Consider the following 57671-nt stretch of genomic DNA (forward strand, 5'->3'; position numbering starts at 1 on the left):
GCTCGCATCTTTGCGGTTATACAAAGACAAACACCTTATGTGGATACATTAAGGTTCGTAGCTTAAATTTTAACAAATTTTTTTTGGTCGAATCATAGAATACGCGGGCTATATGCAAGCTCTATTATAATGCTAGAAGATTGACTTATCGATATAATCAAGCTCTTAAATGTGATTCAACATTTTAAACCCGGGTAATCACATAACCACGTCTTGTTTTTCGGTAATGGTTACCATTCCAAAAATAATAACGTTTTCCTTTTACGGTTACAATTTTGTAATGTCTAGGCGGTGTTTTTACAACGGTTACTGAAGCGGGTCTAGTTACCACTCTAGTGGCGCAAGACGATAGACTCATCATACAAATCGCAGAAAATAAAATAACAAAGGTTCTCATAGCATTAAGATTTTGGATTCTTTAATGTTAATAAGACTTTGGTGGAATAAAAAGGTTTAATTTAGGTATGCCAACCTTAACTTACTTCAGGTTCTATAATATGAATGATACTGCAACTAGTTAAGCATGACAAAAAACTAATCAAATAAGGCCTTAAGCTCTGTAGCGGCGCTAGGTTTTATTTTCCCAGCAAGCAGTAAACTTAGTTGTTTGCGTCGTAATGCGGCATCAAATCGTTCTTTTTCAAGCTCAGTTTCTGGTATTACTTCAGGCACCGCAACAGGACGTCCCGTTTCATCCACTGCAACAAAAGTGTAAATGGCTTCATTAGCTTTTGTTCTGGCTCCAGACTCTCTATCTTCCATCCAAACATCAATATAAATTTCCATGGATGTTTTAAAAGCACGAGACAGTTTGGCTTCAACAGTAACTACACTGCCTAAAGGCACTGCCCTATTAAAAGCCACATGATTAACAGAAGCAGTAACCACAATACGCCTACTATGACGTCTTGCAGCAATACTTGCGGCACGATCCATTCGCGCTAAAAGTTCACCACCAAATAAGTTGTTTAAAGGATTGGTTTCACTTGGTAAAACCATATCGGTCATTGTAGTTTTTGATTGTTCTGGAGTCTTTGCTTGCATCTTCATTTTTTGATGTTGCAAAGTTACATATTAAAGCAATAGCGAAAGTTGTAATTTTCTGTTAAACTAGTCCAATTTTTGCACTAGTAACCACGCATCCTTATTATGCGTTTTTTTAATGTCTCTAAGCGCTTTTAAAGCATCAAGCCTACCTTCATAACTGGCATAAACCACTTGGTGCAGACCATAACGGTTAGCACCAATTTTTCTGGCACTAAAGCCTTCAGCTTTTAACTGGGCCACTTTTTTATCGCAGTTGTCTTCAATTCTAAAAGCCCCAGCAACTATATGGTAATTTCCAGTCTGTTTGGTAACATTTAGGGTAATTGCAGGTAGCGGATTTAAACTAAACGTCGCTTTTTGAATGGTACTATCCAGTTTCTGTTTCGCTTGTGCTTCAGCTAACATATTGTGTTCCTCAATCTGGCCTACATAATATTTTGATGCCATTACACCGCCTAATGTTAACGCTATAAGGGCTACTGCAGCATATTTTAAATAACCTCTATTTTTGCGCTTTTCTGGAGTAATTACAATAGGTGCGGCTTCTTCAATTGCAGTGGCTGTTTCTTTATAAACTTCACGAGTAATTGCATTGGACTCAAACTGAGATAAACCAAAAGCATCCGTAAGATAATTTAAGTTATACGAAGGTTCAAACACTATTTTTCCTTCAGTATTAAAAATTATTTCGCCTATGTTATTAAACGTGATAGTTTCGCCTTGTGTTAAGTAAGACTTTAGGGTTTTTACACGTTTTTTAATTTTTTTTACCGCAACTTCAAAAGGTATTTTTTCAACATCCGAAATATAGCGCGCCAATAATCCATCGTTATTTTGAATTTGCTCATTAAAAGCAATTACTTTTCTGGGAGGATAAAATGAATTGGCTTCTTCATTTACGGTAGCTGATTGACGCTCTGTTAAAAATGCACCAAAGTCCGGTACAATCACACATTCGTATCTATATAATAAATCGCTAATAAAGGTTTCGAGTTGCATAAGGCAAATTTAAAAAATTATGGTTTTTATGAAATTTTTGGCTTAACTATTTATTAACAATACAAAATTGTGTTTCTTGCACTTGTAATTTATTTGTTATAAATGACTGAAAACGATTTGCTCTATACCCTTTCATTGCAACATGTACCTAATGTTGGCGATATTACAGCTAAACGATTGATTGCATATTGTGGTTCTGCTGAAGCTGTTTTAAAAGAAAAGAAAGCGCGCCTATTAAAAATTGATGGTATAGGAGAACAGGTGTTGCGAGGGTTGTTTGATGCTAGTCATCTATCTGCTGCAGAAGAGGAAATAGATTTTATAAATGATAACGGGATAAAAGTATCTTACTTTGAAGGTATCGATTACCCCGAACGTTTAAAACACTGTATCGATGGACCTATTTTGTTATTCCAAACAGGAAACATTAATCTAAATCAAAGGCATATTATCAGTATTGTTGGTACTCGAAAAATTACAGTAAATGGTATAGCGTTTTGCGAAAAGCTAATGGAGGCTCTTGTACCATATAATCCAATAATTGTATCAGGATTTGCCTATGGTACTGATATTACGGCGCATAAATTGGCCATAAAACATAATTTGCAAACCATTGGATGTTTAGCGCATGGACTTAACCAAATTTACCCTAAGGTTCATAAAAAATATATGGTTGATATGGAGAAAAATGGAGGGTTTTTCTCTGATTTCTGGAGTACATCAGAATTTGATAGAAAGAATTTTTTAAAGCGAAACCGTATTATTGCCGGTGTTAGTGAAGCTACTATTGTAGTGGAATCTGCAGAAAGAGGAGGAAGTTTGGTCACCGCTGATATTGCCCATTCCTACAACCGTGATGTTTTTGCGGTGCCAGGACGTACTACTGATCAGTTTAGTATTGGTTGCAACAATCTCATTAAATACCAAAAGGCCCATATGATGACGACGCCTTTGGATGTACCCTATATTTTGGGTTGGGAACTAGAGCATACTGAAAAACCTACAGTTCAAAAGCAATTATTTGTAGAGCTTGACGATACCGAAAAGTTGATTTATAACTATCTAAAAGAAAACGAAAAAGCAGAATTGGACATGATTGCTTTAGGATGCCATTTGCCAATTTTTAAAGCAGCAAGTATTCTTTTAAACATGGAATTAAAAGGCGTTGTAAGGCCTTTACCAGGGAAGTTGTTTGAGGTGATTTAATAACCAACCTTCTCACGAACCCTCTCTAAAACAGCATCAGCTACTTTTTTAGCTTTTTCGGCACCAACAGCTAAGGCTTTATCAATCTCATCAAGGTTATTCATATAGTAATTATAACGTTCACGAGGTTCAGCAAATTTATCAACGATTAACTCGTATAAAGCTTGTTTTGCATGTCCATAACCATAACCTCCTTTTTCGTAATTAGCTTTCATTTCAGCAATTTGGTCTTCATTAGCCAATAAACTGTATAAGGCAAAACAGTTACAAGTTTTCCAATCTTTGGGATCTTCTAGTGGCGTGCTATCTGTCTTGATAGACATAATTTGCTTGCGTAGTTTTTTATCTGCTAGAAAAATATTGATGATATTATTTCTACTCTTACTCATTTTTTCACCATCGGTACCAGGAATGAGTTTAGTGTCTTCTTGTATCTTGCCTTCTGGTAATACAAACGTTTCTCCTACTTGTGCATGAAAACGAGAAGCTACATCACGCGTCATTTCAATATGTTGTAGTTGGTCTTTGCCAACAGGGATAATATTAGAATCATATAACAAAATATCAGCAGCCATTAGCATCGGATATGTAAATAAACCAGAATTTACATCTTCTAGTCTATCAGCTTTATCTTTGAAACTATGGGCAAGCGTTAACCGTTGGTATGGAAAAAAGCAACTTAAATACCAAGACAATTCTGTAACTTGAGGGATATCACTCTGTCTATAAAACACGGTTTTTTCAATATCTAATCCAAAAGCCAACCATGTAGCAGCGGTAGAATAAGTGTTTTCTCTTAAAACTGCGGCATCTTTAATTTGTGTAAGGGTGTGCAAATTTGCAATAAATAAAAAAGAATCGTTTTTAGGGTCTTCAGCCATTTTAATGGCGGGCATAATTGCGCCTAAAATGTTTCCTAAATGTGGTGTTCCTGTACTCTGGATGCCTGTAAGTATGCGTGCCATAGATTTTTGATAATGCGCAAATTTACTGATAAGTTATGCAATAAAAAAAGTGGCTTATGCCACTTTTAAGAAATATATGAATGGCTGGCTATTTTTTAAATAATCCTGCAACAAATAAAATTACCGAAGCACCAATCGCTCCTGTTAAAATATCTCCTATTATACCATCTAATAGGGAGATGCCTAATGTTGCAAATAACCAATTACCTACGATACCACCAATAATACCTAGCACTATGTTTAGCAATAACCCAAAGCCACCGCCTTTCATTAATTTACCGGCTAACCAACCAGCAATAGCACCAATTAGTAAAGAATAAAGCAATCCCATGATTAATAGTTTTAAAAGTTAATATGTTTAAAGATAATTAAATTATAATAGTATTTTTGATTGGTATGAAGGTTTTAAAATATCTTTTTTGGATTGTATACCGCATTTGGTTTTACATTTTAGTAGCATTGCCTATTTTGGTATTATTTCCTATTCTTCTTATTTCTATTTCTAAGGAATCATGGTATCCTTTCTTTTTTAAACTGGCACGAGGTTGGGCGAAATTCATCTTGATTGGTATGGGATTTCGCTACAGTATTGAACGCGAACAAGTGCCAGAAAAAGGCAAAAGCTACATGTTTATTGCCAACCATACCTCTATGGCCGACATCATGTTGATGCTGGTTGCTGTTAAAAACCCTTTTGTATTTGTTGGTAAAAAAGAATTGGCAAAAATCCCGCTTTTTGGTTTTTTCTATAAACGCACCTGTATTTTGGTAGATAGAAGTTCGGCAAAAAGTAGGCAAGCGGTATTTTTAAGAGCACAGCGACGTTTAAAACAAGGACTGAGTATTTGTATATTTCCTGAAGGAGGTGTGCCAGAAGAGCATATTATTTTAGATGAATTTAAAGATGGCGCATTTCGGTTGGCCATAAACCATCAAATACCGATAGTGCCACTTACCTTTGCGGATAACAAGAAACGTTTTTCTTATACGTTTTTTAGTGGAGGCCCGGGAAGAATGAGAGCTAAAATCCATAAGTTTATTCCAACAGAAGGGTTAGCTATCGACGATACTAGAAATTTAAACGAATCTTCAAGGACTATAATTTTAAGTCAACTACAACACTACAGTAAATAAAAAACCGCTCTTGGGGAAAGAGCGGTTTTTTCAAGACATCAACTTTCGAGCTTAAGGAAAGCTGACATCAATCTAACCAAAAACCTAAAATTTAATTCCGAATCCGGTGTAAACCCCAATAAAGAAGGGTTGAAAATCACCAGATGTATTTCTAAACGTATTAATTTGATATTTGAACATCGGTTCTAAATTCAAATTTATTTTTTCTGATACTTTATAATTTAAGCCCAAACCAAAGTTGGCACTATAACTAGTATTATTAATATTATCACTACCCTCAACAGAAGTGCGTTGTCCTTCAACCATAGAAAATGCTTCATAATTATTTAAGAATAACGAACTAAATCCACCAATAACATTAACACCAAAACGTTTTTTAGATAGCGCATATTGTAATTCTAATGGCACTTCAATAAAACCAAACGATTGATTTATACTGGTATTAGTAGTTTCAAAGTCTGCTATACTACTCGATTTAAATGTTGTAGCACTCATTATTACAACGTCATCACCAACGTTTAAAGTAGATGCATCTGCAACATTCTCGGTAACATTGCTACTTAGCGTGTTTAGTGTTCTGGCACTAACGCTAGCATTAATAGTGTTAAAGGCAACAACATCGTTGGTGTTATAACCTAAATTAACGCGGTTAACACCAGAGCGAACGGTTAGCCTATCGTTAATTGCGTAACTTGCATTAATACCAAAACTCATATTAACTTCTCCGCTTTTGGAGTTATTGGCAAATTGCTCTCCCATCGAGGAACCTTTTCCCAAACTACTAAAGTATACTGGAGCTGCATTTGGGGCAATACTCCATTTATTTACCGCTGCAACTTTTGTCTTTTCTTCTTCAAGAAGCGATTTGTTTTTGTTTATAGCATCTTCAATAGACTCTTTTTCTTCCTTGGCATCATTCTTAACAACTTGCGTCGCATTAGTTTTTTCATTTAATTCAGTTGTTTTCTCTTTTGAATTAAGGTTATCTAATGCAATTGTTGTTTGATTTTGAGTAGAGGTTGGGTTTTCACTTATAATCTGAGATTTAAGCTTGCCTGATGCGTTCTTCTTTGTTAAATTTTCTTCTTTAGAATTGGTATTCGCAACTTCATTTTTAGGGATATGATCTTTGTAAGTGATAATTGCTGGGTTGTTATCTTTTGAAGATTTTTCTAAAGTACGCTCAACCGCTTTTTTGGTTGTCTTAATAGTTGCTACCGATGATGATTGCTTATTAGGAATGATATTCTTTTGGGTTTCTTCTACGCGATTATCCTTAGCCTTAGGTTGCATATTATTTTCTTGCGAATTTCTTTCAGTTTCAGAAGCCTCAACATCAGTGTTATCTATCGCAACAGCACTATTTTTATCTTCAACATTTGTATTGTCATTATTTTGAAGATTGTCGTTAATGTTATTTTCAGTGTCTGTTTTTTCAGTATCCACAATTTGCGGGGTTATATCTTGAGTAGATTCGTCACTAAAAAATGATTTACCAATAGTGAACATCAACAATAAAAGTGCGGCAACACCAGCATAACGCCACCATATAGGTATCACTCTACGTTTCTTCTTATTGTTAAGTTTCGATTCTATTTTATCCCAAACAGCATCATCAGGTTGTACTTCAAAATCTTTGAAGCGTTCCTGAAATAATCTATCTATATGTTTTTTATCTCCCATTATAAGGATTGTAGGTTTTGCTTTTCGTTATGTTCTTCTATAGTTTGCTTCAAAATTTGTCTTGCTCTGGCTAAGTTAGATTTTGAAGTGCCTACAGTAATTTTTAGCATTTCTGCTATATCTTTATGCGAATACCCGTCAAGGGCATATAGGTTAAACACCAATCTGTACCTATCGGGTAATTCTTGTATGATTTGTAGAAGATAATCAACAGAAACTTCATCCTCGTCTACTTCAACTTCTACATCCTCTATTATATTTTCATTTATTATGTCAAAAACTTTTTCGTTTCGGTAGCGTTGTAATACAGTATTTACTGTAACTCGCCTTAACCAGCCTTCAAAAGAGCCTTTGTGCTTATACTGTTCAATTTTACTAAAAATGGTTAAAAACGCATCTTGTAAATTATCTTCTGCCTCAACGTAATTGCGCGAATACTTTAAGCATGTAGAAAATAACTTGCCCGAAAAGAGCTTATATAATTCTCCTTGTGCTTTGGTATCATTGTTTTTACATTTTTCTATGAGTTGGTTTAAACTCAAATGACACAGAAATTAGTTTACACTTCGTTTAGTTTGTTACTGGTACTTCAATCTCTAAAAATATATCCTCATCATTATCATCTTTACCCTGCCAAAATTTAAAAACATAGGAACCATTGCTTGTTACCTGAAAATTAAAGGTAGCGGTAAGCATACTGTCGGTTAAATCTTCACAATTGTTTTCCTCAAACACAGTATTTATTACAGCAACTGTTCTTTCGTTATTTTCCTTTAAATAGTAAAAATCCCTAAATATATGGCAACTGGTCGGTCTTTCATAAGTTACCGTAATTGGGTAAACTTCTCCAATGGTAAATTCGTCTGGGATATCAACACTTTCTATAGGAAGTATTTCGAAACTAAAATCAGGTGCATCATCAACACTACATGAAAACAAAGCGGCTACAAGAAAGCTTAAAATTAAAAACTTTTTCATCTGCTAATCATTTATTTACTAATTGTCAGATGTGATTTGTCTTAGTAAATCAAGACAAATTTTCATAACAATTTCAATTTGGGTTTAACTAATCTTTATTCTAAGATGCAAAATGCATTAAAAGGTTGCGTATAAAAGTAAAAAATCCCGCGTTAACGGGATTTTTTAAAATTAATAAAGACGTTATTCGCCTTTTATGACTTCTTTAATCTTCTCTTCCAGTTCTTCAAATAGTTCTGGATTGTCTTTAATTATAGCTTTTACAGCATCTCTACCTTGGCCTAACTTAGTATCGCTATAACTAAACCAAGAACCACTTTTCTTAATAATATCGTGCTCTACGGCAACATCCAGTATTTCTCCAACTTTAGATACGCCTTCGCCATACATAATGTCAAATTCGCACATTCTAAATGGTGGCGCTACTTTGTTTTTTACAACTTTTACCCTGGTTTTATTTCCTAAAACCTCGCCATTACTGTTTTTAATTTGTGTTGACCTGCGAATGTCTATTCTAACAGATGCATAAAATTTTAGCGCGTTACCACCAGTAGTTGTTTCAGGATTACCAAACATTACGCCTATTTTTTCGCGTAACTGGTTGATGAAAATAACAGTACAATTTGTCTTGCTAATGGAGGCGGTTAGCTTTCTTAAAGCTTGAGACATTAAACGTGCATGCAAGCCCATTTTAGAGTCGCCCATTTCACCTTCAATTTCGCTTTTAGGCGTTAATGCTGCAACGGAATCTACCACAACGATATCAATGGCACCAGAGCGAATTAAATTATCGGCAATTTCTAAAGCTTGTTCACCATTATCAGGTTGGGAAATGATAAGGTTATCGATATCGACCCCTAATTTTTCGGCATAAAACCTATCAAAAGCATGTTCTGCATCAATAAAGGCCGCAATACCACCTGCTTTTTGCGCTTCGGCAATAGCGTGTAGGGTTAAGGTGGTTTTACCTGATGATTCTGGTCCGTAAATTTCAATAACACGTCCGCGAGGATAACCGCCAACGCCCAATGCAATGTCCAATCCTAGTGACCCTGATGGAATGGCGTCCACATCTACCACAGCGGCATCGCTCATTTTCATTACGGTGCCTTTACCGTAAGCTTTATCTAGTTTATCTAACGTTAATTTTAGCGCTTTTAATTTTGCTTCTTTTTCGTTGCTCATTATATCTTTTTCTGTAAAATTATTCATGCTAAAATACTATAAGTTTCTAGATGTTACAATAATAGTTTTCAACATAAATAAGAGAAATTTGATAGTTGTTTTTATGCTGAAAAAAATTTTTTTCTGATGTAGACGCAACCTTTTAGTTTTTTCTGCATCTATTTAACAAAGTGGGTAAAATTTTGCTGTGAAAAGGAAAGAATTTTGATTAAAACCCCATTTACATAAAGGCATTTGGCGTTTCAATTGTTGTATATCAGATTATAGAAAATTGTTAAGCCCGTTGCAGTGAGCTCTTGTTAAATTTATTTGTGAAAAAGAAAAATTTTAATGACGAGTTACTCAAAAAAAGCACTTCGTTCCTAATAGAAGTGCTTTTTTTATGAGTAAAACCCAAAATACTAAAGTTTGAAAAACGCATAGTATTTTATGGTTGAACTCATCCCGACAGAGGCGGGATGCGTTTACTTTTCCAAATAGTTTAGTGGCATAGATTTTTAAATGACCTTGGCGGATAAGTTGCGCTAGGGATAGAGGCATTTGTTGAAGCTCCCCGACGCAGGAGGGAGCGACTGCCGAAAGCCCGACCCGACCGAAGGAGGGTAGCGCCCAAATTATACTATTGAAATTAGCATACTTACCAATAAATTGTACTTTTGTGCTTTAAAATATTTCTTAACCTTAAAAAATTAGTATAGCATGCAACTGTACAATACATTAAGCGCGAAAGAAAGAGCAGAATTAATCGAAAAGGCTGGCAAGGATCGATTAACACTTTCTTTTTACAAATATGCCAAAATTGAGAATCCTCAAGAATTTAGAGATCAGCTTTTTATAGTTTGGAATTCCCTTGATGTTTTGGGTAGAATTTACGTAGCTACGGAAGGCATTAATGGACAATTATCGCTTCCTGCTGATCGATTTCAAGAATTTAAGGATCATTTAGATACTATTGATTTTTTAAAAGGTATCCGTTTGAATATTGCTGTAGAGCAGGACAATATGTCTTTTTTAAAATTGAAGGTGAAGGTGCGCCATAAAATTGTGGCGGATGGTTTAAACGACGATACGTTTGATGTGACAAACAAAGGTGTTCATGTTGGTGCAGATGAGTTTAATGCACTTATTGAAGACGAAAATACGGTTTTGGTGGATATGCGAAACCATTACGAGAGCGAGATTGGGCATTTTAAGAATGCGGTAACGCCAGATGTGGATACTTTTAGGGAATCTTTGGATATTATTGAGGACGATTTAAAAGCACATAAGGAAGATAAAAACTTGGTAATGTACTGTACTGGTGGTATCCGTTGTGAAAAAGCGAGTGCTTACTTTAAACATAAGGGATTTAAAAATGTGTATCAGTTGGAAGGCGGTATTATTGAATACACCCGACAGGTGAACGAGAAAAATCTTGAGAATAAATTTATTGGTAAAAATTTTGTGTTTGATGAGCGTAGAGCTGAAAAAATAAGTGAAGATGTAATAGCACAATGCCACCAATGTGGTGAGCCTTTTGATGTGCATACCAATTGCGCTAATGATGCTTGCCATTTATTATTTATTCAATGTGATGCTTGTAAGGAGGAGATGGATAATTGTTGCTCTGCAGCGTGCAAAGAGATACATGCTTTACCTTATGAGGAGCAAAAAGCACTGCGTAAAGGCCAAGGGAATAGCAACGATATTTTTAAAAAAGGGCGCGCAGACCATTTGCCATATAAGAAGGATTTGAGGAATATTTTTGAAACATTGAAACACGACAAGCCTAAAGCATAGGAAACATTGTTATTACTTTTAATAGGATTATAGCGTTCAAAATTGGCTCCGTCTTAATATAATTTTGGTAAATGAGTGCTAGAGATTGTTAATCCTCTTTTTTAAGTACCGATATAATCATATATTTACATCTTAAAGCACTTTTCTGTGTTTTAATGGAAATCAGGTATGAATCTCCATTCGTAATAATTTAATTATTAACGAATTCAATATATAAAATATGGCTTGCGCAAGTTGCTCAACTAAAGACGGCTCTCCAAAGGGCTGCAAAAATAATGGTACTTGTGGAACAGACAGTTGTAATAAACTAACCGTTTTTGATTGGTTAGCAAACATGTCTCTTCCAAATGGTGAAAAACCTTTTGATTGGGTTGAGGTTCGTTACAAAAACGGCAGAAAGCACTACTATAAAAACACCGAAAATTTAACCTTAAGTATTGGCGATATTGTAGCTACTCAGGCTCAGGCAGGTCATGATATTGGTATGGTAACACTCACTGGAGAATTGGTTCGTGTACAAATGAAGCGCAAAAATATTTCTCCTGAAGGCGAGGATATTTTAAAAATCTATAGAAAAGCTTCCCAAAAGGATATTGATATTTGGCAAAAGTCTCGCGACAGGGAAGAGGCTATGAAAGTAAAGGCGCGCCAATTTGCAATTGACTTAAGGTTGCAAATGAAGATTTCTGATATTGAGTTTCAAGGCGATGGCAGTAAGGCCACATTTTATTACACCGCAGAAGAGCGTGTAGATTTTAGAGAACTTATAAAAGTTTTTGCTAGAGAATTTAGAACACGTATTGAGATGCGACAAGTAGGCTTTCGTCAAGAAGCCTCAAGACTTGGAGGTATTGGCTCTTGTGGACGTGAGTTGTGTTGCTCTACATGGTTAACTGATTTTCGCTCAGTAAGTACCTCGGCGGCACGTTACCAGCAATTATCTTTAAATCCGCAAAAACTCGCAGGACAATGTGGAAAGCTCAAATGTTGTTTAAATTATGAGTTGGATACCTATTTAGATGCGTTAAAGGAATTCCCAAAAACAGATATAAAACTTCAAACTGAAAAAGGAACTGCAGTTTGCCAAAAAACAGATATTTTTAAAGGGCATATGTGGTATGCCTATGAAGGTGAATGGATGAATTGGCATAAAATTACGGTGCAACAGGCCAATGAAATCATTGAAATAAACAAGCAAAATAAAAAAGTAGTTAGCCTTGAAGAATACGCCTTAGATCTTGCTGAAGATACTAAAGCAGCCTTTGAAAACGTTGTGGGACAAGATAGTTTAACCCGTTTTGATAGTCCAAAACGCAATAAAAAACGTAGAAATAATAGAAGAAGAGGAAATCAAGGCAATAAAAAACAGGCGTCTAACAACAATAATTCAAATAAAAATAAAAGGAGACGAAACAATAAAAGACAACCTCAAAATGCTAAGAACAATCAAAAATAGTGTCTTAGCACTACTATTGTTTTTTTGTATCATGTCTTGTGATAAAAACCGAGTTTTTGATGCCTATAAGGCCCTACCTGACACATGGCACAAAGACACTATAGTCAATTTTAAAATTAACCCACCAGATACTATTAACCCATATAATTTATTTGTAAACCTTAGAAACACTAACGCCTATAAATACAACAATTTATTTTTAATCGTTGAGATGACTTTTCCTCATGGAAAAACCATTAAAGACACGTTAGAATATCGTATGGCAGAACCCTCAGGAAAGTTGTTGGGTACTGGTACAACCGATATAAAAGAAAATAAATTATGGTATAAGGAAAACGTTGTTTTTACTGAACCTGGCGAATATGAAGTACGTATTCAACACGCTATGAGAGAGAGCGGCAAAGTAAGTGGCGTGATTGATTTAGAAGGTATTACAGATGTAGGTTTTCGGGTTGAAAAACCAAATAATAATTAAACAGTAACATCGCATAAATTTTGCCCAAGGCGAAATAGTATCATGATGTATTAAAATTTATAGTAGATGGCAAAAGCAAAAAAAGAAACGGCACCAGTTGAAGGTTTTTCAAAATATATCAGATGGTTTTGGATGGCGTTTTTAGGTGGAATTCTTGCGGTAATCCTAGTGTTTTTACTGGCATCTTGGGGCGTTTTTGGTGAAATGCCAGACCACACTGTGCTAGAAAACCCAAAAACGAATTTAGCAACTGAAATCATATCGTCGGACGGACAAACCTTAGGGAAGTTCTATTTTAATGACAATAGAACACCTGTGGGTTATGATGAATTATCTAATCATTTAGTAGATGCATTGATTGCTACAGAAGATGCAAGATTTCATGACCATGCAGGTATAGATGCAAGAGGAACGTTGAGAGCAGCTTTTTTCTTAGGAAGTAAAGGCGGTGCTAGTACTATTTCGCAACAATTAGCCAAATTACTTTTTCATAGAAGAGAAAAAGCCAATTTAATTGAGAAATTATCTCAGAAAGTTAGAGAATGGATTATAGCTACACGTTTAGAGAGACAATATACGAAGGAAGAAATCATATCGCAATACTTTAATATTTATGATTTTGGGAATAATGCGGATGGTATCAGAAGTGCTGCAAGTATTTATTTTGATAAAGAGCCAAATGAATTGAGTTTAAAAGAGTCTGCAATGCTAGTTGGTATGTTTAAAAACTCGTCGCTATACAACCCCAGAAGAAATCCTGTTGGTGTAAAAAATAGACGAAATGTGGTGTTAGCGCAAATGCAGAAGTATGGCTACATCAATGAAGCACTAAAAGATTCTCTACAAGCAACAGAGCTCGATTTAAAATACACACCACAATCCCACCGAGATGGAATCGCTACCTATTTTAGAGGTTATTTAGCAACGTTTATGAAGGATTGGATTAAAAAGAACCCAAAGCCAGATGGTACAAAATGGAGTTTATACAATGATGGGCTAACGATTTATACAACAATAGATTCGCGCATGCAAAAGTATGCCGAAGATGCAGTACAACAGCACATGCCAAGGTTGCAAGCAGAATTTTTTGTACAGAATACTCCTAAGCGGAATCCAACAGCACCATTTTTAGAGTTAGAAAAAGAAGAGATTGAAGATTTAATGAAACGCTCTATGCGTCGCTCAGAACGCTGGAGACACATGAAATACGATTTAAAAAAGCAGGATAAAGAGATTATTGAATCTTTCCAAAAGCCTGTTGCAATGTCGGTTTTTACATGGAAAGATGGTAAACCCTCTGAAATTGATACCATTATGAAGCCAATGGATTCTATGCGGTACTATAAATCGTTTTTAAGAACTGGTATGATGTCGATGGATCCACGTACCGGTCATGTAAAAGCTTGGGTTGGTGGTATGGACTACAAGCATTTTCAATATGATATGGTGAAACAAGGGAAGCGTCAAATAGGATCTACCTTTAAACCACTGGTATATACGGCGGCGATTGACCAATTGCATTTTTCTCCATGTGATGAGTTTCCTGATACACCTTTTTGTATAGAAGCCAACAAATATGGCAACCCTGAAGAGTGGTGTCCTAAAAACTCTAATAACGATTATGGTGGAAATAGAAGTTTAAAGAATGCATTAGCTAATTCTGTTAACACAATAACCGCACGATTGATTGATAAAGTTGGCCCTCAAACTGTAGCAGATTTAGGAAAGAAATTGGGTATAGAATCTGAGATTCCACCAGTACCGTCTATCGCTCTTGGTGTTCCAGAAATTAGCGTTTATGAGATGGTTGGAGCTTACTCTGCATTTGCTAATAAAGGTGTATACACCAAACCTGTAATGGTTACAAGTATTGAAGATAAAAATGGCACTATTTTATATCAGTTTAAACCAGAAACGCGGGACGTATTGAGTGAAGAAACAGCCTATGTAGCCACGAAACTTATGGAGGGTGTTACACAATCTGGTTCAGGAGCAAGATTAAGAACTAAAGGAGCAGATTCTTATAGAGCTGATTACAGAGAGATTGTAACGGGTTATCCTTACGAATTCACAAACCCAATTGCTGGAAAAACAGGGACTACACAAAACCAAAGTGATGGTTGGTTTATGGGGATGGTGCCCAATTTAGTAACTGGTGTTTGGGTAGGAGGGGAAGATAGAGCTGTACATTTTAGAACCATTACCTACGGCCAAGGTGCAGCAATGGCACTGCCAATATGGGGTTTGTATATGAAAAGCTGTTATGCTGATGAAGAATTAAATATTTCTAAGGAAGAATTTGAAGAGCCTAAAAATCTTTCCATTACTGTGGATTGCTCTAAGACAACCGGGAAAACTGTAATAGATGCTGATGATTTAGATGATGATGAACTTCCTGAGGATTTAGAATTTTAAATCTGTTTTGCAAACTCGATAAAGAAATCAACAGACTCTGGATTGCGCATAGCGTCTAAATTAATAGAGGTTTCAATTGGCATTTTCAGCAAAATCTTTTTGATGGGAGCTTCCATTTTTTTACCGCTAATGGTATATGGAATATCTGCCACTTCAATAATGTCGTCTGGAACGTGTCTTGGAGAATAATCGATTTTTAACTGTTGATTGATATCAGATTTTAATGCTTCAGACAACTCAAAATTCGGTTTAAGTTTTACAAACAAGGGCATGTAATGCTTGCCTTCTTCTAATTCAAGATTTATGATTAAGGCGTCTTCAATAGCAGAAATTTTATTTACGGCACTATATATTTCGCTTGTGCCAATTCTAATACCATGTCGGTTAAGGGTAGCATCAGAGCGTCCATAAATTACCAAGCCTCCCGTTTTAGAATTTATTTTGATAAAATCCCCATGTCGCCATTTTCCAGGATAGTCTTCAAAATAAGACGCTTTGTATCTGGAATTATCTTTATCATTCCAAAAATAAATGGGCATTGAGGGCATGGGCTTATCAATAACCATCTCTCCCAATTCATCTTTCACTGGTATTCCTTTATAGTCTAACGCATGTAGTGAAACGCCCAAAGCTCTACATTGAATTTCTCCAGAGTAAACGCCACTGAAAGGTGTTCCTCCAACAAAAGCGGTACATACATCTGTCCCTCCAGCCATAGAACATAGCCATACATTTGTTTTTATATTTTCATACACGTAATCAAAAGCTTCAGCAGGTAACGGCGCTCCTGTAGAACTGATAGAACGGATTGAAGACAAATTATGCTCTTTTTTTAGATCGAGTTTCTTTTTCATATTAGCCACCAAAAAAGGTGCACTAGTACCAAAATGATTGATTTGAAGTTTATCTGAAAAGCTCCAAAGCGCGTCAAATTTAGGATATGTTGGAGAACCGTCATACAATACAATTGAAGCTCCCATAAGTAGTGCAGATTGTAAAAAATTCCACATCATCCAACCTGTTGTAGTGAACCAAAAGTAGCGTTCACCAGGTTTTGTGTCGTTATGAAATGCCATGTATTTATAATGCTCTAATAAAATACCGCCATGAGAATGTACAATAGCCTTAGGTAACCCAGTTGTGCCAGAAGAATACAACACCCAAATTGGATGATTGAAATCTACTGGTTGGAATTCAAGATGACCACCTTCCATTTCAAAAATGGAATTAATATCTATATAATAGTCTTCAGAAAAATTATTAAGCGCATCTGTACTTAAATAAGGTAATACTACTACTTTTTTTAAGGAAGGAAGTTGAGCAACTATCTCCTTTACTGTTGCTGTTTTATCATATGGTTTTCCATTATACTTATAACCGTCAACAGCGATTAGCACTTTAGGTTCTATTTGAGCAAAACGATTCACAACGCTTTCGGTCCCAAAATCTGGAGAGGTGCTGGACCAAACCGCACCCAAAGCATTTGCAGCAAGAAAGGCTATGGTAGCTTCTGGCACATTCGGTAAAAAGGCCACTATACGATCACCTTTAGTAACACTTAATGATTTAAAATATGCCACCATTGAAGACACTTTCTTTTCAAGTTCTCCCCAAGAGATTTCTAGATGTACACCGCTCTCATTACTAAAATGAATAGCGGTTTGCTTTGATTTTGCAACTCTGAAAATATGTTCAGCATAATTTAAAGTTGAGCCTTCAAACCAGTTACAGTTAGGCATATTATATGATGATAAAACTTTAGTATACGGTGAATGCGATTTTATTTTGAAATAGTGCCAAATGCTTTCCCAGAAATCTTCAATATGATCTGTAGACCATTTCCATAACTCGTGATAGTTTTCAAATTTTAAGTTATGATTTTCATCAAGCCAATTGCAATAATCCTGTAACTTACTTTCCTCCTTAAACTGATGTGTACCTTCCCAAAGCTTTTTCATAAAACCTTAATAAATTTCTTTATCAAAGATAAAGTTTATATAAATCATAAATGATTAAAAAATATATGTCTAAGAATAGTGATATAATATTTATCGATGAAATGTTAAAATAAATTACACTTCATCGATTTTATATGTTTTTTATCGTTGTTTTTGAAAAAAAAGTAGATATTAGCTGTCCCAAATCAACCAATTTAAAAATAGATTTTTCCCCAAATCTGTCATAAACTTAAAAACTTATAGATATGGCCCCAAATCTACCTGAACAACCTACAAAAAAAGAGAGTAAATTCAAGGAAACATTAAATGATCAAATAAGATTTGTTAAAGGTTTTCTTTATCTCACTAAAAAAATATTCATGCTATAAGGGACATTAAGTCTTGCATGTTTTTTTTAAAACTTGTTTAAAAATTTTGATGATTTTTCGTCTGGTTTTTAAGCAAGTTTGTTTTTAAATACCTTTTGGAATCGCGTCAATTAATTTCTGTGTGTATACTTTTTGGGGATTTGCATAAATAGCATCGGCATCCCCTAACTCTTCTATTTTACCTTCATTCATAACAAGTAATTGGTCTGCCATGTATTTCACCACAGCCAAATCATGAGATATAAAAATATAGGTGAAGCCAAAATCAGTTTTAAGCTCATTAAGTAAATTTAAAACCTGTGCTTGTACTGAAATATCCAAAGCTGATACGGATTCATCACAAATAATAAGTTTTGGCTGTAGTGCGATAGTTCTGGCAATACCGATACGTTGCCTTTGTCCTCCAGAAAATTCATGAGGATAGCGGTTAAAGACATCTTCTGATAAACCAACTCTATCTAGAATTTCTAGTACTCGTGTTTTTCGCTGCTCGTCAGAATCATAAAGTTGATGCACTTTCATAGGTTCCATAATGGCTTTACCAACAGGAATTCTTGGGTTTAATGATGCAAACGGATCTTGAAAGATAATCTGAATGTCTTTCCTTAAGGCTCTAGTCTCAGAAGTTGAAAGCTTTGTAATATCAATACCTTTATAAATAATAGCTCCTGAGGTAGCTTTGTCTAACTGTAAAATGGCATTTCCTAAAGTAGATTTCCCACAACCAGATTCTCCTACCAAACCTAAGGTTTCGCCTTCATATAATTGAAAAGTTACACCATCTACCGCTTTAAACGAAGCTGGTTTAGAAAACCAACCTGATTTTGAGACATATTCCTTTTCTACATCAACAATTTCAAGCAATGGTGGCTGCCCATATAATTTTTTATGCTTTTTTTTACGTTCTGTTGAAGTTATAATTTCAGACTTTGAAGTATTGTTTAAAAAATCTTCAATGGTTGGCAATAATTTTAACCGTTCATCCAACGAAGGACGCGAGTTTATCAAAGCTTTGGTATAATTGTTTTGAGGATTCTTAAAAATGGTTTTAATGTCACCTTGTTCTACGATTTCACCTTTATACATTACCAAGGCCCTATTGGCAATTTCAGAAATCAGAGCTAAGTCGTGCGTAATGAAGATGATACTCATTTGGGTTTCAGTCTGAAGCTCTTTCAACAGATTGATAATCTCTTTTTGAACTGTAACATCCAGAGCCGTAGTGGGTTCATCTGCAATTAAAATATCGGGTTTACAGGCAATGGCCATGGCAATCATAACGCGTTGTTTTTGCCCACCTGAAATTTCATGAGGATACGCTTTATAAACGCGTTCGATATTTGGAAGCTTTACCTTTTCAAATAAGGAAAGTGTTTCACCTTTAGCCTCATTTTTTTTAAGACTAGTATGTTGCAACAATATTTCCTGAACCTGTTTGCCACAGGTCATGGATGGATTTAAAGAACTCATCGGTTCTTGAAAAATCATTGCGATTTTACAACCTCTTATATCTTGAAATGCCTTATTGGAAAGTTGTGTTAAGTCTACTTCATTATAAAGAATTTGTCCACTAGAAATTTTTGAAATACGCTTGGGAAGTAATCCGAGAATTGCTAGTGAGGAAACAGATTTTCCCGACCCAGATTCGCCTACAATACCTAGAATTTCATTTTTATTAAGGTGATATGAAATATTATGAATGACTTCATTTTCATTAAATGCAATAGAAAGATTTTTGATAGATAAAATAGGAGCCATTTAAATATTAAAAAAGAAACTATCAAATATACTAAAATAGAATTTCTATGTTTTATTCATAGAAGCAAACACACGTGTAAGTTTTTTCTTTGTAGCAAATATGGGTTTCCCATAAAATTGATAAATAGCTCAAAATCAGCTAAAAAAGTGAGGGTTTTCTGAGAATAAAATACTATTTTCATCGGGTATATTAATCTTTTTAACCAACCAACCCTCATGAAAAAGTTTACTTTATGTCTCGTTGCGCTATTCAACGTACTCTTCATTTTTTCGCAGCAAAATGATGCTCCAAAAAGAATTTCGATTGCTAACCCTTCTCAATTTACTATTCAAAAAATTCAGAAAGCGGGTATAGATTTAAGTTGTGGCCCAAGGTTTATAAACAATAACTTGGAGCTGGAATTAAGTTATGCCGAAATACAAGAACTACAGAAAAGCGGTGTTAATTATCAGGTTTTAATTGATGATTTAACAACCTATTACAGCAATAGAAATGCTTTTGACCTTCCAATTGCTAAAAACCAGCTAAGAAGCTTAAAGAAAAAACCAAAAAAACAGGCCAGTGGGTCTCTAACTCAAAAAAGTTTGAGTTTACAGAATATTCTAGTCGGCAATCCAACTCAGCATGATGAATGTGAAGAAATTAATTGGCCCGTACCTACAAATTTTCAACTAGGTAGTATGGGTGGTTGCTTAACTGTAGATGAAACTTTAGCACAATTAGATTTAATGCGCAGTTTGTACCCAAACCTCATTTCCGTTAAAACGGATGCTTCACCTACTGGACAAACTACTCATGGTAATTCCACAGGAGGAACTACATGGTTAGGGCAAACAGTATATTACGTAAGAATTTCTGATAATCCAGATATTGATGAAGCCGCAGAACCTGAAACGTTGATTACTGGGATGATTCATGCTAGAGAGGTTAATAGCCTTATGAATATTATGTACTTCATGTGGTATATTCTAGAAAACTATGATAGCGACCCTTTTATTAAGAATATAGTTGATAATCAAGAATTATATTTTGTGCCAATAATTAATCCTGATGGATTACGTTGGAATGAAGTTATTGCACCAAACGGTGGTGGCTTACAAAGAAAAAATTTAAGACCCGGAGTTGCAGATAATGGCAGTACAAGTACATCAAATAATGTAAGAGGAATAGATTTAAATAGAAACTTTAATTATTACTGGGGTTTTGATAATTCTGGTTCTTCACCTACACAAAGTAGTAATACATACAGAGGTGCATCTGCTGGATCAGAACCTGAAACCCAGATAATTCAAGATTTCGTAGCTCAACATGATTTCAAAGTTGGAGTAAATCATCATTCGGGGTTAAATTCTATTGTAACTTCCTCATACAATGGCAGTCTTTCGGCAGCAGATTCAGGTCGTGAAGATGAATACGCGAAGATATGTCATGACTTAACACATTACAACCGTTATATTTATGGTTCAGCGCCTAACACGTTAACAGCAGCTAATGGTGATGCGAACGATTGGATGTTAGGAGGTCCCGCGGTTACATCTGGAGGACAAACCAGTTCTGGTTCAGGAAAAGACATCTTAGCTTTTGCTCCTGAAAATGGAGACGATTTTTGGCCTTTACCTTCACAAATAACCCCTATTGCTCAAAGTGCTGTACGAACGAATTTCCTTTCAGTATTGTATTCGGGGAAATTTGCAAAACTACACGACCTAAATTTTAGCGCCATTTCTTCTACATCAGGAAATTTAACTTTTGGTGTTGAATATTTAGGAAAAACATATGATGACATTACACTAACGGTTACTCCAGTTTCTTCCAACATTACTTCAATGACATCACCGTCTACTCAAACTGGTTGGACTAAACTGGAACAAAGAAATTTAACAGTATCTTATACTTTAGCCGCAGGAATTCAACCAAATGATGAAATTGAATTTCAAGTAACTTTAAGTAACAATGATTTTGTGCTTTATCAAGCGAACTATGTTAAATATTATCAATCTAACGTATTGTTTGCTGATAATCCTGATGCCACTGGAACATCTAATTGGTCTACATCAGGAGGTAGTTGGGGAACAACTTCTGACGCTTATTCAGGTTCGGCTGCAATAACAGACTCACCTTCTGGTTCCTACTCTAATAACGAAAACAAAACAATTACCTTAAACTCCTCTATCGACTTATCGGGAACCTCGCAGGCGTTAGTTCAATACTACGCTAAATGGGATTTAGAGCGTAATTATGATTTGGTACAAATTGAAGCAAGCACGAATGGAGGTGGTAGTTGGACTGCCCTTTGTGGAAATTATAATAAACCAGCTGCCGGATTTGATACCAATTTTCACTTAAATAAAAACACTTCAACTTTTAGAAACCACCAATCTACCAATGGAGATATTGTGTACGATGGAGATACCATGGATAAATGGGTGATGGAGGAAATTTATATTAATGCCACGGAAAATACATTTTTGTTAGGGCAAAGTAATGTGCAAATCCGTTTCAGATTAAAAAGTGATAGCGTTAATAGAGAAGATGATTTAACCACTACTTTTGATGGGTTTACTTTTGATGATTTTAGAGTAATTAGTATTGAGACACCATGCGTATTGTCAATTCCTACAGCTGTTGCGACAAATAATGTTACAGAAACAGGAGCTTCCATTACATGGGATAATATTCCATCCTCAATTTATGATTTAAGGTATCGTGAAGTTGGTACTCAAAACTGGAATGATGTTAATGGATTATCTACTCCAAATTACGACATCACAGGTTTGGCAAATTTAACGGACTATGAAGTACAAGTTCGTGCAAACTGTGGGGCAAATAGTTCGGCATACTCCAGTTCAATTACATTTACAACTTTAGATGTACAGTTAAATTATTGTGCTTCAGCAAGTACTAATGTAAATGATGAATATATAAGTAGAGTACAATTGAATACTATTGATAATGCTTCTGGACCTTTGTTTTATTCAGATTTCACTAATATTTCTACACCGTTAGAAAAGGGTTCTCAGTATACTATTACTATTACACCAACTTGGACTGGACAAGTATATGCTGAAGCATACTCAGTTTGGATAGATTACAACAGGGATGGAGACTTTGAAGATGCCGGAGAACAAGTGTTCACACAAAACCCAACTAATGCAACTAGTGTTAGCGGCAGTTTTACAGTGCCCTCAAGTGCAGTAGAAAATTCAACGAGAATGCGTGTTTCTATGCAATATAACCAAATCCCTGCATCATGTCAAACCTTTCAATATGGTGAAGTTGAAGATTATACTATTGTAATTGAAGGTGCTGGTCCAGATGTTACACCTCCATTTATAACATTGAACGGCACAACTCCAGTAAACGTTACGCTTGGTAGTGCTTATACTGAAGAAGGTGCAACAGCAACCGATAACCTTGATGGTGATATTTCAGCAAATATTGTTGTGGGTGGAGATACAGTAAACACTAATACTTTAGGAATTTATGTGGTAACTTACGATGTAAGTGATGCTGCAGGAAATGCTGCTGCACAGGTAACGAGAACTGTAAATGTAGTTGATGCAATTCCTGGATGTTCAGGTGGAATTACAGCCTACCCTTACTCAGAAGGGTTTGAAGTTTCCATAGGAGCTTGGACACAAGCTTCTGGAGATGATTTAGATTGGTTGGTAATTTCTAATAATACACCTTCTAATAATACGGGGCCATCTGGTGCTGTAGAAGGCAGCAGTTATATTTATGTTGAAGCATCAGGCAACGGAACAGGATATCCAAATAAGAGAGCTATTATTAATTCGCCATGTTTTGATCTATCGGCTGCTAGTGCTGCGGATTTTAGTTTTCAATACCATATGTTTGGAGCTGCTGATATGGGTACTATTGATTTAGAAGTTAGTAATGATGATGGAGCAACTTGGTCGAGTATTTGGAGTCAGTCTGGAAATCAAGGTAATTCTTGGTTAACGGTTAATATTGATTTAGACACTTATGCTGGAGGAAGTATCCAGTTACGTTTTAACAGATTTGTAGGCAGCACGTGGCAAGCAGATATTGCTTTAGACGATATTAACTTAACCACGGTTGAACAAGACACCACCGCTCCAGTGATTACCTTGGTGGGCACATCGCCAATAGATTTGAATGTTGGAGACACTTACACAGAACAAGGTGCCACGGCTACGGATAACATAGATGGTGACATTACAGCCAATATTGTAATAGGAGGTGATATTGTAGACACCAATACGGCTGGTACTTATGTGGTAACCTATAATGTAAGTGACAATGCAGGTAATACGGCGACACAAGTAACGAGAACGGTAAATGTTATTCCTGACACCACCGCACCAGTGATTACCTTAGTAGGCGCATCGACAATAGATTTAGATGTAGGCGGTACATATACAGAACAGGGAGCTACGGCTACGGACAATATTGATGGAGATATTTCAGCCAATATTGTAATAGGAGGTGATGTGGTGGACACCAACATAGGAGGCACTTATGTTGTAACCTACGATGCAAGTGATGCATCAGGCAACCCAGCAACACAGGTTACCAGAACGGTGAATGTTATTCCTGACACCACCGCCCCAGCGATTACTCTAGTAGGCGCATCGACAATAGATTTAGATGTAGGCGGTACATACACAGAACAGGGTGCCACGGCAACAGATAATATTGATGGTAATATTACAGCCAACATTGTAATAGGCGGCGATACCGTAGACACCAATACGGCTGGTACTTATGTAGTAACCTATAATGTAAGTGACAATGCAGGAAATCCAGCGACACAGGTTACTAGAACCGTAAATGTCATTCCAGACACCACCGCCCCAGTGATTACCTTGGTAGGCGCATCGACAATAGATATAAATGTTGGCGGTACATATACAGAACAGGGTGCAACAGCAACGGATAATATTGATGGTGATATTTCAGCAAATATTGTTATTGGAGGTGATCTGGTGGACACCAACATAGGAGGCACTTACGTGGTAACCTACGATGTAAGTGATGCAGCAGGCAACCCAGCAACACAGGTTACGAGAACGGTAAATATTATTCCTGATACAACAGCCCCAGTGATTACCTTGGTGGGAGCATCGCCAATAGATTTAAATGTTGGAGACACTTATACAGAAGAAGGCGCAACAGCAACAGATAATATCGATGGTGATATTTCAGCAAATATTGTAATAGGAGGTGATACGGTGGACACCAACACAGGAGGCACTTATGTTGTGACCTACGATGTAAGTGATGCAGCAGGCAACCCAGCAACACAGGTTACGAGAACGGTAAATATTATTCCTGATACAACAGCCCCAGTGATTACCTTGGTGGGAGCATCGCCAATAGATTTAAATGTTGGAGACACTTATACAGAAGAAGGCGCAACAGCAACAGATAATATCGATGGTGATATTTCAGCAAATATTGTAATAGGAGGTGATACGGTGGACACCAACACAGGAGGCACTTATGTTGTGACCTATGATGTAAGCGACAATGCAGGCAATCCAGCAACACAGGTTACCAGAACGGTGAATGTTATTCCTGATACAACAGCCCCAGTGATTACCTTGATTGGAGCATCGACTATAGATTTAGACGTTGGGGCAACATATACTGAACAGGGTGCTACGGCCACTGATAATATAGATGGCGACATTACAGCCAACATTATAATAGGAGGCGATACGGTAGACACTAATACGGCTGGTACCTATGTAGTAACATTTAACGTAAATGATAATGCAGGCAATGCAGCGACACAGGTTATCAGAACGGTGAATGTTATTCCCGATACAACAGCTCCAGTGATTACCTTGGTAGGCGCATCGACAATAGATTTAGATGTGGGCGGTACATACACAGAACAGGGTGCCACAGCTACGGATAATATCGATGGCGACATTACAGCCAACATTGTAATAGGCGGCGATATAGTAGACACGAATACAGCTGGTACATATGTAGTAACCTACGATGTAAGTGATGCGGCAGGCAATCCAGCAACACAGGTTACGAGAACGGTGAACGTTATTCCAGATACTACTGCACCAGTGATTACCTTGGTAGGCGCATCGACAATAGATTTAGATGTAGGCGGTACATACACAGAACAGGGTGCCACAGCTATTGACAATATAGATGGTGACATTACAGCCAACATTGTAATAGGAGGCGATACGGTGGACACCAATACGGCTGGTACATATGTAGTAACCTACGATGTAAGTGATGCGGCAGGAAATCCAGCAACACAGGTTACGAGAACGGTGAACGTTATTCCAGACACCACCGTGCCAGTGATTACCTTGGTGGGAGCATCGACAATAGATTTAAATGTTGGAGACACTTATCCAGAACAGGGTGCCACAGCTATGGACAATATAGATGGTGACATTACAGCCAACATTGTAATAGGCGGCGATATAGTAGACACCAATACAGCTGGTACATATGTAGTAACATACAATGTAAATGATAATGCAGGAAACCCTGCCACAGAAGTTACACGTACTGTTAATGTAAACAGTGTTCCAACTGATGTAGTATTACATCAAGGATTTTTTGAATCTGGCTGGGACGGATGGATAGATGGAGGTACAGATTGTGCTAGACGTAATGATTCAAGATCTTATGAGGGAAATTTTTCGATAAGAATTCGTGATAATTCAGGAGTCGGCTCTTCAATGACATATTCTAATGTTGATTTAACTTCATTTGCTGAAGTGCAGGTTGACTTCTATTTTTATGTATATAGCATGGAAAATAATGAAGACTTTTGGTTGCGCTTTTTTGATGGATCTTCTTGGATAACGGTAGAGACTTGGGCTAGAGCTATAGAAATTAACAATAACACATTTTATAATGCTACGGTAGTTATACCTGCATCTGTTTATAATTTCTCATCAAATTCCGGATTTAGATTCCAATGTGATGCATCAGGAAATGCGGATCAGATATTTATAGATCAAGTTACAATTACAGGGTTTGGATCTCCTACAGGTAGTGGTAATACTCTAGTAAATTTAGGTGGCACCACGAAAACAGGTATAGATAAACAAGTTGAGGAAGAAGAGGAATTTATAGTATATCCTAATCCAGTCAAAGGAGAATTCATAAATGTGAGTGTACCAGGAACTTCGAATTTTGATTATAAAGTCATTAATATGATTGGACAAATTGTAGCAGAAGGTAAATCTACTGGAAAAATAAAGGTAGATAGAATTGAGAGCGGTGTTTACATGTTACAAGTTTATGATGGAGATGAACTTTTAACTAAACGGATTATAAAAGAATAATTAATAGTAAAATAGATTCATAAAACGTCCAAATTCTTAAAATTTGGACGTTTTTTTATACACGAATAATTTCATCATCAGTAAGCAGTTCATCACCTCTTAATCTCAAGAAAATTTGAGCAACGGCTATAGTGTCTTTTTCACAATAATCAATGATTCTATCAATATTACCTTCTTCATAGTAAACGGCGTAAACCTCACTGCCATCTATATCATCTTTTGGAGAAGGGATGCCTAAAACATTTGTTAAAAGTTTTAGAGAGGTATAGGTTTTATAATCGCCAAATTTCCACAACTCCAAAGTGTCTAGATGTGGGACTTCCCAAGGCTTTTTTCCGAAGAGATTCAATTTATAAGGCAATTCAATATTATGGATTATCATACGACGAGCGATATAGGGAAAGTCAAATTCCTTACCATTATGGGCGCATAACAAATGCTTGTTTTGACTGAAATGAGTAATCAATAAATTCTTAAAACCCTTTAGAATGGTAATTTCATCTCCATAAAACGAAGTCACTCTAAACATTCTTCGTTGCCCTTGATAGTTAAAGTATCCAACCGAAATACATATAATTTTACCAAATTCGGCCCAAATTCCTGCTCTATCATAGAATTCCTCAGGGGTGTATTCATCCTTTCTTTGATATTGCGTTTTATTCTCCCAAAGGGATTGTTTGGTGTCGTCTAATTCAGAAAAATTTTGAAACTCAGGTACGGTCTCTATATCAAGAAATAGTATGTTTTCTAAGTCTAATTTTTTAATCATTATTCATCATTTTATAAGCCTCCTCAATATAAGTGTCAACGTCTGCCTTAAATTCGCCGAAGTAATCCTGTTTGACACGGTCGTGTCCTAATCGTACAATAATGATATTATCCTCACGATTTACAATTACCATTTGGCCCAAGTGCCCACGCATCAAAAAGAAATCTTTGTCATTTTTATGATACAACCACCAACCATAACCATACTGCGGACTCTCAGGAAAACGTGGTTTTAAGGATTTAGCAACAAAAGTAGAATCTAATAGCTGTGTTCCATTCCATTTACCATAATCTTTATAAAGCTTACCTAGGCGCGCAAAATCTTTAGCATTACTCGCAATACAGCAATAGGCCTTTACCAAATCATGGTCTTCACTATCCACCTGCCATAGTGCTTCATTTTCTGAGCCCAAAGGCTTCCAGAATTTCTCTTCCAAATATTCATATAAGGTTTTACCCGTAGCTTTTTCAAGAACCATAGCCAACATTTGTGTATCGCCACTTGCATATTTAAAAGATTTCCCAGGTTCTTGGATTACTTTTAACCCAAGCATTACTTTTTCTAAATCATCATCAAAATAGGCGCGTGTGGTAATGGAAAGCGGAGAATAGTAAGCTTCATCCCAATTTGTGCCTGAAGCCATGGATGATAAATCACCTACTGTCATTTTGCTGGCCTCCTCTTCACAAAATTCTGGTAGAAAATCACAAACAGGTTGGTCTAAATTTTCAATATACCCTTCCATAATGGCTTTACCCAACATAGCGGATACATAGCTTTTTGCCATAGAAAACGAGTTGGATTTTGAATCTTCCCCAAAACCATCATAATAGTTTTCAAACCAAATGCTATCATTTTTTATAATAACATAGGCAATAGTACCATATTTCGCATTAACTTCATTTAAAGGTTTAGTTTCTGAAAATAAATTGTAGTTTTTATGATTTGGCCAAGGTTGAGGTTTGCCATTTGCAATTGGTTGATTAACAAAATGTTTGTAATCCTCTAGATAAGCGGTTGTATGACCTTTTAAATAGATGGTTCTTACGGCTTTGATTAGGTAATCCGTATCTGTGATATATAACACAATAATTGTTACGCTAATAAGAATTACGAGCCATTTAAATAGTTTTCTAAGGAATTTCATTATGTACAATTAAACGTACATAAATATAATGATTTCAGGTGAATCGGATTATGGTCTGCACATTAAAAAAGCGATTGTTGCTTGTAAGGGCTCTCATGCTCCAATAACCATTTTTTTCTATGAAGTCCGCCAGCATAACCAGTTAATGATCCATCGCTACCTATAACACGATGACAGGGAATGATTACCCACAACGGGTTTTTGCCATTAGCGTTTGCAACCGCACGAATGGCTTTTACGTCACCTAGTTGTTTGGATAGTTCTAGATAGGATATTGTTTTTCCGTAAGGGATTTGTTCCAATAGACCCCATACTTTCTGTTGAAAATCGGTGCCCTCTGGGTTCAACTTTAAATTGAATTGTTTGCGGGATCCTTCGAAATATTCTTTAAGTTGAATGGCGCAATCTTCTAATCCTGCAGGAATAATATCAGTAACCTTTTCTTCAGAATTAAGTATTGTTACAGATGAAATACCATCAATATCACCAGTAATTTTGGTAAACCCTAAAGGTGTATTGATGATACAGGTTTCCATTATTCCAAGGGCTTTTCTTCTTCAATAATACCCAATTTTTTAGCGCGAGCTTCCCAACTTTTTCTTGCCAAATGTTGAAGATCTGAAACGTTATCACTTTCATCCATTATTTCCATTCCTAAAAGTGTTTCAATTACATCCTCCATGGTTACTAAACCACTTACGGAGCCGTATTCATCTACCACTAACGCCATATGATTTCTACTTTCAACCAATTTTTCAAAAAGTGTTGGAATAGGGAGATTTCTGTTTACAACGATAATATCACGTTTCAGTTCTGATAGCTTTTTGGAGTTATTATCTAATGCCATCTCCTTAAAAATCTCATCTTTTAGCACGAGCCCTTTAATATTATCAGAGTCATCAGTATAAACAGGAATTCTTGAAAAGCGCAGGTTTAAATTGCGTTTAAAAAAATCTTCAACAGTGGTGTTTTCATCTTCTGTTTTCATTACTGTTCTTGGAGTCATCACATCTTTTGCAAATATTTCTTTAAAGGTGAGCAGGTTTTTAATGATTTTGCTCTCATTTTCTTGAAACACGCCTTCTTCATGTGCAATTTCAGTCATTGCCATAAAGCCTTCTCTACTCAATACACTACCATGGCCTTTGCCTCCGATAAGTTTTGTTGTGAGTTGGAGTAACCATAAAATCCCGGTCCATTTCAAAGGGAAAATTAAAATCATTAAAGTTTTTGAAGCAAAATTTGCCAGTCCTTTCCAGTAGGTAGCACCAATAGTTTTCGGAATAATTTCAGAAGCTACTAATATTAAAAACGTCATAATTGCAGAAACAACTCCAACAGTATTAATACCCCAAAGTTCTACTTTATAAGGCAGTTTTTCTGCTTCAATACCCACCATCATGGCACCTAAAGTGTGTGCAATAGTATTAAGTGTAAGGATGGCAATTAAAGGCTTATCTACATCTTTTTTTAAATTTTCTAAAGTAGTGGCGTAGTCTTTTCCTTCCTGTTTTTTTACATTAATAAATGTTGGGGTAACACTCAGTAACACCGCTTCAAGAATAGAACATAAAAAGGAAAAGAAAATAGAAATGGTTGCCCAAAAAATTAGTGCGCTCATTAAACAGGTTTTAGTTGTTGGCTAATTTACGAAATCAATTTTACTAAGTGCGATAGTGACTTTGTTCGATTTATAAATAAGTCGTATCTTGAAAGAAATATCTTAACCCTATTTGTTTTGGTAAAAAAATCGGCCTTATTGATATTCATTTTTTGTTTTTTGGGTTCTATTTATTCTCAAACCAAAGATTCACTAGACCTTAAAAATACTACCAAAAACACTTTCGCCGAAAAAATATACCTACAGCTCAATAATTCTGTATTTACTAACGAGGAAACCATCTGGTTTAAAGCTATAGTTACAGACGCCAAAAACGTACCTACAAAGCTAAGTGGTATTTTGCATGTAGAACTTATCGATTTTGATAAGGAAATTGTAGCAACCAAAAAGTTAAAGTTAATAAATGGTATGGCCGACAATGGTTTTCAATTGGAGCAAAGCTATACTCCCGGACGCTATTTAATAAGGGCCTACACAGCATGGAATAAAAACTTTGGCGACGATTTTATGTTTAAGCAATACGTTAACCTAGTTCCTGCCAGTGGCAACCAACGACAATCGCCCATACAAAATATAACATTGTATCAAGTAGAAGAAGACCAACACCAAGTATTTGCCCAACTTTTCCCAGAACTTATAAAACCCAACTATAAAAAGGATGTAACGGTTTACATTAAAACCGAAACGTTTTTAGACACCATAGAAATTAAAAGAGAAAAGGGTTTTTATAAGTTACAATATGTACTTCCTAAAGATGCTGTTTCGGTAAACCTAAAAATGAAACTAGAAGACACCAAGCTAAAAAACTTTCAAACAAGGGTAGAGAAAACATACAACAAAACCATCGCTATAGATAGAGAATTTATAGACCTACAGTTTTTTCCTGAAAGTGGGAAGCTAATTGATGGTTTAACAGGTAAGCTTGCGTTTAAAGCACTAAACTATAAAGGCTTGGGTAAAGAAATTAATGGTGTTATCGTTGATGAAAAGGATAATGTTGTTGCTACCATTAAAACCAACAATCTAGGCATGGGCTATGTGTTTTTTACACCACAATTGCACAAAACCTATTATGGTAAAATTAATTCTAAACACCATGTTTCCCGTAAGTTTGAACTTCCCAAGGTGTATGCAGAAGGCCATGTTTTAGGTATAACAGAAACAGCTAGTTACATGAATATAAATGTAACTTCCAAGGTTAATACCACCGATAATTATTGGATACAACTTAAATCCAAAGGCGTGATATTAAAGGAATTTCCAGTAACATTATCCGATGCTCCTTATAATACCTCGATACCTAAACAAAAATTACCCCAAGGCATACTCAATGTAACCTTGCTAAGCGAGAATAAAGTACCACTATGTGAACGTTTATATTTTCAACTTAAGGAAGCCAACAATTTAAATATTACCAAAGAAACCGATGCGCAATATTACAGCCAGAGAGATAAAACGGCTCTTAAGCTTAAAGTCGCCAACAACAATGGACGACCAGTAGAGGCAAACCTTTCTGTATTAGTTGTAGATGAAAATCAAATTGAACAAACCTAGCAATTTAAAGGGAACATTCTATCTTATTTTTTATTAAACTCAGAATTAAAAGGGCATATTGAAAACCCTACACATTACTTTAATAATGATAATATTTACAGAAAACGAGACTTAGAAGCCCTTATGCTTACACAGGGTTGGTCCAATTATAAGTATAGCTTTAATGATGAAAACCTTATTTTTGATATACAACCTGAAACCACATTACGTGTTTCTGGAAAAGTACGTGCCATCTGGAATGAAAACAAATTACCTAAAAATGATGTGAATTTAATCTTAATGACCTCGGGTAAACCACCTGGAGTTTATACTCATAAAGTGGACAGTACTGGTAGTTTTGCTTTTGATTTATTTAGTCCTTATGGCGATAAGCTAGATGTTCTGATAAAATCCACCAACAAAAAAGGGCGAGCTAAAGAATATTTTATTAAGATAGATGCACCGATACCACCGCCTAAAATTACCTATGAAAAAGAAGAGGTTATTGAACTTCCCGATAGCATTGTAAACCATTTTTTAGAGCTTAAAAAGCAAGAAAGACAAGCCGTAACGGGATTCGATTTGGATGACAGCACCGTAGAGTTAGATGCCGTAGAACTTACAGGTTATAACGTAACACCCGAACGCGAAAAAGTGTTTAACCTACATGGGCCTCCAGATATCGTAATAGATAATGAACAACTCGAAGAGAGAGAAGAAAAATGGATGTCTGGATTATACGATCTCCTTTTTTTTAAATTCCGAGACGATATTTTTATGAGAAGTGTAGAGCGTAGAGGAACAAGTTTTGATATAGCCCATATCTATGGAACGGAATTTACTTTATTTTACATTGATGGCGAAGTGGTTATGGGTAGAGAATATTCTTTATTGCCCATTTTACCTGTTGAAAATGTAAAGAGTGTTGAAATTTTAAAACGACCTAGTGGGACATTTATGAATCATCTTATGGAAGCATTTCCTCGAATGAGTCCATTACTGAGACAAAAGATAGCAGCAAGTTATATAGGTGTTGTTAGTATATATACCTATGATGGTAATGGTATAGCATCTCTAGACCTTCCAAAAGGAATATTCCAAGGCCATATAACAGGGTTTTCTGCTACACCAGAGTTTTATCAACCAAAATATGAAACCTTAAAACCTGAGGATTGGGATATTCCAGATTTACGCCCAATATTGCATTGGGAACCTTCAATCTATACCAACAAAAATGGAGAAGCAAAAATTGAATTTTACAATGATGATAGTATTGGTGATAAACTTATTGTAGTGGAAGCCATTACACCTAATGGTAAAATCGGTTATTTTGAAACCACATATACTGTAGATAAGCGATTAGAAAACAATTAATTTCTTTTTTTAAAAGGATACTGCAGTTGTTTCAAAATGGTTATGTCATTTTTCAAAACGAAAGTATTAAAAAGGAATATTTAAAAAACACCTATAGTCAAAAAGCCATCAAATAAATAGTTTTGATGGCTTTTAACAGTATCTAAACATAAAAAGGTGGATCAATTCTTTTTAATACTATTTAGTTTGGCTTTTGCTTCTTCCAAATTACGTTGTGCTTCAGCGAGTTCTTTCTCTGCATCTTTTATGTTATCGTTAGGACTATTACCTGAGATTTTATACTTTATATTTTTACCAATTCGCTCTACATGTTCAACAAATGTCTTATTGTTTGAAGAGTAATCCATATTCAATCTTAAAGACGTGCTTGTCAATTTACATTCAAAACTGTCTGAGCCGTGAGACCATACATAAGTTTTTCCTTTACTTGTTAAACCGTCCTCTCCTAGTTCGCTTAATAAATAATCTTTTAGTATTGCAAATCTCGATTTATGAAAACTTGCCTTAATTCGATAATCTTCATCGGTTTTACTTACCGAAATGGAACTGCTGTGAGTACCGCTGTAAACTTTTGGTGGTTTTGGAGGTTCTGGTGCTGAAGTTTGAGCTTTCGCATGAATTGAAAATAAAATAAATACTACTAGGGTTTTTACTAAAGTTTGCATAACTGTTCGTTTTTTAATGATTAATAATTTTGACTAATTATTTGATGAGGCAAATGTAGCATCAGGTTTTAATAAAAACGAGGAAAACGCTAACGTTAACCTAGGATTAACCTACTTTAAGAATGGCATTAACGTAATTTAATTTGAGAATAAATTTGGGCGTTCCCCACAAGGGGTCGGGCCTACCTACCGGTAGGCAGGCTTTCGGTAGTCGCTCCTTCCTGCGTCAGGGGAGCTTCAACAAACCTGTGCTGAGTTTATCGAAGTATGCCTCAATCCCTAACGTGGGCGCATCCGCCATTGCCAGTACAAAACCTAATAAACAAGACTCTTTTTGAAAGTTATACAACCTTAAATTCTAGCCCTACACCTCTTACGCTTTCTATTGAAATTGAAGCGTCTTCTTTAAAATATTTACGCAATCTACTGATGAAAACGTCCATACTTCTACCAGTAAAAAAATCATCATTCTCCCAAACGGCATTTAGAATTTCATTGCGTTTCAAAAGTTGGTTTTTGTGTTCAAATAAGAATGAAATCAGTTTTGCCTCACGTTCGGTAAGCTGTTGTACAGAGGCGTTAATTGATAGCTGCAAGCGTTTTGTGTTAAACGTATATTTCCCAATCGCGATAGAGGTTTCGTTTGTGCGTATTACTCCCGATTTTGAAGCTCTTTTCAGTATGTTATTAAGGCGAAGTACTAACTCGTCAGCTTCAAATGGTTTTACAATATAATCATCTGCGCCCAGTTTTAATCCCTTTATTTTATCGGCTTTCATTGTTCTGGCCGTTAGAAAAATAAAGGGTGTTTCAGGGTGTATTTCAATGATATCCTCAGCTAAGGCAAATCCATCTTTTTTTGGCATCATCACGTCTAGAACGCAAATATCAAAAGCATCTTTTTTAAAAAGCTCTAGAGATTCCTTTCCATCTTTTGCCCAAGATACCTGAAAGCCAGAAATCTCCAAGTATTGTTTTAAAATACCTCCAAAATCTAAATCGTCCTCTGCCAATAATATATGTTTCATTACCTATGCTTTAAAAGGAATTTTAATTTTAAAAGCAGCACCTTGTATGCTATTCTCAACAGTAATTTCTCCACCGTGTGCTTTTATAATCTGGCTAGTGTAATATAGCCCAAGCCCAAGCCCTTTTACATCATGTACCTCTTTGTTTCCTGCTCTATAAAACTTTTCGAAAATTTGAGAATGATGTTTGTTTGGAATGCCAATACCGTTATCAGAAATTAAAATAATCAAATTATCCGTAAAGTCGGCCTTAAAATCAATAACTACATCACCTGAGTTATATTTTATGGCGTTTTCGAGAATATTAAAAATTGCGGTTGTTACATAGAATTTATCTAATAATATTTTATGATTATCAGTATTGATGTGGCGATTTAGAACAACACTATTATCTTTTATAGAGAGTTCAAAATCATCTAAAACCGTGTTAAGGTAATTGCTAATGTCAACATTTTCTTTATTGAGTTGAATTTCATGATAACCCAAACTATTATCTAAAACTTGATCTATTAACTTTTGAAGTCTTACCGTTTGTCTTTCGATGGTATTCACCGTAGCGTTTATAAGCTCGGGTTTATCACTGCCTTTTCTTAACATTTTGGTTGAAAGCCCAAGCGTAGCTAAAGGTGTTTTAAGCTCATGTGTAATATTATTGATAAAATCGGTCTTTACATCTGCAATCTTTTTTTGAGAAATAAGACTTTTTATAGAATAATAAAGCAATCCTAGAACCAAAGCAAATATTAAAACAGAAAGCGCCAAAATACCAGACATGCGCTTTAAAACTTCTGTTTCCCAACCTTCAATATCAAAATAATCTTGTATTACAATTTGAAATTCTAAGTTTATGGCTTTTTGTAAGCCATTTTCCTCATATGTTCGCTCAATATCCGTTGTAGTTTGGGAATTGTTAATGCCATAAGCATTCTTCAAATCAAATGTTTCGCCTAAAAGGAAAAGGGTTTCAGCTTTTGTTGGATTAAATATTAACGTATCATTTTTAATAGAGTCTAGAATAATAATGGATTTAAGTCGCTTTTGAAATTTTATAGGGAAGGAAAGGTTTTGTTTTTCAAACGTCTCTTGACAAAGACTTATGTACTTCGCATTGACAGATTCTTGAACAATATTGATGCTGTCCAGAAGCGCACTTTTCTTTAAACGATTTAGTTTATAGTCAATCATCTGGTCCACTACAAAAGAGCCTACCACATCGTAGATAGAATCGAATGCGGCTACATTATCATCAAACCGAAATATTTTGCGTTTAGTCTCCTGTACAAAAGCTTTTTTCTCTAGCTCATACGTGTTGTTGATGAGGTAGCCTTGTATAAAAGAAAGCGCAACAAGACCTAAGATTGCGCCAAAAATAAGAAAGCCAATATTCTTCTTCATATTTCAAAAATAGAAGAAGTCTATGAAATAAAAAGGAAAACAAGGGATGTTAACCTTGCGTTAACTTAAAAGCTTAACAATGTCCTTTGCAAAATAAGAGGCTATAATATCAGCTCCAGCACGCTTAAACGCCGTGGTAGTTTCTACCATAATTTGGTCATGGTCCAGCCACCCTTTTTCCGCTGCTGCTTTAATCATAGCGTATTCTCCAGATACTTGATATACCGCTAAAGGCACATCAACTTCGTTTTTAATTTCTCGAAGAATGTCTAAATACGAAATACCTGGTTTTACCATGACGATATCAGCACCCTCATCAATATCCATTTCGGTTTCCTTGATGGCTTCAAAACGGTTGCCATAATCCATTTGATAGGTTTTTTTATCCTTTGGAATGTCTTTTATATCGACCGGGGCAGAATCTAGAGCGTCTCTAAAAGGGCCGTAAAAGGCTGAGGCATATTTAGCCGAATAACTCATAATGCCTGTGTTGGTGAAGCCTTCATCTTCAAAGGCTTCACGGATGGTTAAAATGCGTCCGTCCATCATATCACTTGGTGCTACAAAATCGGCACCAGCTTGGGCATGAGAAATACTCATTTCTGCTAATACTTCGGCAGTTTCATCGTTTACAATTTGGCCATTTTCAATAATACCGTCGTGTCCATATGCAGAATAAGGGTCTAATGCCACATCAGTCATCACTAACATATCGGGACAGGCGTTTTTTACGGTTTTAATGGCGCGTTGCATCAAGCCGTTTGGGTTTAATGCTTCTGCACCTTTATTGTCTTTTAAATTGTCTGGTACTTTTACAAAAAGCAATACCGATTTTAAACCTAGTTTCCAAAGCTCTTTTACTTCATTTTCTAATAAATCTAAACTGTAACGATAGTAATTGGGCATTGATGGAATTTCGTCTTTTACACCTTTGCCTTCCACTACAAAAAGGGGCACTAAAAAATCATTTGGTGTAATTATGGTTTCACGAACTAAAGCACGAATGGCTTCATTGGTTCTTAGTCTTCGGTTTCTTCTTAATGGGAACATAGTAAAATGTTTATCTATTGATGCGTTTATTTGTTTATCCAATCAGCAGGATTTTTCAAAACGTCTATTAATTTTTCTTCTTCACTTCCAGCTTCGGGATGGTGGTCATACACCCATTGCACATGTGGTGGCAAACTCATTAAAATACTTTCTATACGTCCGTTAGTTTTTAGTCCGAAGAGTGTGCCTTTATCGTGTACTAAATTGAATTCTACATAACGTCCGCGTCGAATTTCTTGCCAGTTTCTTTGTTCTTGAGAGTACGATAAATCTTTTCGTTTTTCAACAATAGGTACGTAAGCTTCTAAAAAGCTATTACCAACTTCGGTTACAAAGTTATACCAATTTTCCATGGTCATGGTTTCAGAAGCTTTACAATAATCAAAAAATAAACCACCTAAACCTCTGCCTTCATTTCTGTGGGCGTTGAAAAAGTACTCATCGCAACGCTTTTTGTATGTTGGATAAAACTCTGGATTGTGTTTATCGCAAGCCGTTTTACAGGTTTGATGAAAGTGTTTTGCGTCCTCTTTAAATAAATAATACGGCGTTAAATCTTGTCCGCCACCAAACCAACTGTCAATAATATTTCCATCTTCATCATACATTTCAAAATAGCGCCAATTGGCATGAACGGTTGGCACCATTGGATTTTTAGGGTGCAACACTAAACTTAGGCCACAGGCAAAAAAGTCAACATCACCCACTTTAAAATAAGCTTGCATAGACTTAGGTAGTTTACCATGAACACCCGAAATATTGACACCTCCTTTTTCAAAAACGTTACCATTTTCTATCACACGAGTGCGTCCGCCACCGCCTTCTGGTCGTTTCCAAATATCTTGTTGGAATTTGGCTTTTCCGTCAATATCTTCAAGTTTTGATGTGATGCGGTCTTGTAAATCTTGTATGTATTGGTAGAATTTATCCTTCATCTATTCTATCGCTTTATAAAGTTCATACAACTCCATGTTCATGGGTGTTCCGCTAGTAGGAGTATATTCGTTCTTAAGTGTTTTAATATGTGTAAAATTACAATTTTCAGCAACTTTAACACTAGCTAAATTACTTTTATGCACTATGATTTGAAGTGTTTCAATATCTAAATTTTCAAAAGCGTAATCTGATAATTTCTGGATAGATTTTGTCATTAATCCGCATCCTTCTAAATTATAATCTATGGCATAGGCAAACTCGCCTTGTTTTTTTACCCAGTCTAATGCTTTGATGTAAACTAAACCAACTAATTTATGAGACTCATCTTCTCTTATAGTGAATAAAAATTCTTCTTTATTCTGAAACTGTTTCACTTTCTTCTGGACAAAAATATTAGATAAATCTGGCGTTAAATTTTGCTCTAATGTTTTTGGAAAATAAAGCTTTAAGCGGTGTTCGTTTGCTACACAAAAGTTACAAATAGCCCAAGCATCTTTTGGTTGAATAGGAATGATATGATATGCCCCTAAACTAAGTTGCATTACAGACTTTTTTTATGTTGAAGCGCTTCTACAGTTCGCGTTGAAGCTGCTGTAACTGATAAAGGTAATACTAAAATAACACCGATTACTGGAACCAATAAAAAGAGAATAAAAACAATACCATTACCAATAGCTAATCCGCGATGCTTACGCACAAATTGCACACTTTCTTTATACTGAAAATGACGCTCCAAAGTGTAATCCATATTACCAAAACCTGCATAATAGGCTTGTACCATAAATAGTAATACGGTTGAAAATATATTGACTACAGGAATGAATTTTAAGAGTAAAATTGGAATGGTTAATAATAATTCCATTAATAAATTTCTACCATTTATTTTGATACCACGCATCAGTTGTTGCATAAATGAGGTGTCTCTATGCGAATGTGGTGGGTTTCCTGTAAAATGCGCTTCTATTTTTTCTGAAACGGGACTCATAAATGGTGCTGATAGTGCCATTATGATATGTTTGAAAAGTATAATACCGATAACTACAATGATTAAACCACCGATAAAATTACTGATGGATGAAAACGTCTCTTTCCCCCAATCCCAAATCCAAATTTTAGAGATAAATCCACCAATGTTATCAGACAATCCATAAGCTGAACCAAAGACTATAATTGCTGTTACAAAGCTGATTAACATAGGAATAGCAAAATATTTCCAGAGTTTTAGTTTTGATATTAAACTAAATGCGCCGAAGTATGCTTTAATTCCTGAAATGATGTTTTTAATCATTATTAAACTGCTATATCGCCTTTTAAAATTGGGGTGTTTTCTTCTGTTTTTTTACTTCGTGCCCAAATCGCTAAGCCAAAAGTTAGGACGCCTAATCTTCCAATAAACATCAATACAATTACAACCACTTTTCCAAAGGTATTAATATCCGCTGTAATACCGGTACTTATACCAACAGTTCCTAGTGCAGACGCCACTTCAAATAGAATTTCTTCAAACTTTAAATCGTTGGTAAGTGTGATTAAAAACGTACCTATTAAAATAATGCTTGTATAGAAAATGAATGCTGAGGTAGCAATATACAAGCGTTCGTACGGAATTATGCGCCCTAGAAATGTGATGTGCTTGCTGCCTTTAAGTTGACTTTTCATAATAGCAAAAATAGCAGTTAAGGTTGTTATTTTTATACCGCCAGCAGTTCCGGAAGGTGATGCGCCAACGTACATTAAAAAAATACAAATAAGCATCATGGCTTGGGAGAATACTCCAAAGTCTACAGTATTGAAACCAACGGTAGTCATGGCTGTCATAGTTTGAAAAAACGATGCCAGAAATCTCGATTTCCCTGATAAGTTAACTATCGAAGGTTCGAAAAAATATAAAAATATAGTTCCAAAAGTTAGGAGTAGTAAAAACCCGTAAAGGATGATTTTAGTTGTGAAGCTCAATTTGTGCGATTTTTTTCTGATAAACATGCCAAAATCTGTAATTACTATAAAACCCAAAGAGCCACAAATAGCCAGCATTGAAATTATAAAATTCACAAAATTATCATCTACGTATGCAGTGAAACCACTATTAAAAAGACTGAATCCTGCGGTACAAAATGTACTAACGCTATGAAATATAGATGACCAAAGTGTTTCCCAAAATGGTGCGCCACTTTCTTTAAAAGCTATAAAAAACAGAATAGCACCTATAAGTTCCATAATGAAGGTGAATAGAATTACTGATTTTAAAAAATCGTTTATTCTGATGGTTTTTGGTAGTGTAAATTCGGTGGAGAGTATTTTTTTATGCCAGATGGTCATTTTTCGTGTTGTAGATAACAGCATGAATGTGGTAAAAGATAAATAACCAATGCCTCCAAGTTGAATGAGTATCATAATGATTAACTGACCGAAAAAATTATAAGTATCAAAAATAGAAACGGTAACTAAGCCTGTTGTAGATACTGCTGAAGTAGAGATAAATAAATGATCTAATATGGAAACACTTTCTTTCTGAACTATTGGAAGACATAACAATAAAAAGCCTAAAATAATATAACTTAAAAAGCCATAAAACAAATTTTGTTGTGGAGACCATCCTCTTTTTAATAAGGCGTATTTTTTTGCGAGTTGTTGAAATTTATTTGGCATAATGTATTAAGGTTGTTTTTATAAAAATAAACCTTTTAAAAACGAAATTTAAATTATTTGATGTTACTTCTGCGTTAGGGATTGAACGGCCTGTTGGAGCTCCCGACCTAAGGAGGAGCGACTAGTGAAAGCCCGACCTACTTTTTACAGCGATTAGTTGATGGTTAAAACCAAATGTTACACAAAAAAGTAGGTAACGCCCAAATTATTTTAATTTTCGTACTCTTTTACAGCATCTATAAACGCTTTGGCATTATCTAAACCTATATTTGGCAAGATGCCATGGCCTAGGTTTACAATATATTTGTCTTTACCAAATTCGTTAATCATTTGGTGCACCATTTTCTTAATTTCTGCTGGAGGTGAAAATAAGCGTGTGGGGTCGAAATTACCCTGAAGCGTTATGTTTCCACCTGTTAAATAACGTGCGTTTCTTGCAGAACAGGTCCAGTCTACACCCAAGGCTGCAGCACCAGATTTTGCCATTTCGCCTAACGCAAACCAACAGCCTTTACCGAAGGCAATTACTGGGGCGTCATCTTTTAAAGCGTCAATAATTTGCTGGATGTATTGCCATGAAAATTCTTGATAATCTACTGGTGAGAGCATGCCTCCCCAAGAATCGAACACCTGTACTGCATTACAGCCTGCTTTTACTTTTTCTTTTAAATAAGCAATAGTGGTATCTGTAATTTTTTGAAGCAATTGATGAGCTGCTACAGGGTTTGTAAAACAAAATTCTTTGGCTTTATCAAAGTTTTTACTGCCTTGACCTTGCACGCAATAGCATAAAATGGTCCACGGTGAGCCTGCAAAACCAATTAATGGAATTTCATCGTTTAGTTTTTCTTTGGTGGCTTTTATGGCTTGGTATACGTAATCTAATTCTACCGTAACATCTGGTACAATTACATTATCAACATCTTTTTGAGAACGAACTGGGTTTGGTAAGTATGGGCCAAAATTTGGCTTCATCTGCACCTCGATATTCATGGCTTGTGGAATGACCAAAATATCACTAAACAAAATAGCCGCATCCATACCGTATCTGCGAATGGGTTGAACTGTAATTTCACTGGCTAATTCTGGGGTTTGGCAACGCGTAAAGAAATCGTATTTTGCCTTAATTTCCATGAATTCTGGCAAGTAACGTCCTGCTTGACGCATCATCCATACCGGTGGACGATCTACCGTTTCTCCTTTTAATGCTCTTAAAAATAAATCGTTCTTTATCATAACTGGCTGTTGGCTGTTGGCTTTTAGCTATTGGCTAAGGCGTATCAGCTATTTTTGATTTTATTTATTAAACTATTTATCATTCTTGCTTCTTTTTGGATTAAAGTAAAAACAATTTCTAGTTCTTTTTCTTCTATAAATTTTAACTCTTGTGCGATGACAAGTTGTGTTTCCACTTCGAAAAGTGAACCTATTGCTATTTCAAGAAAGCGTTTAAACTCAACCTCACTATTTCTGCTACAACCTTCAGCTATGTTTGAAGGAACAGATACCGATGCTCTTGTGATCTGACTTCGTAAACCAAACTTCTCTTCAGATGGTAATTTATCAGATAATCGATATACCTGTTTTACAAGTTCAATACCATTCTTCCAGATTTCAAGTTTTCTAAAATCCCTCATTCTATCTAGCTCTTAGCCTTTAGCTTTATATTCATAACGGTGGCGCCAACAGCTAAGAGCTAAAGGCTAACAGCCATTATCAAACGTAGTGCGCATTCACCAATTCAATCACACTTTCTACAGTTGGCACTTTTGCAATTCTAACATCTTTGAAATGCTTTTTTGCTTCTTTTGCTGTGGTTTCTCCTATACAAAATGCTATTACATCACTCTTGTTACTGCGAGCAAAGCTTTCTACGGTTGAAGGACTATAAAACATGGCACCTTCTATAGAATCTTCTACTTTATGCCCATCGTATTTAGTTTGGTATGCTTCAACTTCGTTAACTTTTATATTGTTTTCGCTCAAAGTTGTTGGTAAATCGTCTAATCTAATATCACTACAAAAATAGGTTACTGCTGTACCTTCAATATATTCTACTAAATATGCTGCTAGTGCTTTTGCGTTTTTAGCAGAATGCTTCACAGGTCCTATTTTACGTTCTATTAAACGCTTGGTTCTTCTGCCTACGCAATAAATATTTTTAAATTGTAATTCTTCAGCAGAGTAATTTGTAATGAGTGCTTCAACAGCATTTTTACTTGTAAGAATAACATTTTCAATCTCAGATTTTAAAATTTGAGGACGAATACGATTCAAACTTATTTTAATAAAATCATCGCTTTTTGATACTACTTTTTCATGAAATAGCTTTTGCTGATCTTGCGTTAATTTTTTAGTTGAAAATACATTGGTAACCTTGTTTGAGTACTTAATTTCATCCATCAAACGTTTACCACCGCGCTCTATAATATAATCAGCACAAAACACGGCTAAATCTTCGTGTTTGCCTAGTTTTTCAGAACGTTCTACGTTTATTTTTTTGGAACCATCTTTGCTTAAAAGTACACCTTTAAAATGTACTTCTTCATTTTTAATAAAAGCTAGAGCCCCTATTGGTGCTGTACAACCGCCTTCTAATCTATTTAAAAACTTACGTTCTACAGTAGTGCAAATCTCAGTTTCTTCATGGTTTAACGCGGCGCAAGCTTCTTTAACAAAATCATCTTCATCTAAAGCAGTAATCATAATGGCACCTTGGGCTGGTGCAGGAATCATCCAATCAAGATTAATGGCTTCTTCTGGCCTAATGCCAATTCTACCAATACCTGCAGCGGCGAAAATGGCACCATTCCAGTCGTTATCTTGAAGTTTCTGCAAACGAGAATTAACGTTACCACGCAAATCTGTTATAGTATGTGTTGGGTATCGGTTAAGCCACTGTGCTTTTCGGCGTAAACTACCTGTAGCAATTACGGCATCTTTAGCACTTAAAAATTCTTCATTGCTTTTAAATACCAAAGTATCATTGACGTTACCACGCTTTAAAACTGCCGCTTGTACAATGCCTTTTGGCAAAACGGTAGGTACATCTTTTAACGAATGTACTGCAATATCGATATCGTGATTTAACATGGCGATATCAAGCGTTCTAGTAAAAATACCTGTAATGCCTAATTCGTAAAGCGGTTTATCCAACACCAAATCACCTGTGGATTTTACTGGAACCAGTTCTGTTGCATGTCCTTCTTTTTCGAGTAAACTTTGTACTATTTTGGCTTGCCATAGCGCTAATTCGCTATCGCGCGTACCAATCCTTATGGTTTTAGACATTTGTTTTTTGAGGTTCTTCTAACTGAAATACTTTTTTTATCAGTTCTAGACTATCATCCGTAGAAACGTCATCATCTTTTAAATGATGGGCAAAATGATTAGTTATTTTTTGAATGATTTTATTGCTGATTAATGCTGCTTGTTCTTCGTTAAAGTCAGATAATTTTTTACGTTGCGTATCTAACTCTGCTGTTGCAAAATCCGTCAGCTTATGCTTCAAAGCTTTAATGGTAGGTGCAAACTTTCTAGTTTCTAGCCAGCTATTAAATTCTGCTTTTACGTCTTCAATAATAGTTTCAGCTAATGGAATATCAGCTTTACGTTTTTCAAGAGTTTCATCAGTAATTTTTGATAGATGATCCAGATGTACCAAAGAGACATTGTCCAATTCCTGAACATTTTCATTCACATTCTTCGGAATAGATAAATCTAAAATTAAAAGTGGCTTTTTAGTTTGAATAATATGCTTATCTATGGTTGGGCGATGCGCTCCTGTAGCGACAATTAAAATATCAGAAGTGCTAATTTGCTCTTGTAAATTGGCATAATCCTTTACTACCAAATTGAACTTACCAGCAATTTTTTCAGCCTTGTCTTTTGTTCTATTGATGAGTGTAATGTGCTCGTTTTCGGTATGTTTTACAAGATTTTCGCAAGTATTTCTACCAATTTTTCCTGTACCGAAAAGCAATATGTCTTTGTTGGAAACATTCTCTACATTTTTAAAAATGTATTGTACTGAAGCAAACGATACCGAAGTTGCTCCTGATGAAATATTTGTTTCTGTTTTGATACGCTTACTGGCTTGAATCACAGCATTGACCAAACGCTCGGAAAAATGATTCAGTAAATTATATGTTCTAGAGAGTTTAGTGCTGGACTTAAGCTGACTGATGATTTCAAAATCACCTAAGATTTGGCTATCTAATCCAGAACCCACACGAAACATATGCGCAATAGCTTCCTTATTTTTGTAAATGTAGGCTACATCGCGAAACTCTTCAACAGTACCGTTGGTGTTATCACATAGTAATTCAATAAGTTGATACGGATGCTGTGCGAAACCATAAATTTCGGTTCTATTACAGGTAGAAGTGACTATTAAACTTTCGATGTCGTTGTCTTTAGCCTGTTGTAGTAATGCATGTTTTGCGTCATTATCCAAACTAAAACGACCACGAATATCGGCGTCAGCTTTCTTATAACTCAAGCCAATGGCGTAAAAAGAACTACTTCTACTTATGTTGTATTTATGCATTACTCTACCTGAAATTGCCACACAAAAGTAACGTCATTGATAATAAAAAAATAACGCTGAAAGAACTTTTAATATCGTTTGTGGTTTTTTAAAGCATTTTGCAGAAAAAATATGATAAATGTCATACTTTTGTAGTGAATTTGGTAGTTTTGAATGCTTTAATTTAGAACTATTCTAAATAAATAAGAAAAAATGAACGCAGAGCACAGTGCAAAAAGTATCGCTAGAAGAACTTTTGAAGAGACAAAAATAGATGACGGTTTTTTGGTATTAACCTTCAAAAATGACGAAAGTATCGCTCAAAGTGTTGCAAAAGACATAGATAGCACGTTTATTCAATTTCATTTCTGTATCAAAGGAGGTACTAAATTCGTTTTTAACCAAGGCCGTTATAGTTTGGATATACATGAGGAAAATTCGTTGCTGTTGTATAACCCACAACGCGAATTACCGATAGATCTTCAAGTTGAACCCAATTCTTGGATAGTGTCTATTTTAATATCCATTAAAAAATTCCATGGTTTATTTTCTCAGGAAGCCGACTATATCTCATTCTTAAATTCTGAAAATAAGGACAAAAAATATTATAAAGATGGTGTGATTTCACCGTCGATGGCGATTGTTTTGAATCAATTGATAAATTATAGTTTAAATGCAACTATTAAACAATTGTATTTCAAAGGAAAAGCCTACGAATTATTGAGTTTGTATTTTAATAGAAGTGAGGATGCCGATGTTGAGCAATGTCCGTTTTTAGTGGATGAAGCTAACGTGATTAAAATTAGAAAAGCAAAAGACATCATAGTTTCCCGAATGGCGGAACCGCCAACATTACAAGAATTAGCCGATGAAATAGGATTGAATATTAAAAAATTAAAAGAAGGATTTAAGCAAATTTATGGCGATTCCGTATTTAGTTTTCTGTTTGATTATAAAATGGAAGTGGCTCGCAAGCTTTTAGAATCAGGAGAGAACAATGTTAATGAAGTAGGCCATAAAGTAGGATACAGTACCTCTAGCCACTTTATTGCAGCGTTTAAAAAGAAGTATGGTACAACGCCAAAAAAGTACGTTATGTCCTTAAATTAATACGTTTTAATCAAATTTTATTAGATTTGATAAATGATTAACCCCAAAACTCATTTATCATGAAATTTCTAACCCCAGAGATTGAAGCCTTGTCAAAACAATATGTTCAAGGCAAATCATTAGCAAAACCTAGTACGTCTTGTGGCATCTTTCAAGATTGCAATCCAAGTGAAACGCATCCTAATTTTTATCAACAGAAAGATATAAAGCACTAAAGGTGTTTTAATACATGTTTATCTTTATGCGCTTTCGGGTTTTATGCTTAATTTGAAGTATAATATCATCAATGATGTCTTTTTCAGTTTTATAGCCTGAAATAGAGATACCACGTTTAAGTCCGGTATAATAAGGTTTCAGCTTATACATTTTGTCTTTTGTGTCTTCAAAAGCAATAACATGTAAAAACTCATTGTCTTGATTCTGACGCTTGTCTGTCCTTTTGTATAAGAACAATCGAATAGGTATGTTGTTGTCTGTTTCAAAATGTTTTTCTTCCAGTAGTTCAATAGTATTTTCAGATGGTTTAAAATAGCTATTGGCAAATAATTTAGACTTTGCATAGGTTTTTAAATCTACCACGCTAGTTTCTGAGGTATCCAAGATTTTATGCCTTTTCAGTTTTGGTATCAGTATATATTGTGCAGCTTCGTTTAAAAGTGTTTTGTCCTTTAATTGATCTGAAATGAATTCATTTTTAGATTTCAGCAGCGTGTAATAGGTGGTTAATGCCTCCCAATCTTTACTTTCCAAAAGTCTTAAATAAAATAACCTTACATCTTTGTCATCGCGGTAAGGAAACAATAATTTTACATAATTGTTTAAAGAAAACGCGTTTCTGATACCGTAAGAATAATGCTGTCTGTTTCCCAAACTTCGTTTTATTTGAATTTTGGCATCATTAATAATTTGCTTTTTAAAGGTTTTGTAAACTTTTGGTTTTACGGTGCTACTATCCAGTAATCGTGATAATAGCCCATAAACAGGCGTTTTGTATTCTTCGACTACCGAAAAATTTAATAATTCTGGAAACAAAACTTTAGCTGTTTTTAACGAATCGGCTTTTTGGCTGTATAACGAAAAACTTGGGGTTTTAGATCCAAGAGGTAAATCAGTATTCATAAGCTCCAAAACAAATTCATAAGAAGCTTTATCCCTTCGTTGAAAAAAGGCATTTAAAATAATATTTTGAATGGAAGGTTGCGAGTATGATTTTAGATATAATTGTCTTGCAAAATTGGTGACAATCTCGCTCTTATCGTTTATAATGAGTTGCCTAATTAAATAGTTTTTAATTTGAGTTTTATTTTCAGGAAACTTAAAATCATCAATGATATCAATAAGCTTTGAAGTGTGTTTTTTTGAAAACACCAACTCACTATAGCCAGTTAAGGCAATACTGTCATTCTCTTTGAGTGCTTTAAAGAATATATCCGTTTTATCCTCAAAAATATCTTTCCCAAGCAGGGTATCCATTGGTGTAAACGAATCGAAAAATTCTGTTAAAAACGTTGAAGGTTTATTAATAGAATCTGTAAGTGCTTCAAGCCTATACAATATCCCTTTTTTCTGAATGTATTTTATTAAAACCTCTTTCGTGCTTAAAGAATCCCTAAATTTATGTGTGTAATAATTGTACCCATTTTTGCTGTAACGCTTTTCGGCAATGGGTTTTAATTTTTTATGCTCGGATGTTTGAGGTAGTTCTCGAGGTTTAAGAAAATTAGTTTTCTTATACATTTGGTTCCATAAACTGTCGGCGTTTTGATACATTTTTAAGTCGTGAAACTTAATTCTACTTATGGCAATTTGCTCATTAGCTTTTGTGGTATATACCGTGTTTTTAACAGTTTGGTTGTAAGGTTTCTTTTGATTAAAATTATCATAAAACTGATTAAAAGGTAATGGTGCTTTTACAGGAGAGTTAACTGTAAAAAATAGCGATGTATCCGTAACTTTTTTAAAGTCGTTGTAGTTGGCATTATCAAATTTTAAAGATGTAAAATAAGATATAGCTTCATCTTTTTTGCTCCCGTAATATCCCATTAAATAGTAGCTGCCATCTTTTACAAGGGATTTTAACCAGAGTTTACTTGTTGAGGTAGAATCTAAAGCTATAGACGACAAATAACTTTTGTAAATGTCATTTGTTGCCTCTGGGTTTACATTTTTAATGTCAAGGTTTTTGTAAAAACTGGTATGAATGTATTTGGCTTCAAAAGCATCTTCTTCAATATATTCCGTGTCATGTTGAGGCGATTCTTGAAAGAAATAAAACGCTCCATTTTTACTCTGTGCTTGCACCAGCTTTTTGCCTGTATGCTCTAAGTTTGCTGTGATGTAGTTGTCAGGACACTCAAATGTATATTTTCCATGAGGTTCTCTAAAGGTGGTTTTAGTATAACCTACGGGTTTAAAACTAATGGAGTTGAAAATTTCAGCTTCATGCAAAAGCACAAAATCCTTTTTGCCGCCAAACTTTATAACAATAATTTCTAAAGGTGTTTTGTAGATGTGATATTTTTGATAATCCCCTTTTTTCGTTTTATTTAAAATACTAATACCAGGATAAGGTGCATCAAACTCTTCCTTTTCAATTATAGTTCCAGGTACATCTTCATACAGCAGGTTTTTAATAAAAGCGAGGTCAACCGTATTATTTCTATTTGGCAAATATTCAAAAGTGTTTAATCGGTTGATGGTTAGGTAAGCGCCATTCGTCATATCAGGAGCCACATAATATTTGATACCTTCTGCGCTAAATTCTCTAAGTTCATCAAAACTTTTAATACTGATAAAACCATCAGACGTAGATTGCAAAGCCATGTTAGGAACAGTAAATTTCTGCTCCAACTTGTCCTTTTCAGCTTTAGCATATTTGGTTTGTTTGGAAACCAAAGGTTTTACAGTGTACCCCTTGTTTCTCAACATATTAAGCATGCCTTTTTCGCCGCCTAAATGTGCAGCACCTACACCCGAAAACACAACCTTTTTGTGCATTAGGGTATCCAGAACATTTACCATGTTCTCGTTGCGCTTAAATAGCATGTGCTCTCTGTAATAGTTGGTGTTTGTAGCAGCACCTATAGAGTCCAACAATTCAATATTTCGCTCGCGGTAAACGTCTTCTTGAAACATGAACATATTTTTCTTTTCCATGAGTTTTATAAACCAGTCATCTGGCTTACGCTTGTTCATGTTAAAACTTGCTTTTGTAGTCAAGTAGCGTGATTCTCTAAAGTCCTCAAGCCCAAATACAGGTTTGTTGTTCTTTTTACCAGCTTGGTAAATAAACATATCCAGATAAGTTTCCTCTTCAAAATCATCAACATAAGAGTTCTTTCTATACAGATAGCTGTTTATCAAATAATTGTCAAATCGTATAACACTGCGCATTTGCATAGGATCCAAGGGCGACAACCTAAATAGGTTTGCATAGAAATCATTCCCATATAAAAAACTGTCAAAATCATAATTAAAACCAAAGTCCTCGTGCATATATTTCAGCCATTGTGTTGGGTCAGATTCTAAAGCAACACATTCACTTTTGTTCAAGGCTTTGTAAAAAACATCGTCTAATCTAAAAGCAACTTTACTGCTCACGTGCATGGTACCATAAATGTATGATGGCTGTTCTAATCCGTTTCCTGAGATTTCCCAAAGCAGACTTTTTTCCTGTGAGAACGAGAAACTACAGACAAACGAAACCAATAAAAGGAACAGTGTTTTTTTCATATTGAACTATTGAATTGCTAAATATAGAAATAAATAGACGTTTAAGTAACGCAAATGAGTTAATAGATTTTATCAATGAGTGAACGGGCAATTTATGGGGCTATTGTGAAATATGTGTCGTATTTTTGCTCGAAACAAATACTTTTATGAGATTTTTAACAACACTAGTACTCGCATTTCTATTTTCAGCTTCAGTTTTTTCACAATCCCACAAAGCAGAGATTCAAAAAGAAGCACAGAATTATTATAATCTGATGACGGATATGAACATTGATGGTTTTTTAGACTATATGTATCCAAAAGTGTTCGAGATGGTGACAAAGGAACAGATGAAAACAGGCATGGAGCAAATGTTCAATTCGCCACAAATGAAGATTGAGTTTATTTCTAACGACGTGAAAAGCATAAGCGATGAAAAAGAAGTAGATGGTGTAAATTATGCTGTGGTGTATTATAACAGCAAGATGCGCATGACGTTTTTAACCGAAAAAGATAAACCTGAAGCGGATAGACAAGCATATTTAGATATGATGAAAACTAACATGGCAGCTCAATTTGGAGCAGAAAATGTAACTGTTGACGTAGCCACCACATCTGTAGTAATAAATAACGATGCAAGTATGTTTGCTATAAACGATCCTCAATACGACGGTTGGAAGTTTTTAGGAAATGAAAAGAATATGGCTGCAATGGTAAATTCTATGATACCTGAAGCCGTTAGAACCGCACTTTTGGAAAAAGAATAGTGAACACTCTATAAAATTGTAAAGCAAAAAGAAAAATGAAAGGCATTCTTTTAGTGAATTTAGGTTCTCCTGACAGTCCAGAACCTAAAGACGTAAAGAAATATTTAGGTGAATTTTTAATGGACGAACGTGTGATAGACGTACCACTTTGGGCAAGAACCTTGCTCGTTAAAGGCATTATCTTAAACACACGACCAAAAGCTTCTGCAAAAGCATATAAAAAAATTTGGTGGGAAGAAGGTTCGCCATTGATTGTGCTATCAGAAAGGCTTCAAGAAAAAGTTCAGGAAAAGGTTGAATATCCTGTAGCTCTAGCAATGCGCTATGGAAGTATGACACTTAAAAAAGGCCTTCAAGAATTGGTGGATAAAGGCTGTACGGAAATCAAAACCATTCCGCTGTATCCTCAATTTGCAATGGCAACTACCGAGACTATCGATGTAAAAGTGGATGAATTGGTTGCTAAACATTTCCCGCAAGTAACCATCACCCGAACACCTGCGTTTTACGGACGGGAAGATTACATAAACGTGCTTTCAACAAGTATTGCCGAAAAATTAGATGGTTTGGATTATGAGCATATCCTGTTTAGTTACCACGGTGTGCCAGAGCGACATATTCGCAAAAGCGATATTACCAACGGAAACTGTAAAATGGATGGTAGATGTTGCTTTAAAATGGGGAGCAAGCAACACGAGTTCTGTTACCGCCATCAATGTGAAATCACCACCATTAATGTGGTAAAAAAGTTAGGCTTAAAAAAAGGCACATATTCCACAACATTTCAATCTAGATTGGGGTTTGACCCATGGTTGCAACCTTACACAGACCGCACTATTGAGCGTATGGGGAAAGCCGGTATTAAAAAAATGGCGATTGTAACACCAGCCTTTGTTAGCGATTGTTTGGAAACCTTGGAAGAGATTGCCATGGAAGGCGAAGAAATATTTCATGAAGTTGGCGGAAAAGAATTTACGGTGATTCCTTGCCTAAACGACCGTGAGGATTTTGCCCAAGTTATTGCAAACATCGCAAAGGAATGGACAGCAGTGGAAAAACCGCAAACCGCTTAAATAACACACTAGGGCAACCATGACGTATTTTTACCTAAAAGCATTTCACCTCATTTTCGTCATCACTTGGTTTGCGGGGCTATTCTATATTCCGCGATTGTTTGTATATCAAATTGAAGCCTTTCATAAACCCTCGCCAGAAAAGGAAATTTTAGGCAAGCAGCTAAAGCTTATGGCAAAACGGCTGTGGTTCATCATCACATGGCCATCGGCAATTTTAGCCCTGATTTTTGGTTTAAGTCTCTTTTACATCAACCCGACACTCTTTTACATGCCATGGATGCAGGTAAAACTAGGCTTCATCATTTTATTGTTTATCTATCACTTAAAAACCCATCAATACTACAAACAATTACAAAATGATGTGGTAAAAAAATCATCAAACTACATGCGCATCTGGAATGAGGGTGCCACCTTCATCCTTTTTGCCGTTATCTTTTTGGTCATCCTAAAAAGCGCCATCAACTGGATATGGGGCGTTATTGGCATCGTTATTTTAGGGATCCTTATCATGCTAGGATTCAAGCTTTATAAAAACATTCGAGAAAAAAATCCTGAGGCTTAAACTGTTTGGGAGTTGCCTCGCCAAGGGCGTATTCGGGCCTACCTGTCAGCAGGCAGGCTTTCACTACTCAATCCCTCCTTCGTCAGGAGCTCCAACATGAAGCCTGTGCTGAGCGGAGTCGAAGTATTCAATCCCTAACGCGGGTATGCTTGCTAAGGTCATCGCTTTATGAGGTTTAGGGGTATTTTCAGAGGGTTCTTTTAGCTTAGGCGGATATACGTCGTCTTAATGACCAATATCCAACGCTAAACGAATTTATCATTTTTTTCTGATAAAATTACGGTCCTTCAGCTTAAGCGGTTAAAGCAATTTCAAATACTTCAATTTTATAATAACCTTATATCTTTTGGTGCGATTATTACTATCTTTAATGCATTAAAACTGCAAATGAAACTAAAAAAACTCTCTTTACGTACCCGTATTTTTATAGTGATGATAGTATTGGTACTGATAGCATCTGTACTCATTGCAGCGGTGGCTATTTATCAATACAATGAGGAAACTACCGATTACCACACGCAACGTCTTGAGCGTAAAGAGGAAAATATTAAAGCACATTTAAAAGGAGTTTTAAATGGCAGAGAAAATACCTGGGAGGTAAAAACTAGAAATATCCCATTAATTTTTAAAGATAAAATAGGGCCAATAGCCGAAATTCATAAGCTGCAAATTAACCTTTACGATTTACAAGGAAATTTGCTTATTACCTCAAAAGCCGACTTAAAGCCAGACGAAGAAAATAAGAGCGTAGGAGCGGAAATTTTAAACGCCATTTCTAATACTGCCGACCATCGGTATGTAGATAAAATTACCGAAAACGGATTAACCTATCAATCGTCCTACACCTTCATTTACGACAAAAAATTCAAACCACTAGCTATTCTCAATTTACCATATTTAGAACGGGACGATTTCCTTTCAAAAGAGCTAAATGAATTTTTGGGCAGATTGGGCTTAGCGTATTTATTTGTCTTAATTATTGCCATAGCCATAGCCTTTTTATTATCTAAATACATAACTAAATCGCTTAAAACTATTAGTGATAAAATTATTGCCACAAGACTGGAAAGGCGAAACGAAAAAATAGTAATTGAAGATTCCAGTCAAGAAATTTCAACCTTAGTAGATTCATACAACAATATGATAGATGAACTTGAGGAAAGTGCGGTGCAACTGGCACGGAGCGAACGTGAGCAAGCTTGGAGGGAAATGGCAAAACAGGTAGCGCATGAGATTAAAAATCCGTTAACACCCATGCGCTTAACGGTGCAGAACTTCCAACGAAAGTTTGACCCAAATGATGAAAACATTACCACCAAATTAGCAGAATACAGTAAAACACTCATCCAGCAAATTGATACCATGAGTTCTATTGCCTCGGCTTTTTCAAACTTCGCAAAAATGCCGGCACAACAAAATGAGACACTTAATGTGGTGAACATTACCAAACTGGCACTTGATATTTTTAATGAAAATTACATTGTCTTTACATCTGATGCCGAAGAAATTATTGCCAAGTTTGATAGAACACAACTTATTAGGGTGGTAACCAATCTCGTTAAAAATGGAATACAATCCATTCCTAATGATAAAACCCCTCAAGTTTTGGTCAATGTGGGACAGGATGACAAAAATGTAATTATTACCGTGGCGGATAACGGTTCTGGAATTTCTGATGAAAACAAGCATAAAATATTTGAACCTAAATTTACAACTAAAACCAGTGGCATGGGCCTTGGTTTGGCGATGGTAAAAAATATTGTAGAAACCTATAAAGGCACAATTTCATTTACTACAGAAACCGATAGAGGTACGGTATTTAAAGTTGTGTTTCCAAAAGAAGAATCTTGATAAACCATTAAAAAATGAGCTATACCAACTTATTAGTACATTCAGAAAAAGGCATTACAACCATAACGATTAACCGACCTAAAAAGTTAAATGCCCTAAACCAAGAGACGATTCAAGAGCTGCATGAAGCTTTTAAAGCAGCTGATGCTGATGGTCGCACGAAAGTAATTGTCATCACAGGAAGTGGCGAAAAGGCCTTTGTTGCAGGTGCTGACATTAGCGAGTTTGCTGATTTTGGTGTAGAAGAAGGCACCTATTTAGCCGCTAACGGACAAAAAATACTTTTTGATTACGTGGAAAATTTAAACACGCCTGTAATAGCCGCAGTGAACGGTTTTGCCCTTGGTGGCGGTTTAGAATTAGCTATGGCTTGCCACTTTAGAGTTGCCAGTGACAATGCCAAAATGGGTTTGCCAGAAACGTCCTTAGGTGTTATTCCTGGATATGGCGGTACACAACGCTTAACCCAATTGGTAGGGAAAGGTCGCGCCATGGAAATGATAATGACAGCAGGTATGATAGACGCGAATAAAGCATTGCACTATGGTTTGGTAAACCATGTAGTGCCACAAAACGAACTTTTAGAGTTGTGTGATACACTTGCTACAAAAATTATGCGAAATTCCCCAACAGCCATTAGTGCCGCTATTAAGGCTGTAAATGCCAATTTTAAAGAAGGTGTTAATGGCTATCTAACCGAAATCACTGCCTTTGGGAACTGTTTTGGAACTGACGATTTTGAAGAAGGTACCACAGCTTTTCTAGAAAAAAGAAAAGCTAATTTTTCTGGGAGCTGATTTTTAAAACCTTCTAGCTTGTTTTCTGAAGCGTCTTATTCTTTTCTTTTAGTATTGCCAACTGTTTTTCAATAAATGTAATGGCCTTTTCTGTTTGGTAACTTGTTTTAGAAGCCATATCCTTAAGTTCCTCTTTTAGTTTTTCTTTACCAGAAGCCGCTGCTTTTGATAAATCATCTTTTACCTCAGAGAAATCCTGAGTTATTTGATCTTTGATGTCTTTACCTTCTTTTTTTAGGTGTTCTCTGGTATTGCTACCCTTGTCTGGAGCTAATAACACACCAAGTGCTGCACCTAATGCAACGCCTCCTAATACCAATATGCCCTTATGAATCATAATTTTTCTTTTTAAATGTTTATTTTACTTATTAGTGGTAAAAACCACTATTTTGTTACAAACAAATTCAGTGCCAAGTATTTATGTTTAAATATTTGAAATAATGACTACAGTTTTATAAAAACTTTTCTATTGTTAATAACCCAATTTCGCTTTAACATTTTTCAAAAGAAATAATACCTAACTTTAGGAAGCTTCTCAAAAAAGCAAAAAACCTAAATTTTATTAGAATGAACCCAAAATCTGCCATAAAAGGACGTGGTGCGCAGCTTAACGTCCCAAATCGTTTCTTTGAATTGCGCCATGAAATACGTGATGATTTCCTTGAATTCTGCCAAAAAGAAGGTGAAAATGCTGATAAGAACAAAACCAAATATTTAGAAGTTTTCCCTAAAACTATAGTGAATAAGGTAACTAGTCCTCATGTTGGGATGCTATATTCCATGAACCCTTATCAGGGCTGCGAACATGGGTGTGTGTATTGTTACGCAAGAAACACCCATGAATTTTGGGGCTACAGTGCAGGATTGGATTTTGAGCGACGCATTTTAGTAAAGAAAGATGCGCCAAAATTATTGGAGCAACAGCTTAAAAAGAAAAGCTGGAAAGCATGCCCAATAGTGTTATCAGGAAATACTGATTGTTATCAACCTGCGGAGCAAAAATTTAAAATTACCAGACAATGTTTAAAGGTGTTTTTAAAATATAGGCATCCCGTGGCCATCATCACCAAAAATTCAAGAATATTAGAAGATTTAGATGTGCTTAAAGATTTGGCAAAATACAACTTGGTTGGTGTGAATTTGTCCATAACATCTTTATCAGAAGACACCAGAAGAATTTTGGAGCCTAGGACGGCAACTAGCAAAAAAAGACTTGAAACCGTTAAATCTTTGAGTGAAAATGGCATTCCTGTAAATGTAATGATAGCACCTATTATTCCTAGTATCAATAGCCATGAAATTCTGCAAATAGCAAAAGCTGCTTCAGATTATGGGGCGGTTTCCATAGGGCATACCATTGTGAGATTAAATGGTGCCATTGGCGAAATATTTACAGATTGGATTAAAAAAACTATGCCGGAAGCTGCTGAAAAAGTACTTCACCAAATTGAAAATTGTCACGGAGGTACTTTAAACGATTCTAGATATGGAACAAGAATGCGAGGTGAAGGTAAAATTGCAGAACAAATTAATAATTTGGTAAAATTAGTGCGACAGCGATATTTTAAAGATAAAGGTATGCCGAAATTAAACTGTAATTTGCATGAACAATATAAAAACGGACAATTAAAACTTTTCTAATCTGTAAAGTAATAATGCGTTACATTATTCAAATTACGTGACAGTATTTATAAAAAAGAAGAGCGAACCAATTGGTCCGCTCCTCAGAAATTAAATTGAGTTAGTGCTACTTAGATAAATTCTACAAATGTTTTACCTTCTGTTTTGTAAATAATTTTATATTCTCCTTTTCTGAAGTCAACAAATTTATAGACTCTTTCAATATGCTTGGTATTTGAAATTGTTTCATTATGTATCAATTGGTATGGTGCAGCATAAAAACCATTTTCTTGATAGATACTTATTTCTAATTCCTCGCCTTCTAAAGCTAATTTTGACACAAATAAAAGGTCTTGCTTAACCACTGTTGAAGGTTTAAAAATTGTTTCTGCATTGTCTTTGTCAAATACTACTTCACTTACTTTTACCTTAAACGGAATGGTTTTGATTTCCATATCCTTATCAAGTTCAAAAAAGTAGCTACCATCTGGAAGTGATGTTAAATCAAACCCTTTTTTGTAGAGTCCGTTTTGTTGTATCGCTTCCTTATATAGTATTAACCCGTTTTTGTCTTTAATAGTGAAAAGATTTCCCTCTTTTACATCATTTAAGGTAATTACAGTTTTGTTTGCATCACCTTTACTAATGTAAAATGAATTGTCACTTGCGTATCCCATAACCGTAGCAAATAGTGCTACCATTAAAAATACTTTTTTTGAGTTGTTCATTACGTTTTTCATGATTTGGATTTATTAACGT

At 35.5% G+C, this 57671-nt stretch carries 47 protein-coding genes; 17 read left to right on the plus strand and 30 right to left on the minus strand.

Going from position 1 to position 57671, the window contains the following annotated elements:
* Window positions 1–184: 184 nt before the first annotated feature.
* The 3 genes from EYD45_RS15395 to EYD45_RS15405 all read right to left on the minus strand — a co-directional run bounded on the left by EYD45_RS15395 (window position 185) and on the right by EYD45_RS15405 (window position 2046).
* Window positions 185–397, minus strand: coding sequence for a DUF6515 family protein (locus tag EYD45_RS15395; RefSeq protein WP_130965487.1), 213 nt, complete (start codon window positions 395–397; stop codon window positions 185–187).
* Window positions 398–534: 137 nt separating this feature from the next.
* A complete protein-coding gene (locus EYD45_RS15400) occupies window positions 535–1044 on the minus strand; it encodes an acyl-CoA thioesterase (RefSeq protein ID WP_130965489.1) in 510 nt (169 codons plus the stop codon).
* Window positions 1045–1110: 66 nt separating this feature from the next.
* Window positions 1111–2046 carry an HU domain-containing protein gene (locus EYD45_RS15405; protein ID WP_130965491.1) on the minus strand — a complete coding sequence of 312 codons (936 nt, stop codon included), beginning with the start codon at window positions 2044–2046 and terminating at the stop codon, window positions 1111–1113.
* Between the two features lie 102 nt (window positions 2047–2148).
* Here EYD45_RS15405 and dprA point away from each other — a divergent pair, with 102 nt between their 5' ends.
* Window positions 2149–3252 carry a DNA-processing protein DprA gene (dprA, locus tag EYD45_RS15410; protein ID WP_130965492.1) on the plus strand — a complete coding sequence of 368 codons (1104 nt, stop codon included), beginning with the start codon at window positions 2149–2151 and terminating at the stop codon, window positions 3250–3252.
* On the opposite strand, the gene trpS is transcribed toward dprA, so the two are convergent.
* Window positions 3249–4217 (minus strand): tryptophan--tRNA ligase, encoded by a 969-nt coding sequence (gene trpS / locus EYD45_RS15415; RefSeq protein WP_130965493.1) that lies wholly within the window; start codon window positions 4215–4217, stop codon window positions 3249–3251. The genes dprA and trpS overlap by 4 nt on opposite strands.
* Before the next feature lie 88 nt (window positions 4218–4305).
* Window positions 4306–4548 carry a GlsB/YeaQ/YmgE family stress response membrane protein gene (locus EYD45_RS15420; RefSeq protein WP_130965495.1) on the minus strand — a complete coding sequence of 81 codons (243 nt, stop codon included), beginning with the start codon at window positions 4546–4548 and terminating at the stop codon, window positions 4306–4308.
* 65 nt (window positions 4549–4613) lie between these two features.
* On the opposite strand from EYD45_RS15420, the gene EYD45_RS15425 reads away from it, so the two are divergent.
* A complete protein-coding gene (locus EYD45_RS15425; protein ID WP_130965497.1) occupies window positions 4614–5351 on the plus strand; it encodes a lysophospholipid acyltransferase family protein in 738 nt (245 codons plus the stop codon).
* A gap of 84 nt (window positions 5352–5435) precedes the next feature.
* Here the strand turns inward: EYD45_RS15425 and EYD45_RS15430 are convergent, their stop codons facing one another.
* From EYD45_RS15430 to recA, 4 genes are all read right to left on the minus strand, one after another.
* The gene (locus tag EYD45_RS15430) at window positions 5436–7034 is read right to left on the minus strand and encodes a hypothetical protein (protein ID WP_130965499.1); all 1599 of its coding nucleotides are present in this window, start codon (window positions 7032–7034) and stop codon (window positions 5436–5438) included.
* Complete coding sequence (locus tag EYD45_RS15435; protein ID WP_130965500.1) at window positions 7034–7576, minus strand: RNA polymerase sigma factor; 543 nt, start codon at window positions 7574–7576, stop codon at window positions 7034–7036. The genes EYD45_RS15430 and EYD45_RS15435 overlap by 1 nt, the downstream gene beginning before the upstream one ends.
* 28 nt (window positions 7577–7604) lie before the next feature.
* Window positions 7605–8012 carry a hypothetical protein gene (locus EYD45_RS15440; RefSeq protein WP_130965501.1) on the minus strand — a complete coding sequence of 136 codons (408 nt, stop codon included), beginning with the start codon at window positions 8010–8012 and terminating at the stop codon, window positions 7605–7607.
* A gap of 183 nt (window positions 8013–8195) precedes the next feature.
* A complete protein-coding gene (gene recA, locus EYD45_RS15445) occupies window positions 8196–9197 on the minus strand; it encodes a recombinase RecA (protein ID WP_130965596.1) in 1002 nt (333 codons plus the stop codon).
* A 699-nt stretch (window positions 9198–9896) separates the two neighbouring features.
* On the opposite strand from recA, the gene trhO reads away from it, so the two are divergent.
* From trhO to EYD45_RS15465, 4 genes are all read left to right on the plus strand, one after another.
* Window positions 9897–10976 (plus strand): oxygen-dependent tRNA uridine(34) hydroxylase TrhO, encoded by a 1080-nt coding sequence (trhO, locus tag EYD45_RS15450; protein ID WP_130965503.1) that lies wholly within the window; start codon window positions 9897–9899, stop codon window positions 10974–10976.
* A 220-nt stretch (window positions 10977–11196) separates the two neighbouring features.
* Window positions 11197–12432, plus strand: coding sequence for a PSP1 domain-containing protein (locus EYD45_RS15455; RefSeq protein WP_130965505.1), 1236 nt, complete (start codon window positions 11197–11199; stop codon window positions 12430–12432).
* Window positions 12410–12907, plus strand: a complete 498-nt coding sequence (locus EYD45_RS15460; protein ID WP_130965506.1) for a gliding motility lipoprotein GldH — start codon at window positions 12410–12412, stop codon at window positions 12905–12907. The genes EYD45_RS15455 and EYD45_RS15460 overlap by 23 nt, the downstream gene beginning before the upstream one ends.
* Before the next feature lie 66 nt (window positions 12908–12973).
* Window positions 12974–15322, plus strand: coding sequence for a penicillin-binding protein 1A (locus EYD45_RS15465; RefSeq protein WP_130965508.1), 2349 nt, complete (start codon window positions 12974–12976; stop codon window positions 15320–15322).
* On the opposite strand, the gene EYD45_RS15470 is transcribed toward EYD45_RS15465, so the two are convergent.
* Together EYD45_RS15470 and EYD45_RS15475 are read right to left on the minus strand one after the other, a co-directional pair.
* Window positions 15319–17280: an acetoacetate--CoA ligase gene (locus EYD45_RS15470; RefSeq protein ID WP_130965510.1), complete on the minus strand. Its 1962-nt coding sequence runs from the start codon at window positions 17278–17280 to the stop codon at window positions 15319–15321. The genes EYD45_RS15465 and EYD45_RS15470 overlap by 4 nt on opposite strands.
* 452 nt (window positions 17281–17732) lie before the next feature.
* Complete coding sequence (locus EYD45_RS15475) at window positions 17733–19406, minus strand: ABC transporter ATP-binding protein (protein ID WP_130965512.1); 1674 nt, start codon at window positions 19404–19406, stop codon at window positions 17733–17735.
* Between the two features lie 216 nt (window positions 19407–19622).
* Here EYD45_RS15475 and EYD45_RS15480 point away from each other — a divergent pair, with 216 nt between their 5' ends.
* A complete protein-coding gene (locus tag EYD45_RS15480; protein WP_130965513.1) occupies window positions 19623–26723 on the plus strand; it encodes an immunoglobulin-like domain-containing protein in 7101 nt (2366 codons plus the stop codon).
* Between the two features lie 55 nt (window positions 26724–26778).
* Here EYD45_RS15480 and EYD45_RS15485 read toward each other — a convergent pair whose 3' ends face one another.
* The 4 genes from EYD45_RS15485 to EYD45_RS15500 all read right to left on the minus strand — a co-directional run bounded on the left by EYD45_RS15485 (window position 26779) and on the right by EYD45_RS15500 (window position 30260).
* On the minus strand, window positions 26779–27492 hold the full coding sequence (locus EYD45_RS15485; protein ID WP_130965515.1) for a 3'-5' exonuclease: 714 nt from the start codon (window positions 27490–27492) through the stop codon (window positions 26779–26781).
* Window positions 27485–28639: a serine hydrolase domain-containing protein gene (locus EYD45_RS15490; RefSeq protein WP_130965516.1), complete on the minus strand. Its 1155-nt coding sequence runs from the start codon at window positions 28637–28639 to the stop codon at window positions 27485–27487. The genes EYD45_RS15485 and EYD45_RS15490 overlap by 8 nt, the downstream gene beginning before the upstream one ends.
* Before the next feature lie 62 nt (window positions 28640–28701).
* A complete protein-coding gene (locus tag EYD45_RS15495) occupies window positions 28702–29175 on the minus strand; it encodes a methylated-DNA--[protein]-cysteine S-methyltransferase (protein WP_130965518.1) in 474 nt (157 codons plus the stop codon).
* The gene (locus tag EYD45_RS15500; RefSeq protein ID WP_130965519.1) at window positions 29175–30260 is read right to left on the minus strand and encodes a CNNM domain-containing protein; all 1086 of its coding nucleotides are present in this window, start codon (window positions 30258–30260) and stop codon (window positions 29175–29177) included. Before EYD45_RS15500 ends, EYD45_RS15495 begins: the two co-directional genes overlap by 1 nt.
* 138 nt (window positions 30261–30398) lie before the next feature.
* Here EYD45_RS15500 and EYD45_RS15505 point away from each other — a divergent pair, with 138 nt between their 5' ends.
* Window positions 30399–31814, plus strand: a complete 1416-nt coding sequence (locus EYD45_RS15505) for a hypothetical protein (protein ID WP_130965521.1) — start codon at window positions 30399–30401, stop codon at window positions 31812–31814.
* A gap of 123 nt (window positions 31815–31937) precedes the next feature.
* On the plus strand, window positions 31938–33167 hold the full coding sequence (locus EYD45_RS15510; protein ID WP_130965522.1) for a hypothetical protein: 1230 nt from the start codon (window positions 31938–31940) through the stop codon (window positions 33165–33167).
* A gap of 161 nt (window positions 33168–33328) precedes the next feature.
* Here EYD45_RS15510 and EYD45_RS15515 read toward each other — a convergent pair whose 3' ends face one another.
* The 12 genes from EYD45_RS15515 to hemA form a co-directional block, all read right to left on the minus strand.
* Entirely contained in the window at window positions 33329–33832 is a 504-nt protein-coding gene (locus tag EYD45_RS15515; RefSeq protein WP_130965524.1) for a hypothetical protein, read from the minus strand.
* Between the two features lie 341 nt (window positions 33833–34173).
* On the minus strand, window positions 34174–34860 hold the full coding sequence (locus EYD45_RS15520) for a response regulator transcription factor (RefSeq protein ID WP_130965526.1): 687 nt from the start codon (window positions 34858–34860) through the stop codon (window positions 34174–34176).
* 3 nt (window positions 34861–34863) lie between these two features.
* Entirely contained in the window at window positions 34864–36255 is a 1392-nt protein-coding gene (locus EYD45_RS15525) for a sensor histidine kinase (protein WP_130965527.1), read from the minus strand.
* 60 nt (window positions 36256–36315) lie between these two features.
* On the minus strand, window positions 36316–37305 hold the full coding sequence (gene hemB / locus EYD45_RS15530) for a porphobilinogen synthase (protein WP_130965529.1): 990 nt from the start codon (window positions 37303–37305) through the stop codon (window positions 36316–36318).
* A 26-nt stretch (window positions 37306–37331) separates the two neighbouring features.
* Window positions 37332–38240 carry an oxygen-dependent coproporphyrinogen oxidase gene (gene hemF / locus EYD45_RS15535; protein ID WP_130965531.1) on the minus strand — a complete coding sequence of 303 codons (909 nt, stop codon included), beginning with the start codon at window positions 38238–38240 and terminating at the stop codon, window positions 37332–37334.
* A complete protein-coding gene (locus EYD45_RS15540) occupies window positions 38241–38783 on the minus strand; it encodes a GNAT family N-acetyltransferase (protein ID WP_130965532.1) in 543 nt (180 codons plus the stop codon).
* Window positions 38783–39529, minus strand: coding sequence for an EI24 domain-containing protein (locus tag EYD45_RS15545; RefSeq protein WP_130965534.1), 747 nt, complete (start codon window positions 39527–39529; stop codon window positions 38783–38785). Before EYD45_RS15545 ends, EYD45_RS15540 begins: the two co-directional genes overlap by 1 nt.
* A gap of 2 nt (window positions 39530–39531) precedes the next feature.
* Window positions 39532–40890 carry a TrkH family potassium uptake protein gene (locus EYD45_RS15550; protein ID WP_130965535.1) on the minus strand — a complete coding sequence of 453 codons (1359 nt, stop codon included), beginning with the start codon at window positions 40888–40890 and terminating at the stop codon, window positions 39532–39534.
* A 210-nt stretch (window positions 40891–41100) separates the two neighbouring features.
* Complete coding sequence (hemE, locus tag EYD45_RS15555; RefSeq protein WP_130965537.1) at window positions 41101–42126, minus strand: uroporphyrinogen decarboxylase; 1026 nt, start codon at window positions 42124–42126, stop codon at window positions 41101–41103.
* A gap of 44 nt (window positions 42127–42170) precedes the next feature.
* A complete protein-coding gene (locus EYD45_RS15560) occupies window positions 42171–42527 on the minus strand; it encodes a four helix bundle protein (protein ID WP_130965539.1) in 357 nt (118 codons plus the stop codon).
* 79 nt (window positions 42528–42606) lie between these two features.
* Window positions 42607–44181, minus strand: coding sequence for a hydroxymethylbilane synthase (gene hemC, locus EYD45_RS15565; protein WP_130965541.1), 1575 nt, complete (start codon window positions 44179–44181; stop codon window positions 42607–42609).
* A complete protein-coding gene (hemA, locus tag EYD45_RS15570; RefSeq protein ID WP_130965542.1) occupies window positions 44174–45439 on the minus strand; it encodes a glutamyl-tRNA reductase in 1266 nt (421 codons plus the stop codon). The genes hemC and hemA overlap by 8 nt, the downstream gene beginning before the upstream one ends.
* A 192-nt stretch (window positions 45440–45631) precedes the next feature.
* On the opposite strand from hemA, the gene EYD45_RS15575 reads away from it, so the two are divergent.
* Together EYD45_RS15575 and EYD45_RS16770 are read left to right on the plus strand one after the other, a co-directional pair.
* Complete coding sequence (locus tag EYD45_RS15575) at window positions 45632–46528, plus strand: helix-turn-helix transcriptional regulator (protein ID WP_130965543.1); 897 nt, start codon at window positions 45632–45634, stop codon at window positions 46526–46528.
* A 59-nt stretch (window positions 46529–46587) separates the two neighbouring features.
* Window positions 46588–46743, plus strand: a complete 156-nt coding sequence (locus tag EYD45_RS16770; RefSeq protein WP_165453952.1) for a hypothetical protein — start codon at window positions 46588–46590, stop codon at window positions 46741–46743.
* Between the two features lie 7 nt (window positions 46744–46750).
* Here the strand turns inward: EYD45_RS16770 and EYD45_RS15580 are convergent, their stop codons facing one another.
* The gene (locus EYD45_RS15580) at window positions 46751–50260 is read right to left on the minus strand and encodes a TraB/GumN family protein (protein WP_130965544.1); all 3510 of its coding nucleotides are present in this window, start codon (window positions 50258–50260) and stop codon (window positions 46751–46753) included.
* Between the two features lie 146 nt (window positions 50261–50406).
* Here EYD45_RS15580 and EYD45_RS15585 point away from each other — a divergent pair, with 146 nt between their 5' ends.
* The 5 genes from EYD45_RS15585 (at window position 50407) to EYD45_RS15605 (ending at window position 55292) form a co-directional block, all read left to right on the plus strand.
* The gene (locus EYD45_RS15585; protein ID WP_130965545.1) at window positions 50407–51006 is read left to right on the plus strand and encodes a hypothetical protein; all 600 of its coding nucleotides are present in this window, start codon (window positions 50407–50409) and stop codon (window positions 51004–51006) included.
* Window positions 51007–51041: 35 nt separating this feature from the next.
* Window positions 51042–52079, plus strand: a complete 1038-nt coding sequence (gene hemH / locus EYD45_RS15590) for a ferrochelatase (protein WP_130965547.1) — start codon at window positions 51042–51044, stop codon at window positions 52077–52079.
* A gap of 19 nt (window positions 52080–52098) precedes the next feature.
* Window positions 52099–52644 (plus strand): CopD family protein, encoded by a 546-nt coding sequence (locus EYD45_RS15595; RefSeq protein WP_130965548.1) that lies wholly within the window; start codon window positions 52099–52101, stop codon window positions 52642–52644.
* Window positions 52645–53031: 387 nt separating this feature from the next.
* Window positions 53032–54495: a sensor histidine kinase gene (locus tag EYD45_RS15600; protein ID WP_130965550.1), complete on the plus strand. Its 1464-nt coding sequence runs from the start codon at window positions 53032–53034 to the stop codon at window positions 54493–54495.
* Window positions 54496–54509: 14 nt separating this feature from the next.
* Complete coding sequence (locus tag EYD45_RS15605; protein ID WP_130965552.1) at window positions 54510–55292, plus strand: enoyl-CoA hydratase/isomerase family protein; 783 nt, start codon at window positions 54510–54512, stop codon at window positions 55290–55292.
* Between the two features lie 13 nt (window positions 55293–55305).
* Here EYD45_RS15605 and EYD45_RS15610 read toward each other — a convergent pair whose 3' ends face one another.
* Window positions 55306–55629, minus strand: coding sequence for a YtxH domain-containing protein (locus EYD45_RS15610; RefSeq protein ID WP_130965553.1), 324 nt, complete (start codon window positions 55627–55629; stop codon window positions 55306–55308).
* A 230-nt stretch (window positions 55630–55859) separates the two neighbouring features.
* On the opposite strand from EYD45_RS15610, the gene EYD45_RS15615 reads away from it, so the two are divergent.
* Window positions 55860–56933, plus strand: a complete 1074-nt coding sequence (locus tag EYD45_RS15615) for a PA0069 family radical SAM protein (protein WP_130965554.1) — start codon at window positions 55860–55862, stop codon at window positions 56931–56933.
* Window positions 56934–57043: 110 nt separating this feature from the next.
* Here EYD45_RS15615 and EYD45_RS15620 read toward each other — a convergent pair whose 3' ends face one another.
* Window positions 57044–57652 carry a hypothetical protein gene (locus EYD45_RS15620; RefSeq protein ID WP_130965556.1) on the minus strand — a complete coding sequence of 203 codons (609 nt, stop codon included), beginning with the start codon at window positions 57650–57652 and terminating at the stop codon, window positions 57044–57046.
* Between the last annotated feature and the right edge of the window lie 19 nt (window positions 57653–57671).

Origin of the sequence: Hyunsoonleella flava, assembly GCF_004310325.1 — a bacterium.
GTDB lineage: Bacteria > Bacteroidota > Bacteroidia > Flavobacteriales > Flavobacteriaceae > Jejuia > Jejuia flava.

Coding starts and splice junctions, on each gene's coding strand:
- EYD45_RS15395 (WP_130965487.1), bottom strand. CDS start 397: ATGAGAACCTTTGTTATTTTATTTTCTGCGATTTGTATGATGAGTCTA.
- EYD45_RS15400 (WP_130965489.1), bottom strand. CDS start 1,044: ATGCAAGCAAAGACTCCAGAACAATCAAAAACTACAATGACCGATATG.
- EYD45_RS15405 (WP_130965491.1), bottom strand. CDS start 2,046: ATGCAACTCGAAACCTTTATTAGCGATTTATTATATAGATACGAATGT.
- dprA (WP_130965492.1), top strand. CDS start 2,149: ATGACTGAAAACGATTTGCTCTATACCCTTTCATTGCAACATGTACCT.
- trpS (WP_130965493.1), bottom strand. CDS start 4,217: ATGGCACGCATACTTACAGGCATCCAGAGTACAGGAACACCACATTTA.
- EYD45_RS15420 (WP_130965495.1), bottom strand. CDS start 4,548: ATGGGATTGCTTTATTCTTTACTAATTGGTGCTATTGCTGGTTGGTTA.
- EYD45_RS15425 (WP_130965497.1), top strand. CDS start 4,614: ATGAAGGTTTTAAAATATCTTTTTTGGATTGTATACCGCATTTGGTTT.
- EYD45_RS15430 (WP_130965499.1), bottom strand. CDS start 7,034: ATGGGAGATAAAAAACATATAGATAGATTATTTCAGGAACGCTTCAAA.
- EYD45_RS15440 (WP_130965501.1), bottom strand. CDS start 8,012: ATGAAAAAGTTTTTAATTTTAAGCTTTCTTGTAGCCGCTTTGTTTTCA.
- recA (WP_130965596.1), bottom strand. CDS start 9,197: ATGAGCAACGAAAAAGAAGCAAAATTAAAAGCGCTAAAATTAACGTTA.
- trhO (WP_130965503.1), top strand. CDS start 9,897: ATGCAACTGTACAATACATTAAGCGCGAAAGAAAGAGCAGAATTAATC.
- EYD45_RS15455 (WP_130965505.1), top strand. CDS start 11,197: ATGGCTTGCGCAAGTTGCTCAACTAAAGACGGCTCTCCAAAGGGCTGC.
- EYD45_RS15460 (WP_130965506.1), top strand. CDS start 12,410: ATGCTAAGAACAATCAAAAATAGTGTCTTAGCACTACTATTGTTTTTT.
- EYD45_RS15465 (WP_130965508.1), top strand. CDS start 12,974: ATGGCAAAAGCAAAAAAAGAAACGGCACCAGTTGAAGGTTTTTCAAAA.
- EYD45_RS15470 (WP_130965510.1), bottom strand. CDS start 17,280: ATGAAAAAGCTTTGGGAAGGTACACATCAGTTTAAGGAGGAAAGTAAG.
- EYD45_RS15475 (WP_130965512.1), bottom strand. CDS start 19,406: ATGGCTCCTATTTTATCTATCAAAAATCTTTCTATTGCATTTAATGAA.
- EYD45_RS15480 (WP_130965513.1), top strand. CDS start 19,623: ATGAAAAAGTTTACTTTATGTCTCGTTGCGCTATTCAACGTACTCTTC.
- EYD45_RS15485 (WP_130965515.1), bottom strand. CDS start 27,492: ATGATTAAAAAATTAGACTTAGAAAACATACTATTTCTTGATATAGAG.
- EYD45_RS15490 (WP_130965516.1), bottom strand. CDS start 28,639: ATGAAATTCCTTAGAAAACTATTTAAATGGCTCGTAATTCTTATTAGC.
- EYD45_RS15495 (WP_130965518.1), bottom strand. CDS start 29,175: ATGGAAACCTGTATCATCAATACACCTTTAGGGTTTACCAAAATTACT.
- EYD45_RS15500 (WP_130965519.1), bottom strand. CDS start 30,260: ATGAGCGCACTAATTTTTTGGGCAACCATTTCTATTTTCTTTTCCTTT.
- EYD45_RS15510 (WP_130965522.1), top strand. CDS start 31,938: ATGCTTACACAGGGTTGGTCCAATTATAAGTATAGCTTTAATGATGAA.
- EYD45_RS15515 (WP_130965524.1), bottom strand. CDS start 33,832: ATGCAAACTTTAGTAAAAACCCTAGTAGTATTTATTTTATTTTCAATT.
- EYD45_RS15520 (WP_130965526.1), bottom strand. CDS start 34,860: ATGAAACATATATTATTGGCAGAGGACGATTTAGATTTTGGAGGTATT.
- EYD45_RS15525 (WP_130965527.1), bottom strand. CDS start 36,255: ATGAAGAAGAATATTGGCTTTCTTATTTTTGGCGCAATCTTAGGTCTT.
- hemB (WP_130965529.1), bottom strand. CDS start 37,305: ATGTTCCCATTAAGAAGAAACCGAAGACTAAGAACCAATGAAGCCATT.
- hemF (WP_130965531.1), bottom strand. CDS start 38,240: ATGAAGGATAAATTCTACCAATACATACAAGATTTACAAGACCGCATC.
- EYD45_RS15540 (WP_130965532.1), bottom strand. CDS start 38,783: ATGCAACTTAGTTTAGGGGCATATCATATCATTCCTATTCAACCAAAA.
- EYD45_RS15545 (WP_130965534.1), bottom strand. CDS start 39,529: ATGATTAAAAACATCATTTCAGGAATTAAAGCATACTTCGGCGCATTT.
- EYD45_RS15550 (WP_130965535.1), bottom strand. CDS start 40,890: ATGCCAAATAAATTTCAACAACTCGCAAAAAAATACGCCTTATTAAAA.
- hemE (WP_130965537.1), bottom strand. CDS start 42,126: ATGATAAAGAACGATTTATTTTTAAGAGCATTAAAAGGAGAAACGGTA.
- EYD45_RS15560 (WP_130965539.1), bottom strand. CDS start 42,527: ATGAGGGATTTTAGAAAACTTGAAATCTGGAAGAATGGTATTGAACTT.
- hemC (WP_130965541.1), bottom strand. CDS start 44,181: ATGTCTAAAACCATAAGGATTGGTACGCGCGATAGCGAATTAGCGCTA.
- hemA (WP_130965542.1), bottom strand. CDS start 45,439: ATGCATAAATACAACATAAGTAGAAGTAGTTCTTTTTACGCCATTGGC.
- EYD45_RS15575 (WP_130965543.1), top strand. CDS start 45,632: ATGAACGCAGAGCACAGTGCAAAAAGTATCGCTAGAAGAACTTTTGAA.
- EYD45_RS16770 (WP_165453952.1), top strand. CDS start 46,588: ATGAAATTTCTAACCCCAGAGATTGAAGCCTTGTCAAAACAATATGTT.
- EYD45_RS15580 (WP_130965544.1), bottom strand. CDS start 50,260: ATGAAAAAAACACTGTTCCTTTTATTGGTTTCGTTTGTCTGTAGTTTC.
- EYD45_RS15585 (WP_130965545.1), top strand. CDS start 50,407: ATGAGATTTTTAACAACACTAGTACTCGCATTTCTATTTTCAGCTTCA.
- hemH (WP_130965547.1), top strand. CDS start 51,042: ATGAAAGGCATTCTTTTAGTGAATTTAGGTTCTCCTGACAGTCCAGAA.
- EYD45_RS15595 (WP_130965548.1), top strand. CDS start 52,099: ATGACGTATTTTTACCTAAAAGCATTTCACCTCATTTTCGTCATCACT.
- EYD45_RS15600 (WP_130965550.1), top strand. CDS start 53,032: ATGAAACTAAAAAAACTCTCTTTACGTACCCGTATTTTTATAGTGATG.
- EYD45_RS15605 (WP_130965552.1), top strand. CDS start 54,510: ATGAGCTATACCAACTTATTAGTACATTCAGAAAAAGGCATTACAACC.
- EYD45_RS15610 (WP_130965553.1), bottom strand. CDS start 55,629: ATGATTCATAAGGGCATATTGGTATTAGGAGGCGTTGCATTAGGTGCA.
- EYD45_RS15615 (WP_130965554.1), top strand. CDS start 55,860: ATGAACCCAAAATCTGCCATAAAAGGACGTGGTGCGCAGCTTAACGTC.
- EYD45_RS15620 (WP_130965556.1), bottom strand. CDS start 57,652: ATGAAAAACGTAATGAACAACTCAAAAAAAGTATTTTTAATGGTAGCA.